This is a genomic window from Rhodococcus sp. WY5 (assembly GCF_018588185.1).
In the GTDB taxonomy this organism is placed as follows: Bacteria; Actinomycetota; Actinomycetes; order Mycobacteriales; family Mycobacteriaceae; genus Rhodococcus_F; species Rhodococcus_F qingshengii.
Map to the genome: position 1 here is coordinate 3,207,501 of NZ_JAAMPR010000001.1, position 57,671 is coordinate 3,265,171.

At 60.9% G+C, this 57,671-nt stretch carries 48 protein-coding genes, 2 rRNA genes and 1 riboswitch (2 of these 51 cut by a window edge); of the genes, 32 read left to right on the top strand and 18 right to left on the bottom strand.

Going from position 1 to position 57,671, the window contains the following annotated elements; translation table 11 throughout:
* The 3 genes from G4D79_RS15045 to G4D79_RS15055 form a co-directional block, all read left to right on the top strand.
* Positions 1-2,597 (top strand): 23S ribosomal RNA (locus tag G4D79_RS15045); it begins 537 nt to the left of the window's first position.
* Positions 2,598-2,750: 153 nt separating this feature from the next.
* Positions 2,751-2,867 (top strand): 5S ribosomal RNA (gene rrf, locus G4D79_RS15050).
* Between the two features lie 506 nt (positions 2,868-3,373).
* Positions 3,374-4,663: a plasmid pRiA4b ORF-3 family protein gene (locus tag G4D79_RS15055; RefSeq protein WP_235867917.1), complete on the top strand. Its 1,290-nt coding sequence runs from the start codon at positions 3,374-3,376 to the stop codon at positions 4,661-4,663.
* An 81-nt stretch (positions 4,664-4,744) separates the two neighbouring features.
* Here the strand turns inward: G4D79_RS15055 and G4D79_RS15060 are convergent, their stop codons facing one another.
* A complete protein-coding gene (locus G4D79_RS15060) occupies positions 4,745-5,320 on the bottom strand; it encodes a TerD family protein (RefSeq protein WP_003940660.1) in 576 nt (191 codons plus the stop codon).
* Between the two features lie 113 nt (positions 5,321-5,433).
* On the bottom strand, positions 5,434-8,616 hold the full coding sequence (locus tag G4D79_RS15065) for a DEAD/DEAH box helicase (protein ID WP_099698345.1): 3,183 nt from the start codon (positions 8,614-8,616) through the stop codon (positions 5,434-5,436).
* A gap of 112 nt (positions 8,617-8,728) precedes the next feature.
* Here G4D79_RS15065 and G4D79_RS15070 point away from each other — a divergent pair, with 112 nt between their 5' ends.
* On the top strand, positions 8,729-9,856 hold the full coding sequence (locus G4D79_RS15070) for an alpha/beta hydrolase family protein (protein ID WP_031333643.1): 1,128 nt from the start codon (positions 8,729-8,731) through the stop codon (positions 9,854-9,856).
* Positions 9,857-9,908: 52 nt separating this feature from the next.
* Here G4D79_RS15070 and G4D79_RS15075 read toward each other — a convergent pair whose 3' ends face one another.
* Positions 9,909-10,268 (bottom strand): excalibur calcium-binding domain-containing protein, encoded by a 360-nt coding sequence (locus G4D79_RS15075; protein WP_003940648.1) that lies wholly within the window; start codon positions 10,266-10,268, stop codon positions 9,909-9,911.
* Positions 10,269-10,440: 172 nt separating this feature from the next.
* Positions 10,441-11,814 (bottom strand): dicarboxylate/amino acid:cation symporter, encoded by a 1,374-nt coding sequence (locus G4D79_RS15080; protein WP_099698346.1) that lies wholly within the window; start codon positions 11,812-11,814, stop codon positions 10,441-10,443.
* A 339-nt stretch (positions 11,815-12,153) separates the two neighbouring features.
* Here G4D79_RS15080 and G4D79_RS15085 point away from each other — a divergent pair, with 339 nt between their 5' ends.
* The 3 genes from G4D79_RS15085 (at position 12,154) to G4D79_RS15095 (ending at position 15,968) form a co-directional block, all read left to right on the top strand.
* A complete protein-coding gene (locus G4D79_RS15085; protein ID WP_003940661.1) occupies positions 12,154-13,059 on the top strand; it encodes a phosphodiesterase in 906 nt (301 codons plus the stop codon).
* 78 nt (positions 13,060-13,137) lie between these two features.
* Positions 13,138-13,251, top strand: a riboswitch (SAM riboswitch).
* A complete protein-coding gene (locus G4D79_RS15090; protein WP_180279642.1) occupies positions 13,234-14,580 on the top strand; it encodes an LLM class flavin-dependent oxidoreductase in 1,347 nt (448 codons plus the stop codon). It overlaps the preceding riboswitch by 18 nt.
* Before the next feature lie 20 nt (positions 14,581-14,600).
* Positions 14,601-15,968: an NtaA/DmoA family FMN-dependent monooxygenase gene (locus G4D79_RS15095; RefSeq protein WP_003940653.1), complete on the top strand. Its 1,368-nt coding sequence runs from the start codon at positions 14,601-14,603 to the stop codon at positions 15,966-15,968.
* A gap of 51 nt (positions 15,969-16,019) precedes the next feature.
* On the opposite strand, the gene G4D79_RS15100 is transcribed toward G4D79_RS15095, so the two are convergent.
* Complete coding sequence (locus G4D79_RS15100; RefSeq protein ID WP_180279645.1) at positions 16,020-17,513, bottom strand: stealth family protein; 1,494 nt, start codon at positions 17,511-17,513, stop codon at positions 16,020-16,022.
* Between the two features lie 280 nt (positions 17,514-17,793).
* Between G4D79_RS15100 and G4D79_RS15105 the strand changes: the two genes are divergently transcribed.
* Positions 17,794-18,027 carry a hypothetical protein gene (locus G4D79_RS15105; protein WP_007729258.1) on the top strand — a complete coding sequence of 78 codons (234 nt, stop codon included), beginning with the start codon at positions 17,794-17,796 and terminating at the stop codon, positions 18,025-18,027.
* Positions 18,028-18,030: 3 nt separating this feature from the next.
* Here G4D79_RS15105 and G4D79_RS15110 read toward each other — a convergent pair whose 3' ends face one another.
* Complete coding sequence (locus G4D79_RS15110) at positions 18,031-18,579, bottom strand: nuclear transport factor 2 family protein (RefSeq protein WP_232319012.1); 549 nt, start codon at positions 18,577-18,579, stop codon at positions 18,031-18,033.
* Positions 18,580-18,690: 111 nt separating this feature from the next.
* On the opposite strand from G4D79_RS15110, the gene G4D79_RS15115 reads away from it, so the two are divergent.
* Positions 18,691-19,665 carry a TauD/TfdA family dioxygenase gene (locus G4D79_RS15115; RefSeq protein WP_003940665.1) on the top strand — a complete coding sequence of 325 codons (975 nt, stop codon included), beginning with the start codon at positions 18,691-18,693 and terminating at the stop codon, positions 19,663-19,665.
* Here G4D79_RS15115 and G4D79_RS15120 read toward each other — a convergent pair whose 3' ends face one another.
* Both G4D79_RS15120 and G4D79_RS15125 read right to left on the bottom strand, forming a co-directional pair.
* A complete protein-coding gene (locus G4D79_RS15120; RefSeq protein WP_099698348.1) occupies positions 19,666-20,508 on the bottom strand; it encodes a hypothetical protein in 843 nt (280 codons plus the stop codon). It abuts the gene before it with no gap.
* A gap of 31 nt (positions 20,509-20,539) precedes the next feature.
* Positions 20,540-22,333, bottom strand: coding sequence for an alanine racemase (locus G4D79_RS15125; protein WP_099698349.1), 1,794 nt, complete (start codon positions 22,331-22,333; stop codon positions 20,540-20,542).
* A 160-nt stretch (positions 22,334-22,493) separates the two neighbouring features.
* Here G4D79_RS15125 and G4D79_RS15130 point away from each other — a divergent pair, with 160 nt between their 5' ends.
* Together G4D79_RS15130 and G4D79_RS15135 are read left to right on the top strand one after the other, a co-directional pair.
* A complete protein-coding gene (locus tag G4D79_RS15130) occupies positions 22,494-23,939 on the top strand; it encodes an amino acid permease (protein WP_007729264.1) in 1,446 nt (481 codons plus the stop codon).
* Positions 23,936-24,856: a universal stress protein gene (locus G4D79_RS15135; protein ID WP_099698350.1), complete on the top strand. Its 921-nt coding sequence runs from the start codon at positions 23,936-23,938 to the stop codon at positions 24,854-24,856. The genes G4D79_RS15130 and G4D79_RS15135 overlap by 4 nt, the downstream gene beginning before the upstream one ends.
* Positions 24,857-24,898: 42 nt before the next feature.
* Here G4D79_RS15135 and G4D79_RS15140 read toward each other — a convergent pair whose 3' ends face one another.
* Complete coding sequence (locus tag G4D79_RS15140) at positions 24,899-25,900, bottom strand: MBL fold metallo-hydrolase (RefSeq protein ID WP_099698351.1); 1,002 nt, start codon at positions 25,898-25,900, stop codon at positions 24,899-24,901.
* 297 nt (positions 25,901-26,197) lie between these two features.
* Between G4D79_RS15140 and G4D79_RS15145 the strand changes: the two genes are divergently transcribed.
* The 7 genes from G4D79_RS15145 to G4D79_RS15175 all read left to right on the top strand — a co-directional run bounded on the left by G4D79_RS15145 (position 26,198) and on the right by G4D79_RS15175 (position 36,510).
* A complete protein-coding gene (locus G4D79_RS15145) occupies positions 26,198-27,298 on the top strand; it encodes an LLM class flavin-dependent oxidoreductase (RefSeq protein WP_003940656.1) in 1,101 nt (366 codons plus the stop codon).
* Positions 27,299-27,407: 109 nt separating this feature from the next.
* Positions 27,408-29,531, top strand: a complete 2,124-nt coding sequence (locus tag G4D79_RS15150) for a hypothetical protein (protein ID WP_235867918.1) — start codon at positions 27,408-27,410, stop codon at positions 29,529-29,531.
* Complete coding sequence (locus tag G4D79_RS15155; RefSeq protein ID WP_099698352.1) at positions 29,524-31,041, top strand: ATP-binding protein; 1,518 nt, start codon at positions 29,524-29,526, stop codon at positions 31,039-31,041. The genes G4D79_RS15150 and G4D79_RS15155 overlap by 8 nt, the downstream gene beginning before the upstream one ends.
* Positions 31,038-33,962: a Z1 domain-containing protein gene (locus tag G4D79_RS15160; protein WP_099698353.1), complete on the top strand. Its 2,925-nt coding sequence runs from the start codon at positions 31,038-31,040 to the stop codon at positions 33,960-33,962. The genes G4D79_RS15155 and G4D79_RS15160 overlap by 4 nt, the downstream gene beginning before the upstream one ends.
* 33 nt (positions 33,963-33,995) lie before the next feature.
* Positions 33,996-34,850: a ParA family protein gene (locus G4D79_RS15165; protein WP_003940667.1), complete on the top strand. Its 855-nt coding sequence runs from the start codon at positions 33,996-33,998 to the stop codon at positions 34,848-34,850.
* Positions 34,847-35,338: a hypothetical protein gene (locus G4D79_RS15170; protein WP_099698354.1), complete on the top strand. Its 492-nt coding sequence runs from the start codon at positions 34,847-34,849 to the stop codon at positions 35,336-35,338. Before G4D79_RS15165 ends, G4D79_RS15170 begins: the two co-directional genes overlap by 4 nt.
* A gap of 176 nt (positions 35,339-35,514) precedes the next feature.
* On the top strand, positions 35,515-36,510 hold the full coding sequence (locus G4D79_RS15175; protein WP_099698355.1) for an HNH endonuclease: 996 nt from the start codon (positions 35,515-35,517) through the stop codon (positions 36,508-36,510).
* A gap of 42 nt (positions 36,511-36,552) precedes the next feature.
* On the opposite strand, the gene G4D79_RS15180 is transcribed toward G4D79_RS15175, so the two are convergent.
* Positions 36,553-37,143 (bottom strand): hypothetical protein, encoded by a 591-nt coding sequence (locus tag G4D79_RS15180; protein WP_099698356.1) that lies wholly within the window; start codon positions 37,141-37,143, stop codon positions 36,553-36,555.
* Positions 37,144-37,524: 381 nt separating this feature from the next.
* Here G4D79_RS15180 and G4D79_RS15185 point away from each other — a divergent pair, with 381 nt between their 5' ends.
* From G4D79_RS15185 to G4D79_RS15205, 5 genes are all read left to right on the top strand, one after another.
* On the top strand, positions 37,525-38,397 hold the full coding sequence (locus tag G4D79_RS15185; protein ID WP_235867925.1) for a plasmid pRiA4b ORF-3 family protein: 873 nt from the start codon (positions 37,525-37,527) through the stop codon (positions 38,395-38,397).
* 1,043 nt (positions 38,398-39,440) lie between these two features.
* Positions 39,441-39,794, top strand: coding sequence for a hypothetical protein (locus tag G4D79_RS15190; RefSeq protein WP_099698358.1), 354 nt, complete (start codon positions 39,441-39,443; stop codon positions 39,792-39,794).
* Positions 39,795-40,106: 312 nt separating this feature from the next.
* The gene (locus tag G4D79_RS15195; protein WP_054827891.1) at positions 40,107-40,328 is read left to right on the top strand and encodes a hypothetical protein; all 222 of its coding nucleotides are present in this window, start codon (positions 40,107-40,109) and stop codon (positions 40,326-40,328) included.
* The gene (locus G4D79_RS15200; RefSeq protein ID WP_099698359.1) at positions 40,325-41,233 is read left to right on the top strand and encodes a Fic family protein; all 909 of its coding nucleotides are present in this window, start codon (positions 40,325-40,327) and stop codon (positions 41,231-41,233) included. Before G4D79_RS15195 ends, G4D79_RS15200 begins: the two co-directional genes overlap by 4 nt.
* Positions 41,230-41,793, top strand: coding sequence for a recombinase family protein (locus tag G4D79_RS15205; RefSeq protein ID WP_099698360.1), 564 nt, complete (start codon positions 41,230-41,232; stop codon positions 41,791-41,793). The genes G4D79_RS15200 and G4D79_RS15205 overlap by 4 nt, the downstream gene beginning before the upstream one ends.
* A gap of 287 nt (positions 41,794-42,080) precedes the next feature.
* Here the strand turns inward: G4D79_RS15205 and G4D79_RS15210 are convergent, their stop codons facing one another.
* The 7 genes from G4D79_RS15210 to G4D79_RS15240 form a co-directional block, all read right to left on the bottom strand.
* Positions 42,081-43,055, bottom strand: a complete 975-nt coding sequence (locus G4D79_RS15210; protein ID WP_063316911.1) for an alpha/beta hydrolase — start codon at positions 43,053-43,055, stop codon at positions 42,081-42,083.
* A gap of 300 nt (positions 43,056-43,355) precedes the next feature.
* Positions 43,356-44,135 (bottom strand): alpha/beta fold hydrolase, encoded by a 780-nt coding sequence (locus G4D79_RS15215; protein ID WP_308252612.1) that lies wholly within the window; start codon positions 44,133-44,135, stop codon positions 43,356-43,358.
* 44 nt (positions 44,136-44,179) lie between these two features.
* Complete coding sequence (locus G4D79_RS15220) at positions 44,180-44,617, bottom strand: nitroreductase/quinone reductase family protein (protein WP_099698362.1); 438 nt, start codon at positions 44,615-44,617, stop codon at positions 44,180-44,182.
* A gap of 97 nt (positions 44,618-44,714) precedes the next feature.
* Complete coding sequence (locus tag G4D79_RS15225; RefSeq protein ID WP_081558892.1) at positions 44,715-45,686, bottom strand: NAD(P)H-quinone oxidoreductase; 972 nt, start codon at positions 45,684-45,686, stop codon at positions 44,715-44,717.
* A gap of 70 nt (positions 45,687-45,756) precedes the next feature.
* Positions 45,757-47,349, bottom strand: coding sequence for a succinic semialdehyde dehydrogenase (locus G4D79_RS15230; RefSeq protein ID WP_081558667.1), 1,593 nt, complete (start codon positions 47,347-47,349; stop codon positions 45,757-45,759).
* 38 nt (positions 47,350-47,387) lie between these two features.
* Entirely contained in the window at positions 47,388-48,299 is a 912-nt protein-coding gene (locus tag G4D79_RS15235) for an acetoacetate decarboxylase family protein (RefSeq protein ID WP_099698373.1), read from the bottom strand.
* 125 nt (positions 48,300-48,424) lie between these two features.
* Positions 48,425-49,717 (bottom strand): NADH:flavin oxidoreductase/NADH oxidase family protein, encoded by a 1,293-nt coding sequence (locus G4D79_RS15240; RefSeq protein ID WP_099698363.1) that lies wholly within the window; start codon positions 49,715-49,717, stop codon positions 48,425-48,427.
* A gap of 61 nt (positions 49,718-49,778) precedes the next feature.
* Between G4D79_RS15240 and G4D79_RS15245 the strand changes: the two genes are divergently transcribed.
* The 7 genes from G4D79_RS15245 (at position 49,779) to G4D79_RS15275 (ending at position 56,286) form a co-directional block, all read left to right on the top strand.
* Positions 49,779-50,354, top strand: coding sequence for a TetR/AcrR family transcriptional regulator (locus tag G4D79_RS15245; protein ID WP_058039359.1), 576 nt, complete (start codon positions 49,779-49,781; stop codon positions 50,352-50,354).
* A gap of 35 nt (positions 50,355-50,389) precedes the next feature.
* Entirely contained in the window at positions 50,390-51,082 is a 693-nt protein-coding gene (locus G4D79_RS15250; RefSeq protein WP_099698364.1) for a type 1 glutamine amidotransferase domain-containing protein, read from the top strand.
* A 555-nt stretch (positions 51,083-51,637) separates the two neighbouring features.
* The gene (locus G4D79_RS15255; protein ID WP_235867921.1) at positions 51,638-51,913 is read left to right on the top strand and encodes a hypothetical protein; all 276 of its coding nucleotides are present in this window, start codon (positions 51,638-51,640) and stop codon (positions 51,911-51,913) included.
* 224 nt (positions 51,914-52,137) lie between these two features.
* Entirely contained in the window at positions 52,138-53,790 is a 1,653-nt protein-coding gene (locus tag G4D79_RS15260; RefSeq protein WP_180279646.1) for a sodium:solute symporter family protein, read from the top strand.
* 27 nt (positions 53,791-53,817) lie between these two features.
* On the top strand, positions 53,818-53,949 hold the full coding sequence (locus tag G4D79_RS15265; protein ID WP_003941363.1) for a putative transporter small subunit: 132 nt from the start codon (positions 53,818-53,820) through the stop codon (positions 53,947-53,949).
* Between the two features lie 103 nt (positions 53,950-54,052).
* Positions 54,053-54,496 carry a MarR family winged helix-turn-helix transcriptional regulator gene (locus G4D79_RS15270; RefSeq protein ID WP_020970117.1) on the top strand — a complete coding sequence of 148 codons (444 nt, stop codon included), beginning with the start codon at positions 54,053-54,055 and terminating at the stop codon, positions 54,494-54,496.
* Positions 54,493-56,286 carry a long-chain fatty acid--CoA ligase gene (locus G4D79_RS15275; protein WP_099698365.1) on the top strand — a complete coding sequence of 598 codons (1,794 nt, stop codon included), beginning with the start codon at positions 54,493-54,495 and terminating at the stop codon, positions 56,284-56,286. The genes G4D79_RS15270 and G4D79_RS15275 overlap by 4 nt, the downstream gene beginning before the upstream one ends.
* On the opposite strand, the gene G4D79_RS15280 is transcribed toward G4D79_RS15275, so the two are convergent.
* Positions 56,283-56,663, bottom strand: coding sequence for a helix-turn-helix domain-containing protein (locus tag G4D79_RS15280; RefSeq protein WP_007726046.1), 381 nt, complete (start codon positions 56,661-56,663; stop codon positions 56,283-56,285). The genes G4D79_RS15275 and G4D79_RS15280 overlap by 4 nt on opposite strands.
* Before the next feature lie 223 nt (positions 56,664-56,886).
* On the opposite strand from G4D79_RS15280, the gene G4D79_RS15285 reads away from it, so the two are divergent.
* Positions 56,887-57,132: a hypothetical protein gene (locus G4D79_RS15285; protein ID WP_020908376.1), complete on the top strand. Its 246-nt coding sequence runs from the start codon at positions 56,887-56,889 to the stop codon at positions 57,130-57,132.
* A 105-nt stretch (positions 57,133-57,237) separates the two neighbouring features.
* Positions 57,238-57,671 carry the 5' end (the start) of an FAD-dependent oxidoreductase gene (locus G4D79_RS15290; RefSeq protein ID WP_099698366.1) on the top strand. 1,156 nt of this gene lie beyond the right edge of the window, so the window shows 434 of its 1,590 coding nt (coding positions 1-434); its start codon is at positions 57,238-57,240; the stop codon falls past the right edge of the window.

A 57,671-nucleotide genomic window follows, 5' to 3' on the forward strand; every position in this document is an offset into this window, starting at 1 on the left:
GCGGACTAGTACCGTGAGGGAAAGGTGAAAAGTACCCCGGGAGGGGAGTGAAATAGTACCTGAAACCGTGCGCTTACAATCCGTCAGAGCCTTCGAGCAGTTTACTGCTGGGGGTGATGGCGTGCCTTTTGAAGAATGAGCCTGCGAGTTAGTGGCATGTCGCGAGGTTAACCCGTGTGGGGTAGCCGTAGCGAAAGCGAGTCCGAATAGGGCGAGTCAGTGGCATGCTCTAGACCCGAAGCGGAGTGATCTACCCATGGCCAGGTTGAAGCGACGGTAAGACGTCGTGGAGGACCGAACCCACTTAGGTTGAAAACTGAGGGGATGAGTTGTGGGTAGGGGTGAAAGGCCAATCAAACTCCGTGATAGCTGGTTCTCCCCGAAATGCATTTAGGTGCAGCGTCGCGTGTTTCTCACCGGAGGTAGAGCTACTGGATGGTCTAGGGGGCCCACAAGCTTACCGAAATCAGCCAAACTCCGAATGCCGGTGAGTGAGAGCGCGGCAGTGAGACTGCGGGCGATAAGGTTCGTAGTCGAGAGGGAAACAGCCCAGATCGCCAGCTAAGGTCCCTAAGCGTGTACTAAGTGGAAAAGGATGTGGGGTCGCGAAGACAACCAGGAGGTTGGCTTAGAAGCAGCCACCCTTGAAAGAGTGCGTAATAGCTCACTGGTCAAGTGATCCTGCGCCGACAATGTAGCGGGGCTCAAGTACACCACCGAAGCTGCGGCATTCACGCAATAGCCCCCAGTTGATCCACGGATTTTCTGGCAGGTGTGTGGATGGGTAGGGGAGCGTCGTGTGGCCATGGAAGCGGCAGGGTGACCTAGCCGTGGAGGCCACACGAGTGAGAATGCAGGCATGAGTAGCGAAAGACGAGTGAGAAACTCGTCCGCCGAATGACCAAGGGTTCCTGGGCCAGGTTAATCCGCCCAGGGTGAGTCGGGACCTAAGACGAGGCCGACAGGCGTAGCCGATGGACAACGGGTTGATATTCCCGTACCCGTGTGAACGCGCCCATGGTGAATCAGTGATACTAACCATCCTGAAGCCACGAGAAGACCTTCGGGTCTCGAGTTGGTGGATGCATGGGACCTGATCTGGTAGTAGCCAAGCGATGGGGTGACGCAGGAAGGTAGCTGAGCCAGTCAGTGGTAATACTGGTGTAAGCGTGTAGGGCGTGACCTAGGCAAATCCGGGTCGCACATAGCCTGAGACGTGATGCGTAGCCGATTGAGGCGAATTCAGTGATCCTATGCTGCCGAGAAAAGCCTCTAGCGAGCTTTCACACGGCCCGTACCCCAAACCGACACAGGTGGTCAGGTAGAGAATACTAAGGCGATCGAGATAACTATGGTTAAGGAACTCGGCAAAATGCCCCCGTAACTTCGGGAGAAGGGGGGCCCTGTCTGGTGACGACATTTACTGTCTGAGCTGGGTGGGGCCGCAGAGACCAGTGAGAAGCGACTGTTTACTAAAAACACAGGTCCGTGCGAAGTCGTAAGACGATGTATACGGACTGACGCCTGCCCGGTGCTGGAAGGTTAAGAGGACCGGTTAGTTCCTTCGGGAGCGAAGCTGAGAATTTAAGCCCCAGTAAACGGCGGTGGTAACTATAACCATCCTAAGGTAGCGAAATTCCTTGTCGGGTAAGTTCCGACCTGCACGAATGGCGTAACGACTTCTCAGCTGTCTCAACCGTAGACTCGGCGAAATTGCATTACGAGTAAAGATGCTCGTTACGCGCGGCAGGACGAAAAGACCCCGGGACCTTCACTACAGCTTGGTATTGGTGTTCGGTTCGGTTTGTGTAGGATAGGTGGGAGACTGTGAAGCGGTGACGCCAGTTATCGTGGAGTCGTTGTTGAAATACCACTCTGATCGAATTGGACCTCTAACCTCGGACCATGATCTGGTTCAGGGACAGTGCCTGGTGGGTAGTTTAACTGGGGCGGTTGCCTCCCAAAATGTAACGGAGGCGCCCAAAGGTTCCCTCAGCCTGGTTGGCAATCAGGTGTCGAGTGCAAGTGCACAAGGGAGCTTGACTGTGAGACTGACAGGTCGAGCAGGGACGAAAGTCGGGACTAGTGATCCGGCACCGGCAAGTGGAAGCGGTGTCGCTCAACGGATAAAAGGTACCCCGGGGATAACAGGCTGATCTTCCCCAAGAGTCCATATCGACGGGATGGTTTGGCACCTCGATGTCGGCTCGTCGCATCCTGGGGCTGGAGTAGGTCCCAAGGGTTGGGCTGTTCGCCCATTAAAGCGGCACGCGAGCTGGGTTTAGAACGTCGTGAGACAGTTCGGTCTCTATCCGCCGCGCGCGTTAGAAACTTGAGGAAGGCTGTCCCTAGTACGAGAGGACCGGGACGGACGAACCTCTGGTGTGCCAGTTGTTCCGCCAGGAGCACCGCTGGTTAGCTACGTTCGGAAGGGATAACCGCTGAAAGCATCTAAGCGGGAAGCCTGTTCCAAGATGAGGTTTCTCACCCCCTCGAGGGGGTAAGGCCCCCGGCAGACCACCGGGTTGATAGGCCAGAACTGGAAGTGCAGTAATGCATGCAGGTGACTGGTACTAATAGGCCGAGGACTTACCACAAAGAAGCTACGCGTCCACTGTGCGGTATCTGAAACAACACACAGATACTGATGAGAAACCCTGTTTTCTCCATCCCCCAACACCAGAAACTGGTGTTGACGGGTGGTGAAACCAGGTGATCAGAAGAAGGTTACTGTGACAGTTTCATAGAGTTACGGCGGTCATAGCGAAGGGGAAACGCCCGGTCCCATTCCGAACCCGGAAGCTAAGCCCTTCAGCGCCGATGGTACTGCACTCGACAGGGTGTGGGAGAGTAGGACACCGCCGAACACACATTAGAGAAGCCCCCCAACCAGTACTGGTTGGGGGGCTTTCTCGTACCCAAAACACCCCGAAACATCCCGTCGCCGGCACCCCCGACTTCGAGCGAACGGCACGTTCGTCGCCTCAGATCGACCGAACGTACCGTTCACACCATCTAGGGCGGGCACGCCGCCGGCACCCCGGCATGGAGTGAACGACACGCTCACCCTCTTAGGCGAGGGGAACGGTACGTTCACACCATCAGGGCAGGAATTGGGCGAGGAAGATGCCGCCGCCGATGCACGTAGCGACTTGTTAGCCAAGGTATAGATTGTGAACCGTCTCATAAGTCCGAAGTACTCTCCGATTTTGTGCCTTCGTCCCTAGCACTTTGGCCTAGGCTGAGTCTCATGGTGGGGTTGAGCAGCTCGAGGGTGTCGCATTTGCGACTCGTTCCGACGGAACCCGAAGAACTGCAAAGGTTTGTACTAGAAGCTGGCGGAGGGCGTGGGGGCATTCAGATTGCGCGATCGTTGCGTTCGAAGAGGCGCGCGGTACCGGCGCAATACGCGATACGTATCAGTGTCGACAATGTTTCCACTCAGATCTGGCGGCGAATCCTCGTCGCGTCGGATCTGAATCTGGATGACCTGCATTCGGTGGTTCAACGGGCAATGGGGTGGAGTGACCGTCAATCGCACGCGTGGTCCAAGTCCGGCAGCCGATTTCCCGGCGAGGTCGAAGAGTACGTAGCTTCCGGAAGCAACGCAGAGCAGCGTCGCGCCGGCCGAGCCGCGATCGTAGAGTCCGCGGTACGCCTGGACGAGGTCATGGTCTCGCCTGGCGATGAAATCAGTTATCGCTACGGACGCTTCGGGAACTGGCGCCACACGCTGACACTTGAATCTTCCGAAGTACTGCCCGATGGGTTCCAAGTTGTGTGTGCCGCGGGTCGCGGTGCTTGTCCGCCGGAGGAATGTGTCGGACCTGACGAGTACGAGCAACTCCTCGGTGTTCTCGCTTCGGAGAAGCTGCGCTCCCATGAATGGACCCTCGAATGGCCGCAAACTGAATTCGAGCCGACACGATTCGAGATCGCTGAGGTCAATAATCGACTGCATAGTCCTAAACCGGACGAGATCGCTGCGTCGTACGACATTGCAAAGCTCGTCGAATGCCTGGAACCCTCGCGAGTCCCGGAACTGCATGCGGTCCTCGCCCGAGCCGGCATTGACGATCAGTCGGCAATCGGGGAGTTGGTCCACGTCGAGGCGGGCCAACGCCTTCAAGCGGTTCTGGCTCTGATCGGTGTCGAAGGGATCGGTGCCGGTGATTTCTTCACGACGGTCGACGCGATGCTCGACGAACCTGAACTGGGACCTGTAAACCTTCCCCAAGGGCGATCACTCTTCGCAGTGCTCAAGAAGTTCGGCCTGGTGCGAAAGCACAAAGGGCAGATTGTTCTGACGAAGCGGGGACAGTCGGCAGAGCGGGACGCGTCAATGACGTGGTCGGTGATCGTCGAGGGAGTTCCGGTTGCGCCCGGCGGCTCGCAGAGAGCGGTGGAACTCCTTGTCCTCCTTGCCGTAGCCGCCGGCATGTCGCCGGCGGATCGTCATCGTTTCGTCGCGGGAGCGCTGGAGTCGATTCGGTCGTCGAGCATCCTGATGGCTGGAGCTCAGACTTCCAGACGTGACACGTCCGGGAGCACCGTAGAGGTGCTCGGATTGATCGGCGCTACGGGGTACGAGCTGGGGAAGTTCGGCAGCAAAGCGGACTCGCCCTGGGCTGTTCACCTCGCGAGGGCGATCCTGCGGCGTTAACTCGCGCGTCGACGCAGACAACCGAAACGGGGTTCGATCCGGCAATGCCGAATCGAACCCCGTTTCGTGTACCGATAGAGATCAGATGTTCACGCCGTAGTCGCGGGCGATTCCGGCGAGTCCGGATGCGTATCCCTGTCCGACTGCACGGAACTTCCATTCGCCATTGTGGCGGTAGAGCTCACCGAAAAGCATGGCTGTCTCGGTGGATGCATCTTCGGAGAGGTCGTAGCGTGCCAATTCGGAGCCGTTCGACAGATCTACGACGCGGATGTAGGCGTTGGTGACCTGTCCGAAGGACTGGAGTCGGGCATCGGCGTCGTGAATCGAGACGGGGAAGAAGATGTTGGTGACGTTGGGCGGTACAGCCGGGAGGTCGACGTTGATGACCTCGTCGTCGCCGTCACCTTCACCGGTGAGGTTGTCGCCGGTGTGCTCGATGGATCCGTCGGGCGAGCGAAGGTTGTTGTAGAAGACGAAGTGAAGGTCGGAAAGGACCTTGCGTTCCGGGCCGGTGACCAACGCGCTGGCGTCGAGGTCGAAGTCGGCACCACTGGTGCTGCGTGCATCCCAGCCGAGACCGACTGCGACCTTGGTCAGATTGGGTGCGGCCTTCGACAGAGATACGTTGCCGCCCTTGGCAAGTGTGACGCCCATTCAGGTTCCTCTCGTTCGAACGAAGTGGATTTCTTCGTTCGGGAGTTCTGTGTTGTCCGTTCGCGACTCACATTACCGTGAGCGGGTAGGTGCGGTTCGACCGAATAGGCACCTCACTCGAACAGCGCGCGAAGATCCTCGGCGTCGAGTCCGGTGCCCAGTGTGCCTTCGGCGTCCATGACATTCGAGAACAATGCCGACTTCTTGGCTTTGAGCGCCATGACCTTCTCTTCGATGGTGTCTTTGGCAATGAGGCGGTAGACCATGACGTTTCGTGTCTGCCCGATGCGGTGAGTACGGTCGACCGCTTGTGCCTCGGCGGCCGGGTTCCACCAGGGGTCGAGAATGAAGCAGTAGTCGGCCTCGGTGAGATTGAGGCCGAAACCACCAGCCTTGAGGCTGATCAGGAAGACGGGGACTGCACCAGACTTGAACTCCTCCAACACTTCACCGCGATTGCGCGTCGAACCGTCGAGATAGCTGTACGCAATTTTTTCCTCGTCGAGTCGGTTGCGGACAGAACCGAGGAACCCGGTGAATTGGCTGAAGATCAACGCACGGTGTCCGCCGGCAATGACGTCGTCCAATTGCTCGACGAGAGCGTCGACCTTGGCCGATGGGACGGGTCCGCTCTCCTCGTCGACCAGCGAGACGTCGAGACTGAGTTGGCGTAGTAGCGTCAGCGATTGCAGGATCGTGAACCGATTCTTGTCGACGTCGTCGAGCAGTCCGAGAATCTTCTGCCGTTCGCGTTGCAGGTGGGTGTCGTAGATCGCGCGATGGCTCGGATGCAACTCGATCTCGAGTACCTGCTCCTGCTTGGGCGGCAAGTCCGCAGCCACCTGTTCCTTGGTGCGCCGCACCATCAGCGGTTTGACGCGTCGTCGCAGTTGCGCCAATCGTTCTGCATCACCGTCTTTTTCGATGGGAGTGCGGTAGAAATCGGTGAAGGTGGTGGGGCTGGGAAACAGTCCCGGTGCAGTGATCGCGAGCAGCGACCACAACTCCAGAAGGTTGTTTTCCATGGGTGTTCCGGTGATCGCGAGTTTGAACGGTGCGTTCACCGCCCTCGCGCACTGGTGGACCTTGGACTTGTGGTTCTTGGCGAATTGGGCTTCGTCGAGTACCAGTCCGGACCAGCGGCCCGCGGAATACGCATCGGTGTCGAGGCGGAAGAGGGCGTACGACGTCACGACGATGTCCGCCCCGTCGACGAGTGCGGCCAGATCGGTTTTTCTGCGGCGCAGCGTGTCCGTGATGACAGCGGTGTGGAGGGTCGGTGCGAACTTCGCCACTTCGGACTTCCAGTTGGATACGACGCTGGTGGGTGCGACGATCAGAAAGGGAGGCGCGGCTGGATTCGATTGCCTTGCAGCGCAGATCATTGCGAGGGTCTGCAGTGTCTTGCCCAGGCCCATGTCGTCGGCGAGTATGCCGCCCAAGCTGTGCTGGCGCAGGAAATTGAGCCAACGGAATCCGTCGACCTGATAGGGACGTAGCGTTGCCGTCAACGTGTCCGGGACTTCGACCGGATCGATGCCCGAACTGCCGAGCAATCCTGCGATCTGCTTCTTCCATGCTGCTGCTTGATGTTCGACTCTTCCGAGCGCCGTCAATTCTTCCCACAGTCCGGCCTGAAATTTGCTGATCCCGAGTTTGCCGGTAGGCCGATCGAGTAGCGACCGCGCTTCGGTGATGAGACGGTGCAGGCCGAGTAGTTCAGGTGCGTCGAGCCGAAAGAAGGCGCCGTCCGGTAGCAGTATGTGAGTCTCGCCCTTGCTCAGAGCAGAGAACAGTGTTGTGAACGGAACGCTTTGTCCCGCAACATCGACGGTGACATCGAGGTCGAACCAGTCGGATCCGCTGTCCCCGTCGGGGGCTGATGTGCTGAGGCCGATCACGACAGCGTCGTCTGCAGGCCGGTAGTCGGCAGGGGTTCCTGCAACCTTGAGGTCGATGGCGTCGTGCGCTTCGAGTTGGGGCAGGAGGTCGAGTGTGAACTGCATGGAATCGAGGCCGGTCAAAGTTCCCGCGAGAGTGGCCTTCGCCGCGGCCGCACCGAGGCTCTTGGCAATGGCATCTTCGGCAACGTGGTTGCGGATCTCGGACTCGTCGGTGGTTGTGTCTGCGGTAGAAATGATCAGTTCGTCGGCATCGACGGTGTACTTCCATGCCGATTCGATGTCGATGCGGTGGTTGTCCGCGTAAGTGGCCATCAGTTGTAGCCGAGGACCGGACACAGTCGGTGGGTTGTAAGCACCGTCGGAAGATATGACGGGAGCGAGGTTTCCGAGTTTGAACACGAACCGCGACGTGAATGCATCCCGATGCTCGGCGGGTATGTCGACCGATTTTCCGGAGTCGATCAACTGCCTCAATTGGTGAGTTATCGGCGTGTGCAGTGGTGCGAGCGTGATCGCGTTGGCGGCGTCGAGCGCGAAGACACCATGTGCCGGTGTACCGACAAGTCCCCAGTCGGAATGGGTGATGATGTGCCCATCGGTCTGAATTCGGGGAGTGAGACGGAGGTTGTTGTCTTCCGCTGCGTGGACGTCGAGGCAGATGCTGGCATCGTCGAGTAGGGAGATGTTGCCGAGGCCGGCCTTCGAGTGAACGAGTGAAACGCCGACGCTGATGGCCTCACGAAGAAGCGACCAGAGTTGCGGGCTCGCGAACCCGGCAAGATCGATTTCCGCGGCATTTTGATTTCGGTAGTAGTTGCCGGCGCTGTGGAGGAGATGTATGTCGCGTAGAACCCGGAGGTGATCTGCGGGGAACTGAAAAGTGCTTCCGAGTTTGTTCCAGGCGAGCCCGCCGGAGATCCACCCTCTCGCTCCTGGTTGTACGGGTTTGATGATGAGCCTTGTCGATGCGCCCTTGGTTCGGGTGGTGAATTGAATGCCAAGTCCACGTGTAGTACGGCCGGCCGGGTCTGGTCGGAGCAACTCCTCGAGCGCGCTGTCCCATCCGAGGTGTTGTGGAGTCTTGTTCGCCTCGGCAACCGCTGCGAGCACCAACGCGACTACGTGCTTGCAGTTCATCCGCACGGGACACGTGCAGAGGCCACGCGTGAACGTTGCTGTACCGGCCGCGCTGCGACTTACCGAAATCGTGCAGGTGTACGGCTCTCGCGCAGTTCCCGATACAGCGCCGGTCAAGGTGTCAGCGGTGTCGTTCCATCCGATGGATTCGACTGCATTCTGCCGCAGGTAGACAAGTCCGCGTTCGTAGGTGGTTGTGCCCACGACAGCGCGAATTCGGTCGAGGTCGAGGGCCCTGACTGAATCCGGTTGCACGGGGGCCAGCCTAGTAGCGGCGACCGACAGATCTTGTCGTGGTCGTTTGTCCAAGAAAGTCCGAACTGCACGGTATGTTCACGGAAACATCTTTGACTGGTTTGGGAGTTTCATGAGGACTGAGCGGCGTGCGTGGATTCGATCTGCGCGCACAGGTGCGGTGTGTTTGGCCGTCTGTGCACTTTCTTTGCAATTGGGCGGACTGTCGACGGCAGCGCCGAGTTCCGGAAGCTCGGGTAGTTCGGGAAGCTCGGGAAGTCTGGGCAGCGTCGAGGGAAGCGTGAGCTCGGGGTCGACGATCCCGGGACCACTTCAGGAGGATCCGGGCCCCAAACCGGACCTGCGCGACGACATCGTCGTCCCGGCCATCGTCGGCGAGAAGGTGACCGCACCACAGGCGATCAGGCTGACGGTGGCGTCGCCCGCACTTCGACGCGAGGTCGGCGTCGAGATTTTGCTACCCGCTGACAATTCGGTTCCGCGCCCAGCGCTGTACATGCTCGAGGGTGTCGACGCCGGAGAGAAAAGCAGCGGATGGATGACGATCGGCGGCGCCCCGGCGTTCTTCGCCGACAAGAACGTCAACGTCGTGATGCTCAATGGCGGAATCGCGAGCCTGTACTCGGACTGGGAGAATCCGGATCCGCGGCTGGGACTGCACAAGTGGGAAACCTTCATCACCGAGGAGTTGCCACCGCTGATCGATGCGCGACTCGAGACCAACGGAATCAACGCGATTGCCGGCAATTCCATGGGCGCGATGGGTGCAATGATGCTCGCCCAACGCTTTCCGGACATGTATCGCGGCGTCGCCGTGTTCAGCGGCTGTTATTCCACGATGGATCCGCTCGGCCGAACTGCCGTCCAGGCCACGATATCGTCTCGAAGTGGAGATCCGGCCAACATCTGGGGTGTGCCAGGGGGACCGGAGTGGGAGGCACACGATTCGTTGATCAACGCAGAGAAGTTGCGTGGCAAGGAAATCTACGTGTCGACTGCAAACGGTCGTCCCGGATCTGATGAGACGCTGCAGACTCCTGAACTGCTCGAGCGTCTGGTGATCGGCGGCGGCATCGAGGTTGCCGCCCACGCCTGCACCAAGATGTTCGACGCTCGGTTGCAGGAGCTGAAGATTCCGGCGCAGGTGGATTACGAGCCGAACGGCACACATGCGTGGGCATATTGGCGTGAACGACTGCCGAAGGCGTGGCCGACTCTGTCCCGAGCATTGGGCGTCTGACGGTTCGACAACAGTGCTCGGGTTGTGGATGCACCACAACCCGAGCGTTGGATCACTCGCAGGCGATGCCGTCGTTGTCCCGGTCGAGATGCGGGGCGTATCCGTTCTGGCCCCGGTACAACGGAGCTGCGCCGGCATTACGAACGGCTGTGCAGTTCTGGTAGTACCGCGCTGGTGCGGGAGTGTTCTGCGGCGCCGGCTGGTTCTGGGGCGCTTGCGGAGCGGGCGGCGCCGGCGGTGCGAAGACCGGGGGAAGGAACGGCTGGACTGCGTCGGCAGAGCCAGTCGGAATCATGCGTGCGATCTCGATCGGTAGGAAATCGAAAACCGTGGATGCCTGAGCGGCGGGTGCGGCAACCAGAGTGATTGCGGCGCAACCTGCGACGCTGAATGCCAGACGGCGGAGCTTCATGTGACCTCGTGTTCAACTGGGCAGCCCTTCCACTTCTGAGGGCTGTGCCGGCTGAGCATACTGGTCATAACGACCAAATGGTTTATTTCGGTAAGGGTGAAATCTGGGGTGAAAAGCAGCGTCCCCGCACCGTATTGCTCAGGTGCGGGGACGCTGCTGTTGTCATCGAGGATTACGCGTCGACCAGTTCCTCGGCGAAGGGATCACCGTTGCGGGGAGCGTCGAAGCGCTCCTTGTCGAGGATTCCCTCACGCTTTGCGACGATGACCGGGACCAGTGCCTGGCCAGTGACGTTGACTGCGGTGCGGCCCATGTCGACGATCGGTTCGACTGCGAGGAGCAGTCCGACGCCGGCCAAGGGAAGACCCAGGGTGGAGAGTGTGAGTGTGAGCATGACTGTCGCACCCGTAGTTCCGGCCGTTGCTGCCGAGCCGATGACCGAAACGACGACGATCAGCAGGTAATCGGTGAAGGTCAGCGGAACGTCGTAGAAGCCGGCGACGAAGATTGCCGCGATCGCGGGATAGATTGCGGCGCAACCGTCCATCTTCGTGGTGGCACCGAGCGGAACGGCGAACGAGGCGTACTCACGCGGAACACCGAGGTTGCGTTCGGTGACGCGTTCGGTCAGCGGCAGGGTGCCGATCGACGAGCGCGAGACGAACCCGAGCTGAGTTGCGGGCCAGACACCGGAGAAGAAGCTTCGAACCGAGAGACCGTGTGCGGCAATCAGGATGGGGTAGACCACGAAGAAGATAATGGCCAGACCGATGTAGATGGCGGCGGTGAAGACGCCCAGCGACCCGATCGCATCCCATCCGTAGGTGGCGACAGCGTTGGCGATCAGCGCAGCGGTACCGATTGGGGCGAGGCGAATGATCCACCACAGGACCTTCTGGACGATCGCGAGCAGCGACGCGTTGAACTCGAGGAACGGCGCAGCCTTGGGGCCGATCTTCAGTGCAGCAATGCCGATTGCGCCGGCGATGACGAGCAGCTGCAGGACGTTGAAGCTCAGCGATGTAGTCGCCACGCCTTCGGCGACGGAAGTCTTTGCGCCCAGCCCCAGGAAGTTGTTCGGAACCAGTCCGGTGATGAACGCCCACCACGAGCCGGAGCTCTTGGGTTCCTTCGCTGCTTCGGCGGCGACATCGGTCCGTGAACCGGGATCGGTGATCAGGCCGACGATGATGCCGATGATCACAGCAATGAAAGCGGTGATCGCGAACCAGAGCAAGGTCTGCACGGCCAGGCGAGCTGCATTGGCGACCTGGCGCAGGTTGGCGATGGAGCTGACAATGGCGGTGAACACCAGCGGGATAACCGCAACGGTGAGCAGCTTGACGTAACTCGAACCGATGGTCTGCACGGTGCCGACCAACCAGTTGACGTTGCCGTCGGCCGCATCAGGCATTGCCCGGGCGACGAGACCGATGATGACACCGAGTACGAGACCGGCGACGATCTGCGGTCCGAATGCCGTCGCCCAGGACGGAAAACGGGACGTGGACTTTTCCGGCACGCCGGTGGAGGTGGAGCTGGGCATGACTATGCCTTTCGAAAATCAAGGGAGCGAAACGCAGCGCGGCACCAGAGGCCGGGCAGATTCGAAGAAATGTTTCCTGGTACGCGTCAGGTCAGAGCGAGCGCGTACACATTGCGCTCGCCTGCAGGCGAAGGTCGACGTAACGCCGACTGGTCAGGAACAACACTGTCCACACACTACTCGCAGCTTCAACTACTCGATCCCGAGGGTCGCCGCGGGAGTTCGCTTCGTGTTCGTCGGGCGTGCCCCGATCAGTCACTGTTGGTCGGTTGACTAGTCTCGACGATCAGTAGGTGCCGCACCGGCGCCTACGCGTCGGCAAGCGGAAGCGAGAGACCGATGAGCGTTCGGAATGCCGAGTACCCGCGTCCGAAGCATTTCCTGGTGCACCTCAGTGACACGCATCTGGTGGCTCAGGGGGAGTTGTACGACGCCGTGGATGCGTCGACGAGATTGCGGGAAGTGCTCAGCGGGATCGTGGCCTCGGGCGCACGCCCGGATGCACTGATATTCACCGGCGACCTGACCGACCAGGGACACCCCGACGCATACGCGGAATTGAAAGCCATCGTGGAACCTGTGGCGGCCGAGATCGATGCGCAGGTCGTCTGGGCGATGGGCAACCACGACGACCGCCCTACGTTCAGATCTCTGCTGTTGGGCGAGGACGCCACCGAACATCCCGTCGACAACGTCTACGATCTTGACGGACTGCGGGTGATCACCCTGGATTCGTCGGTTCCCGGTCACCACTACGGTGAGATCTCGGATCGTCAATTGGATTGGCTACGCGCAGAATTGGCGGTGCCGGCGCCCGACGGAACAATTCTGGCGCTGCATCATCCGCCGGTTCCGTGCATTCAGGATCTCGCGGTTCTGGTGGAGTTGCGCGATCAGTCCCGGTTGGCGGACGTCTTGCGTGGCAGCGACGTCCGGGCGATTCTTGCTGGGCATCTGCACTATTCGACGACGGCGACGTTCGCCGGCATTCCGGTTTCCGTGGCGTCGTCGACGTGTTACACCCAGGACTTGAACGTGGAAGTCGGTGGTCAGCGTGGTCGTGACGGTGCTCAGGGGTGCAATCTGGTGCACGTGTACGACGAGACAATTGTTCATTCGGTCGTTCCACTCGGTGCGCACGTGACGGTCGGTGAGCCCGTCGATGCGGCCGAGGGTGCCCGGAGACTCAGTGCTGCCGGCATTCGAATCCTCGAGAGCGAAAAGGCGGCACGCTCGATCATCTGAGGTGGCAGGCGGTTTCCGGCACCCACGCGCAGTTCCGGGTGATTGCCGGGCGGTCGCGTACTCACTACCGTCGAGGTAGGTGCAGAGCTCCAGCAACAAGGACCGGCTAGCTGGACGGCAACCCTTCATGCCGATGGGGTGCCCCGGAATCACACCTGGCGATACGCGCGGTGCGTGTCGCAAGCGGCAGTCGCCACGAGAACCGTCAGTCGGGTGCTGACGGTTTCTGCGGTCGGCACTGTGCGCTCCCGAGTAGTTCTCGAACAGGAGTATGCGCCGATGACCTCCACCCCTTCTTCTCATCTTGCTCCGTTGCATCTCGCCGTAGCGCTGGACGGTGCCGGTTGGCACCCAGCGGCCTGGCGAGAGCCGCACTCGCGCCCGAGTGAGCTGTTCAGCGCGTCGTATTGGACTGACGTGGTGACGACCGCCGAGCGTGGTCTGCTCGATTTCGTCACCATCGAGGACAGTCTCTCGGTGCCGGCCAACCCACTCGAGCCTGTCGACGACGCGGTTGACCGGGTGCGCGCTCGGCTCGACGCACATCTCGTGGCCGCCCGACTGGCACCGATCACGAGCAACATCGGCTTGATCCCGACCATCACCACCATTCACACCGAGCCGTTCCACGTGTCCAAAGCCGTTGCCACGCTGGACTACACCTCGCGCGGTCGCGCCGGATGGCAGGTGAAGGTTTCGGCGTCGGAACCCGAGGCAGCACAGTTCGGGCGTCGCGACATCCCAGCGCTCACCGATGCCGACCGTCAGTCGATCGTTTCAGGCGTCCTCCCGGACTTCGTGCGCGCGCTGTTCGACGAAGCTGCGGAGGCAGCCGACGTCGTCCGGAGACTTTGGGACAGTTGGGAGGACGACGCCGAGATCCGTGATGTGGAGCAGCGCCGATTCATCGACCGGGACAAGCTGCACTACATCGACTTCGAGGGAAAGTACCTCTCGGTCCGTGGTCCGTCGGTGACTCCGCGCCCGCCGCAGGGGCATCCCGTCGTCACCGCATTGGCACATCAGCGGGTCGCGTACGAACTGGCGGCGCGGACGGCCGATCTGGTGTTCGTGACGCCGTTCGACGACGAGCAGGTCACGGCAATCCTGGGTGAAGTGCGAGCAGCCGAAGAACACGTGCAGCGCACCGGCGAACCGCTTCGGGTCTTCACCGACATCGTCGTATTCTTCGATGCTCCGGAAGAAACCGGAAAGGAACGGCTCGCTCGCCTCGACGCGCAGGCCGGCGCCGAATACCGTTCGGACGCGCTGACCTTCACCGGCACCGCGGCTGAGTTGGCAGATCTTCTGCTCCGGTGGCAGCAGTTGGGAATCGACGGCTTCCGGTTGCGGCCGGGCGTCGTCGTGGACGACCTCGACGCGATCGCAGGTGAGCTGGTACCTGAATTGCAGCGACGCAGCGTATTCCGCACCGAGTATCCGCAGACGAATCTTCGCGGACTGCTTGGCCTACCCATCGACGTTCCCAACCGCTACGCCGCCGGTACTCCGGCCTCCTGACAGACGAGGAATACATTTTCATGAGTTCTCAGAAGCGTAAGCAGGTCATCCTGGGTGCCTACCTCGGCGGCGTCAACCATCACACTGCATGGTGGGATCCGCAGGCGGGCAGCCAGATCGAGTTCGATTCCTTCGAACACACCGCTCGAACCGCCGAGCGTGGGAAGTTCGACTTCTTCTTCCTCGCCGAAGGCCTTGCCCTTCGTGAGCGTGCAGGACAGATTTTCGATCAGGACATCATCGGTAGGCCGGACACCTTCACCGTGCTCGCATCGTTGGCAGCAGTGACCGAACACCTCGGTTTGGCAGGCACCATCAACGCCACGTTCAACGAGCCTTACGAGCTGGCAAGACAATTCGCGACGCTCGATCAGTTGTCCGGAGGACGTGCCGCCTGGAACGTCGTCACCTCGTTCGACGCATTCACCGGCCAGAACTTTCGTCGCGGCGGATACCTGGATCGTGCGCAACGATACGAGCGTGCGGAGGAGACCGTAGCGCTGGTGCGTCAACTCTGGGATTCGTGGCGAAGCGACGACATCGTGGCCGACAAGGCATCAGGGCGCTTTCTCGCGCGACCGGATGCCGGTGAATTTGCTTTCCATGGATCACATTTCGACGTGAACGGCCGATTCACGGTGCCGCGTAGCCCGCAAGGGCGCCCGGTTATTCTGCAGGCCGGGGTGTCGCCGCAGGGGCGCGATTTTGCTGCTGGTAATGCCGACGCGATCTTCTCACCGTATGGTCAATTGCCCGAGGCAGCCGACTTCTATCGTGACATCAAGGCTCGTGCCGTTGCGGCCGGACGCGACCCGGGTGACATCAAGATCTTGCCGTCGGCGAGTTTTGTTCTCGGCACGTCCGAGGCGGACGCAATCGAGAAGTATCGAGAGATTCGCGACCAGCAGGTCACCGGCCAGACCGCTTTGGTTCTGCTCGAACAGATCTGGAATCTCGATCTGTCGAAGTACGACCCCGAAGGGCCCCTACCCGATATCGCACCAGACCCCGAGGCTCCGCCGATCATCCAGGGGCGCGCCTTCATTCACCAGGATCGTTTCGCGACCGTGGCAAAATTGCGCGCGGTCGCCGAGAGCAAGAAGTTGAATCTGCGCGAAGTGGTGATCGATCAGTTCGAGCGTGGACCGATCGTGGGTACACCGCAGCAGGTTGCCGAGAAAATAGATTCGTTTGTCAGCAACGACGGTTCGGACGGATTCATCCTCGGGTCGCACCTCGTGCCGACCGGCCTCGACGAGTTCGTCGACGACGTGGTGCCGCTGTTGCAGGATCGAGGTGTCCTCCGCAGTGACTACGAAGGAACGACGTTGCGTGACAATCTCGGACTGCCCATTCCGGTGCAACGGGAGCATGTGACAGCACGCTGATCGACCGAAGTAGCAAGGGCCCAGCCGAAATCGGCTGGGCCCTTGTTTCGTCTAGGCTTCCCAGGGCGCCGGGATGGGGTAGTAGCTCTCCAGGAACTCCGTGATCTTGCGTGTGCGAAGTTCCAGATCGATCTCCGGAGCGCTGCCGTCGTTGAGGCAGAAGAAGTCCATGGAGCGCTTGGCGAGCAGTGAGTCCATGTCGCGCAAACCGGCCTTGACCGTCGTGTCGACGTATTTGACGGCCGCGGACTTCTGCACCACCGACCGTCCACTCATGAGCGTGTAGTAGTGGTACAGCGAATTGGTCACCGAGATATTGGAACTCGCGCGGAAGGTGCTTGCTGCAGTGGCCGCGAAGTCTTCGGCGAACTCGCGTTCCATCTCGGCCATCACGCTCTTGCGTAGTGGCGTCGCTGCGTGCTCCAGATGTCTGGTGGTCATCAGACCGAAGCGGTCCTGCAGCAGACGGCGGTTGACGCGGGCCGCATTCTCGAACCCGCTGCGGTCGTTGTCGTTGTGTCCCAATCCGATTCTGGTGTCGGCCTCGATGAACATGCTGATCCCACCGGGGGAGAAGAACATGTCAGGGCCGACGGGGCGACCGAAGAACATGTCGTCATTGGAGTAGAGGAAATGCTCTGCCAGACCCGGAATATGGTGCAGCTGGCACTCGACAGCTTGAGAATTGTGGGTGGGCAACACACTTGGATCGGCGAAGAACTTTTCGCTGGGCATGAACGTGACTCGCGGATCGTCGGCAAGCCAGTCCGGACGATCGGAATCGGTTGCGACGAAGATCCGCCGGATCCACGGCGCGTACATGTGGATAGATCTAAGTGCGTATTTGAGCTCGTCGATCTGACGGAAGCGCGCTTCTGATTCGTCGCCCTCGCCGACGATGTAGTTCTGCATGCGCTTGGCGCGCTGAGCCTGAAACTCTTTGGAAGAACCGTCGACCCAGGAAAAGACAAGATCGATATCGAAGCTGATATCGGAGGCATGATCGGCGAACATGTTCTCGATGGTCGGCCAGATCCGGCCGAATCGCTCGACGGTTCCTCGGACCGCTTCTTCGGGGAGGACGGTTCGTCGTGTCAGTGAGTTCTCGACGGGTAGGACGATTTCTTCGTCGGAAATCGACCACAATTCGATTTGAACGCCGATGTTCGCGCCGTAGTTCATACCGCTTGCGACGTGAACCCTCGGACGGAACAAGCGGAAGATCCGTGACTTGTTGGTTTTCGACAGGGCACCGTCCGCGACAAGGAGCGCTGGACTCTTCTTCGCGTCGACGGTTTTGGAATAGAAGGGTGCGTTTGCGCATCCCTCGACAAGTGCCCGCCGCAGGTTCTTGCGTTCCGTCCAGCTGACCGCGATGACCGGGCGCTCGTCGTTTCCGCGGACGAGTAGATACTCGATTCCTGCGGCGTCGAGGATGTCGCGGATGAAGAGGAGATCTTCGACCATCGCTTCGAGCGGCGTGGTGGTCGTGATCGCGAGGGCAAAACGATTCTTGAATCGGACGGTCTCGGGTAGCTCGCCCATCCGTGCGCGTGACGCGGCCGACGCCGGCTCCACAGGATTGGGGCTGTCCTGCTCCGGGGGTACGAAGTAGATGTCGTGCGGAGCGGGAGATTCTGTAATGGGATGCCTTCCGATTCTGATCCAGCTGTGTATCTGTCGCCCCCGACGCTGCGAGAGCGTGGTGGCGACGAGCTCAGTCTATGCCGTCGGCGCCGAAAGTCGGACATGAGTGACGGGGATGGGTAGCGCGGGGCGAGTCGGGTACCCCGAGGACCGAAGCGAGAGTGAAGGAGGAGAACCGATGCGTGTGAAAGCGATGGTCGGAACAGGCGCGATGGCGGTTGCGCTGGCCGCCGGCCCAGTTGCGACAGCGTCTGCGGAGCGAACCGAGGCAGCGGGGTCGGAGGGTTCACCGGAGATGCTGACCTGCGAGGTTGTCTTCGATGCACTCGAAGACATGAGCCCGGAATGGACGGAAGAGGGGATCGATCAGGTCGAAGACTGGTGTGAGGCGATCACCGGCGAAGAAGACTGACCGTCAGCCGCGCGAGATCACTCGTCGCGACAGTCGCCACCGCCCGTCTTCGAGTTCGAACTCGTCCGCGTAGCTCCCGACGCCGCTGAGTTCGGGCGACGTGGCTGTGTCGACGTAGAACGTCCACACCGCATCCGCGCGGGCTGTCGTTTCCGAGGTCACGTCCACGGCGATCGCCGTGGTGATGTGGCGTGTGAATGTGCCCGGGCCTTGTATGCCGGCGGCTCGACGCTCGACTACTCCAGCAGCAATTTCTTCGCGGCCACGTCGTACCTGTGCGGGGATACCGCGATCGGGGTTGGCCGGCATGTTCCATTCGGCCTCGCGGGTGAACTGCTCCACGTAATCCTCGACCGAGCCGGTATCGGCAAGATGCGCGATGCGAGCGAGCGTTGAACGAATCTGTTCGGCAGGGCCCTCGGGTTGCATGCTGTCCTCCGTAGACGTGGGTGCGGCAGATCGCACGCTACAGCTCATGACGACAACGACGACGGCCTCGTCCCAGTGAGCGGCAGTATTCTCCGGCGAGGGAGCGGTGAACTTTGAGATCACCTCGAGTTCAACCGTATTCGAGCCCGCAGCGTAAATGATTGAGTGTTCACAGTAGGCGGTGCCATGACGACTGCCGCGCCCGTAGGCTTGACCGACTCACAGGAGATCGCCATGTCCGTCACCGAACTCGAACGTGTCACCCAGACCCCGGAGCAGATCTACGCTGCCGGCGGAATCACCGTCCACAAAGTAGGCGAGCTGATCGGCGCCCGCATCGACGGCGTCCATCTCTCCGGGGACTTGTCCGAAGAGACCGCTTACGCGATCAACTATGCGCTGGCAGCGCACAAGGTTGTGTTCTTCCGTGGGCAGCATCATCTCGACGACACGTCGCAGTACGAATTCGCCGGAACCCTCGGCACCCAGACCACCCCGCATCCGACGGTGAAGTCCAGGGGCGACAAGCTGTTGGTGCTCGACCGAGCCGCCAACAGTTGGCACACGGACGTGACGTTCGTCGACCGCATCCCGAAAGCCTCGATTCTGCGAGCGACGACCATTCCCGAGTACGGCGGAGCGACCACGTGGGCGTCGACCACCGCCGCGTACGACCAACTGCCGTCTTCACTCAAGGTCTTGGTCGAGAATTTGCGGGCCGTTCACACCAATGCCTACGACTATGCCGAGGTTGTCGATCAGGCGAACCCGGTAGACGCGCAGCGCCAGGCCTACTACGCCGAATTCACCCGTGAGATCTACGAGACCGAACACCCGGTGGTGCGTATCCATCCGGCGACGGGGGAGAAGACCCTCCTGCTCGGTCACTTCTTCAAGGAGTTCGTCGGGCTCAAGCCGTCGGAGTCGGTAGCTCTTTACCAGATCCTGCAGGCACGAATCATCAAGTTGGAAAACACTGTTCGATGGAACTGGTCGGCCGGCGACCTGGCGATCTGGGACAACCAGGCGACTCAGCATTACGGTATCGCCGACTACGGGACTCAGGCGCGCAGTGTGCACCGAGTGACATTGGCCGGCGACGTCCCCGTCGACGTCCACGGCGAGCAGAGTCGAATCCTCCAGGGTGACGCCGCGGAGTATTCGATCATCGCGGACATCGATCGGCTTCCCGGCTTCGCCGCGAACTGATCAGTCGTGCTGCGGGTGATCCGGCGGGAACATCTGTCCCCATGAGTGACTGCACGCTCGGCACGTCCATTCCGGGGTGTCCGGTCCCACGTCGCAGCCAGTTGCGGCGAGCCACGGTAGGTGATCGAACGGATGGACCGGCATCCCCGGGGCACACTGAGCGGTTCTGTGTGCACCGCAGAGTGGGCACGACGGATTCTTCGCCAGCATGTAGTCGATGAAGTCGGTGTGCCCAGACGTGGCCATCCTTCCGGCGCACTTGCGGCACAGGACGGCTGGGTAGTCGTCACCAGGTTCAGCCTGCCTGAAGATCCGTGATGCGGAATGAAAGTGAAGGCGATCGCTGCTGTTGAACTTTCGCAACGGCATCGGTGAGCTGCAACCTGTGCAGTTGCCCCGCTCGTTCATCAACGTTCGGGCGTGGGCAGCTGTGGACGTCGGATCCAGCGTGTCGATGTCGCCGAAGTAGTGCGCATAGTGTGACTGGCCGGCCGTGAGAATCCGGTCGGCCAGTGCGTCGTCGACCGGCCCAGGATCCGTGGGAAACGTGATGGACCATCGTTGTTCGAGTTCTGGAACGGTGGGCAAACCGTGGAGTTCGTACGGGCGTTCATCGACTTCCATCCGCGACGTGCCGTCGAAGGGCGCAGCCACGGTCTCGATGCAGAGCACCGCGCGAGGAGTGGTGTCGAGAACCGTGACCAGCAGGTCACCGGTGGCCATCATTCCGCGCATGATCCAGGGATCGACACGGGCTCGGGGTTCGAGAAACGCGACCACAGCATCGATCCATGGCGTGCCGAGTGCGATGAATACGTGCTGACCGGGGCTCCGCATGATCATCGAACGATTCTCGCAAGGGCTGCCGACAACGTCAGGCTTTGACCACCTTGCGCCCGAGCAGCGATGCAACCAGTCCGTCGACGAAGGTCGCCTGACGGCCGAGAGGATCGGAATCCGCTGCCGCGACGCTGCCGATCGAAATCGATCTCGTCAGGCCGGTCTCGCTGATGAATTCGGCGGCGAGGTGAGCCTCTCGGAACGTGAGGCCGCCCAGATGTGTCGTGTCGTCGACTCCGAGAACACGTCCGTCGATGATGTCCATGTCGAAGTGGACGTGGACGCCGTTCACACCCTGTCCCGCCGCGGCGAGAACGCGAGGCATCAAGGCCGCCATGCCATGGCGATCGATCTCGTCGATCGTCACCAGCAATACCCCGTACTCGTCGAGTGCGCGCTTGTGATCGACCGTGGCGTTCTTGACGCCAACCAAGACGGTGTTCTCCAAACTGGGGCCGTGCAGATCCGCTGCCGACGACAGCAGTTGTTCGATATCGCCGTGGGAGGCGAAAATGATTGCACCCAAATCGGTTCCGGGTTCGGTGGCGATCGGAATTCTGGTGTTCTGCCAGGCCTCGGTAGTGAGCCACAGCGGCAGCGTTGTGAGATCCGCGGCGGCGTTCTCGGCTTGAATGCAGCTGAAACCGATTCCGGACATGTCTTCGCGTAGGCCGTGATCGAGGAGATGGCTTGCCAGCCCGGTAGTTTCGAGGTCGATCAATTCGACGGTCGCATTGGCATCGATCGGTTCGGTGCCCAGGACGTAGCGCTTTTCGACGTAGGGCGATGTCATCGCCATCAAGAGCGCGCCGTAATCGATCGTGAAGTCGACGGTGCCACCCAGTCGGTATTCGTCGCCTGTTTCTCCGGCGTCGACGAGGAGGTGATCGCTACTGGCGCTGATCACCTTCAGACGCGGATCGATCGGGGTCAAGCCTTCCGGCGAGATGTCTTCGCGGCCGATGGACAAGATCAGGCGTCGGCTCGGCCTGTCCTCGTTGTCGAAGACGGGGCGTCGGCCGAATGCGTCTTCCCCTGAGACTCCATACGGCCGCGACGGCTTGACCTTGGCCTCGATGATGTCCGCGGTGAGAGTGAAGGCATCGTTGTTCAGCAGTTCGTACAGTCCGGGGGGAGTAGGTGATTCGGCCAGCACGATGCTGGCGCCCAAACGCAGATGGTTGATCCCATCGGGCATCGTGCCCGTCTCGAGTAGTGGCAGCGAGAACGTATTGCCGCCGGAAACGATCGGCAGTTCGATCGAGAACCGCTTCGTGATTTCGTCGGCTAGGTAGACCAGATTCGACAAGTTGTCGACGGTCGGTTGGATGCCGCCGACGCACGCGAGGTTCGCGCCGATTCCGATCAGTCTGATGCCCTCGATGGGAAGGATTTCAGCGACTACGTCCAACGCCTCCGCCGGCAGGATTCCTTCGCGGAGATCTCCGAGGTCGATCATCAGCACGATGTCGTGGACGACTCCTCGCGTTTGTGCTGCTCTGCCCAGAGCAGCAATCGTCGTCAACTCGGAGTTGAGGCTGATGTCCGCGTAGCGGATCGTGTCGTCGATCTCGTTGAGCGACGGTGCGCGGATCAGCATCAGGGGAACGGTGATGCCGTCGCGGCGAATGCGGGCCAGGTTGTCCAGGCGGGAGTCGGCGATCTGTGCGACGCCGCCGCGGACCATTGCTCGGGCCACCTTGGGGGAGCCACATGTAGATTTGCTGACGCCCGCCACCGCAATACCCTTGGCATTGGACGCTTCGACGAGGACGCGCGCATTCTGTTCGATACGACGCAGGTCGACGGTGATGGTCGGTCCGGTCATGATCTCCCCGTTTTCTCCGAAGGCGGTTCACGATCCGGGCATTCCAGACCGGACGGTTGGCGTGAGCTGGGCAACTTTGCTCCAACTGTTGTGTCGCAGGACACTTACGTGCAGTATGAGGATACAACAGTTTCCTACCAGGCACTCTAGAGGAGCGTCGATGGCTACTCTCGTCAAACACGTACTTCGGCGCAAGCCGGCTTTGCAGATAGACCAGGAGACCGGCGCAGATACCAACGGCGGCGAGCTGACCCGCAGTATCGGTTTGGCGCAGTTGTCCATGTTCGGCATCGGCGCCACGATCGGCACCGGTATCTTCTTCGTCCTCTCGCAGGCAGTCCCGGTTGCGGGTCCGGCAGTCATCATCTCCTTCGTTGTTGCCGGTGTCGTCGCGGGACTCACAGCGATTTGTTACGCGGAGTTGGCCGGAGCTGTCCCGGCGTCGGGCTCGTCGTATTCCTACGCTTACGCGACGCTCGGAGAGCTTCCGGCCATGGCCGTCGGCGCGTGTCTGCTTCTCGAGTACGGAGTCTCGGCCGCGGCGGTGTCCGTCGGATGGTCGCAATATTTGAACCAGCTACTGGGCAACCTCTTCGGGTTCCAGATCCCCGACGCGTTGTCACAAGCGCCGGAGCAGGGCGGCATCATCAATCTGCCCGCAGTGATCCTGGTGTGCCTGTGCGGTGTTCTGCTCATCCGCGGCGCCAGTGAATCGGCCAAGGCCAACGCCATCATGGTCTCGATCAAACTCGCAATTCTGTTGCTCTTCATCGTGGTCGGCATCGCCGGATGGAACAGCAATCACTTCGCCGACTTCGCACCGTTCGGATTCAGTGGCGTCATGTCCGCCGCCGGAATCATCTTCTTCTCGTACATCGGCCTCGACGCTGTGTCCACCGCCGGCGAAGAAGTGAAGAACCCTCGTCGCAATCTCCCTCTCGCGATCCTCATTGCGCTCGTGTCTGTCACCGCGATCTACATCGCTGTTGTCGCCGTCGCGATCGGTGCACAGGATTCCGCATCGTTCGAAGGTCAGGAAGCCGGACTGTCCGCCATCCTCGAACAGGTGACCGGATCTACCTGGCCGGGAACACTTCTGGCCGCCGGTGCGGTGATCTCGATCTGCAGCGTCACGCTCGTGGTCATCTACGGTCAGACCCGGATCCTGTTCGCGATGTCACGCGACGGCATGATTCCGTCGATCTTCCACAAGGTGAACCCGCGGACTCTGACGCCGGTGCCCAACACCATCATCGTCTGCGTCGTCATCAGCATTCTGGCCGGTTTCATTCCGATCAACTTCCTCGCCGAAATGACCAGCATCGGAACTCTGGTGGCCTTCCTCGTGGTCTCGGTCGGGGTCATCATCCTGCGGCGCAGTGACCCGGACCTGCCGCGCAGCTTCAAAGTTCCCGGCTATCCGGTGACGCCGATCCTCTCGATCCTGGGCTGCCTGTGGATCATCAAGGACCTCCGAACCGTCACGATCTACGTATTCCTCGTCTGGGTGACCGTCGCGATCATCTGGTACTTCGCCTACGGTATGAAGCACTCGCGCCTCGGGGCGAAGAACCGCGCCGAACTGGGATCGGAGTCCGAGTCATGACGTTGCTCGCGGGATACGCACCCGACGGTGACAGCTCCGGAACCGTCCATCTGGCAACGCTGTTGGCGCGCTCGTCCGGTGAACCGCTGGTGATCTGCGCGGTGATTCCCTCGCCGCCACCGCCCGGGATGGCGCGTGTCGACGCCGAATACCACCAGCAATTGCGAGCCGAAGCCGAAGCGGCACTGGCGAAAGCGCGGGCCGACATGCCCTCCGACGTCGACGTAACCTATGTCGTGCATGAGGCTCAGTCGACGTCGAGTGGCCTGCTCGATCTCGTTCACGAGCACGAAGCCAAGATGATCGTCCTGGATTCGTCTACGGCCGGGGTGTTCGGTCACGTGGCTCTCGGCAGTGTCACCTCACGCTTGCTGCACAGCTCCGACGTTCCGGTCGCCCTGGCGCCGAGGGGATTTCGAACCAAGCCCGGTGAGGTGGTCCGCCGCGTCACCGCCGCATATTCAGGCACACCCGATCAAGACGATCTGGTGCTCGCGGCCGCGACGGTGGCTGCGCGTGTCGATGCCGGACTCAGACTGGCGGCGTTTGCAGTTCGTGCGAACGCGCAGTATACGACAACGCTCGGGACCGAGGGGGATTCGCCGATCATCTCCGAGTGGGCAGAGGTGGTCGAGCGCGAGACCAACGCTGCCTTTGAGCGCGTGCGTGCACTGCCCGAAATACCCGACGTGATGGAATCGGTTATCAGCCATGGTCGTAACTGGGCCGAGGCGCTCGAGGGCGTCGAGTGGGACCGAGGTGACGTTCTGACTGTCGGCTCGAGCAAGGCAGGTCCACTGGCGCGGGTGTTCCTCGGCAGTCGGGCGGCGAAGATCGTGCGGTACTCGCCGGTCCCGGTGGTGGTGGTACCGCGATCGGCGTCGACCCGAATAGTCGATGAGGCCGAAGCGGAATAAAGAGCAGGGCCGACGAGCGGAGTGCTTGTCGGCCCTGATCTTTCAGACGGAGCGAGCGAAGAGTGCGGGATCGGAGCCGGGGACCTGAGAGACCTGCTCTCGGGCAACCAGATGGCGAAGGTGAGCCGCGCCCTCGGACAGCGCCATCGTTTTGCCCATCGGGGAGATCTCGGCCCACGGCTTGTACCACTTCATCTTTGCCGCGACGTCCCACACAGTGAGCTTGTCGTCGGCGAACTCGTGCAGCAGGTGATCGAGTCGTTCCTGGTGGTGCTCGATCAGCTCGCCGGCGCGACCTCCGACGTCGTCGATCGGAATGCCGTGAGCGCCGAGACCGCGGGTGATGTTCATGTTCTGCACCCGTGCGAGCGAGTCGAGAAAATCGGCGAGGGCGTCACGTTCGTCGAGTGGGTACACGAAGTTGCCGACGTGTGGGGTTGTCTTCTGCAGGACGTGGTCGCCGGTGAACATGACGTCGGCGTCGTCGAGGTAGAAGCAGACGTGACCAGGCGTGTGGCCGGGGGTGTAGACAACGCGGAGGCCGCGGCCGGTGAGCGCGATGATTTCGTCGTCCGCGAGAAGGCGGTCGGGGGCCGACTCGGGGCCCACCGGAGACTCACCCGCAGCAGCCAACCGGAAGGCGTCGCGGTCGGCTGCGGGCGCTCCGGCACGTTCCATGTTGTCGAGCTGGTACGTCATCCACTCCTCGTTACGCGCAGTGGCCATCTGATCGAACAGGTAGTGGTCGTCCTCGTGCATGGCGATCCAGGCGCCGGATGCCTCGCGGACCCGTCCGCACAGTCCGGTGTGGTCCGGATGGAAGTGCGTGACCACAACGCCCTCGATGTCGGTCACCGAATGTCCGATCTCGGCGAGCCCCGCATTGAGGCCCTGCCAGCCGTTGTCGTCACCCCAACCAGCGTCGACCAAGATCAGTCCGCCGGGGGATTCCATGGCGTAGACGAGCGTGTGCCCGAGCGGGTTGTCCGTGATCGGGACAGGAATCTGGAATATGCCATCACCGATGGCTGCCGCACCATTCATAACAAGTACCTCTTAACGAGTAAGGGAACGCACTCTTAGTACTTCATGTTTACCGTGCGCTTGATTGGTCGGTGACACAGGTCCTGCCTGGCGGGAGTTCGGCATGTTTTCGGTCGACTTCGGATCGGTGAGAGTTTTATCGACTGAATGGTCTCATTGAGTCGAAAGATCCTGCTGAATAGCGTATTTCGCGAATTCGTTGCGTTGGGCGCGTCCTCGGATGGCGGATCCGTCGAGCAGTCGCGCACTAGCCTCCGAGGGACAGGCGTGCTGTGTGGTTATCGAGAAAGACGGGTCATGCGTTTTCAGGTTCTGGACATCATTTTCAACCCACCCCATCCAGTGACCGGCGAGGAAGTTGCCCCGTCCGATCGGCTCAACCGCGTCGTCGAACTGGCGGTTCTCGCCGAAGAACTGGGTATCGATTCGTTCTCGGTGGGTGAGCGCCACGCCGGGCCGGTTCTTTCGTCGGCGCCAACCGTCGTTTTGGGGGCGATTGCGCAGGCCACAGACAGAATCCTGCTCTCGACTGGTGTCACCGTTCTGTCGCTACTGGACCCGATTCGAGTCGCCGAAGATTTCGGAACCATCGATCAGCTGAGCCGGGGACGCCTCGAGATCGTGATCGGCAAGGGCAACGAGGTCCTTCAGTACCCGCTCCTCGGGTTGGACATCGCCAAGCAGTACGAATACCTCACCGAGAACTACGAACTCCTCAAACTGCTGATCAGCGAGGAAAACGTCAAGTGGGTGGGGACTCACCGACCATCGCTCGAGGACGCGACGACGCTACCGCGTCCGTATGACGGCCCGTTCCGTATCTGGCATGGATCGGCTACCTCGTTCGAGGCCGTCGAACTGGCGGCGAAGTGGGGCGACCCCATCGTCACCGCCAACGCCTTCCAGCCTCGTGAGAACTACAAAGTGCTGATCGACCACTACCGCGAGCAGTACCTGGCGTACGGGCACGACCCGTCCAAGGCGTACGTCGGCTCGGGTTCGGGTGGATTGTTCCTCGCCGATACCACCGAGCAGGCCATCGAAGAGTTCCGTCCGATCTACGAGGGCGCCGTTGCGCAAGCTGACAAACGCAAGCACGACCCCAAAGCGGTCGGAAAGTCGACGAGCTTCCGGACGATCGAGGAAGCCGTCGACCGCGGGCCGGCGTTGGTCGGGTCTTCGGAGCGGGTCGCCGAGAAGATCCTCGATTATCACGAGAGCTACGGCCACGATTTCCAATCGGTGTCGGTCAATCACGTGCTCGACTTCGAGCAGCAGAAGGACACTTTGCGCCGATTTGCGGAAGAGGTTATCCCGCTGGTGAAGGCCGAACTGTCGACGACGCTGTGGACCTCGGCCGACAAAGATCGGGCGAAGGGTTTCACCGCCGTCGACTGAGCGGAGAAGCCTGACTGTCGGGTAAGCAGGTCCGGCGCTGCGACCGCTTACAAGCTGCAGTAACTTGTTACCGACATCGCGGTCGGTTTTGACCGCAATGAAGGTATCCGTGAGTGGGAGTAGTGCGTTGACGTTGGGTGTGAACTCGCTTCCCGCGAACGAGCTGAGTCAGACGCTGTGGGTCGATCTGTTTCCTTGGCTGGACGACTACGTATCCGATCGCGCTGCGCTGCTCGAGCCGCTGGCACCGTCGCCTGATTGGTGGTTCAGCGAAGCGCCGTCGTTCACTGTTCTCGAGGTCGATCTCGAGAAGGTTCTCTCTGAGCTGGCGTCCCTCTACATCGCTCACCACGCGGCAGCGGTATTAAGAGCGAGCTTTCCGCTACTTGGTGAAGATCTCCCGCTGGAGGCGTTGAGTCTGGATACTCGCGCAGTGACTGCACTGTCTCGGCTCACCACCGACAAAGCAATCGGCGGACTGCTGATGCACACGACCGCTGAGATCTTCGGCGTGCGCGGAACGAGCGAACAGACGGTGCACGACATAGTGCTCAACCTGTTGGTCTGTGCGGTCATGACGACTCCGCTCGCCCGCGTCGAGGCCGCTGAGGAAGCAGGTGCCCCACCCGCGATCACAGCGCTGCTCGACGATCTCGCTCAGCTTGCTATGTGGCGACGGGTCCGAGGTCAGGACAGCAGACCACTCGTCACCGTCGAGATCGACGACGAATCTCCGGCCTCGATTCAGGAAGTCGCCGCCCGGATCTCGGCTCTGACGCCGAACGACTTGCCCGACACCGACCGTACCGACGCGATTGACGAAATCGACAATCTCTTCTCGCAGCTGGATGAGCGGGAGTCGTTGGTGTTGCGTGAGCGGATCGTGGCGCGAGTGCCGCAGCGTAGGGGAGCGATCGGAGCCAAGCTCGGTGTGGGCTCGGGGCGAGTCGGGCAGATCGAGGCCGACGTGAAAGCCAAACTCAACGCGGCGTGCGGATTCGGGACGGCGGTGGGGAACCTGCTTGCCAGCCTGCGCGTCGAGATTCAGCCGGTGGCTTCGCTTGATCGCCTCCTCGACGTGCATCCGAGCATCGCGGCGGAGGTGCCTGGTTACGGAGTTCCGCTGTGGTTGGTTCTGGACCGTCTCGACGACTACTTCGAGGTGACTGACGGTTGGGCTGCCGCTCCGGGCGTCGCGGAGGCCAAGAAACGCACTCAGACCTTGCTGGAAGACTTTGAGTCCCCGAACGGTGTGGTTGCACTCGACGACGTCGCCGAAGTTGTGTCGATGTCACGCGGCGAACTGGAGAAGTGGCTTGCGTGGTGCGGCGTTGTCGTTGTGGCGGAGTCTGCGCTGACGCGTGCGCGTCGGATCTCCGATCTGGCAGTCGGCGCGCTCGAAGCCGTCGGATCGCCGAAGTCCGTCGTCGAGCTTGTGGAGTTGCTGAAGTCCGATCGCAGTGACCGGTCGATCGAGCGCGCGCTCGAGGCCGACGATCGCGTGGCGCTCGACGGCGCAGTGTGGCGGCTGCACGCCTGGGGAAGCGCGGATTCCGTTGGGGAGGAATCGGTTTCTTCGGGAGAGGCTGAAGGAACCAGTGAGTTCAACATTGGTGGTGACGGGATAGTCCGGCGCAAGCGGACACGCAACACTGCGAAGACGCCAGAGTTGACTCGCCGCCTGTACCGGTCAGGTAGTACGTGGCGGTATCGACTGACTGTGACCGCAGATCATCTGCGGGGCTCCGGATTTGCTGTACCCGCCGGTGTTGCGGTCGCTGCCGGCTGTGCGCGCGGCGAGACCATCGAGTTGGAGAGCCACCTCGGTGTTCAAGCAGTTCGGTGGACCGGAGCGCAGCCGACGTTCGGCACTATCCGCCGATTCCTGCGTGAACTCTCCGCTGTCGAGGGTGAAGACGTGTTGCTCGAACTGTGGCAAGACGGAACCTTCCGCGTGGTTCGACCGGCGGTTCTCCACTCTGACATCGACCCACTACGTCAGGCACTCGCAGAGGTTGGAAATCGCGAGCCATTGCGAACTGCCGAGAGACATGTGGTGCGGATCCTTGCCGAAGCCGTGTGCCTGGACGGCGAAGATCGTCCACGAAAGATTCTGCGCGCGTACGAAGATCGTGGAGAGTACGTGATTCTGGACTTCTTGGAGGCGGCATGGAGGCGCGGCGAAGCATCCGAAATCGACGAGGCAGACGGTAACGATGCATCTCATGACTGACGTCGCGGACACCCGCATAGTGGGCACCAAGATCCTTGCGGCGGACGAGTCCCTCGCCGGCGCCATCGGCTTGCACCACACCATCGCGACAGCGCTCGCCGATCTGATCGACAACAGCCTCGACGCCGCGGCTTCGCACGTGTTGATCAGGTTCGTTCAGGACGGCACACGGATCGTGTCGATGATGGTGATCGACAACGGCTCCGGCATGGACAGTGGCACCATCGATGCTGCGATGACCTACGGCCGTCGACGCGACTATGCCGCCGAGGACTTGGGTCATTTCGGTGTAGGGATGAAGGCAGCGTCGTTGAGTCAGGCTCGGTTGCTTCGAGTGTGGTCTCGAAAGTCCGGGCACCCGACACAGGGCCGTGAGATCGACTCGGCCTCAGTGCAGGGGCGTCAGTCAGTTTCGGTGATCGAGGACCGGCAAGCCGAAGAATTCTTCGACGCAGTCACGCCCCGCTTTCCCTTCGACACCGGAACTGTTGTCGAATGGCGCGGCATCACAACATTTCTCATGTCCGCGCACGCGGACGAGCAGACCAGCTGGCTCGAACAGACCATCAACGACGTGCGCAGTCACCTCGGCGTCGTATTTCACCGTCTCATCGAATCCGGCCGGATCGCTCTGACTGTGGATGTCTTCGACGTCGAAGCGGGACGCGCCGGCGCGCTGCGCACAGTCAGTGCCATCGACCCGTTCCGGTATCCGCGCACCGGCGACCCCAACTACCCTCGGACACTTACCGTGTCGATCGCCGGTGCCACAGTAACCGCCGAAGCTCACCTGTGGCCCGCCCGGAGCAATGCACCGGAATTTCGCATCCACGGCGCTCCTGGTCGTGACCAGCAGGGGCTCTACTTCTATCGGCACGATCGACTCCTGCAGATCGGCGGCTGGAACGCGATAGTGCGGGGCCGACCGGACTACGGATTGGCACGAATTGGTGTCGACCTGAACGAATCTCTGCTGCAGCACATCACCATCAATCCCGAGAAATCGGGGGTGACGCTCGACGCCACTGCGTCGGCTGCCGTCGACGGGGCCGTCTTCACCGACGGCGACGGTGGATTCCGCTCGTATCTAACCGATGCCGAGCGCGTGGTGCGCGCGGCTCGTAGTTCTGCACCTCGGCCGATCAGCGTCATCGAACCGGCATCCGGCTTTCCGGAAGACGTGCTCGATTCCTTCAGCGATGCCTTCGAATTCAGCGTTGGCGATGATCCGGTCGCCGTGAGTTGGCGAGCCTTGGCGCGTGATCAGTTCTTCGAAGTCGACCTCAAAACTCGAACTCTGTGGATCAATGCGCGTTTTCGGCGTGATCTGCTCGGACGTCGCAGTCTCGACCCGGCTGATGCTCCGGTGCTCAAGACTCTTGTCTTCCTGCTGGTGAGTGAGATGTTCGAAGGAACCAGAATCGGCGCTCGTCAGAGGGAAAAGATGCAGGCGTGGCAGGAAGTGTTGATTTCCGCAGTGGTAGCGCACCGGGAGCAGGTAGTGCAGTGAGTGATGAAGTATTCCGTGCGGTTGCACGTGAACTCGGTGACGGGTTTCCGCCCGAGAACGTGCTGTACCCGGTCAACGCGCGCCTGCGAGCGAGCTATCCGGACGGCCTGACCATCGCGGACATCATCGATGTGTTCCTCGACGACAGTGCGGTCGGTGTACGAACGGCGCTCACCTCGCGTCTGCGGCAGTGGGATGCGGAAAGTGTTGAGACATGGGTAGGTTCGACTACCCCGCAGAGCCCGGAACGGCGAGCTCGGATCTACGACCTGTTGGGACTGCCGGTAGACGCGCACGCCGAGATGGATGCGCGCTTTCCTCGCGAAGGTGGGCCCGTTGTCATTGCTGCTCAGCAGCCGTGGGACCCCTGGTACACCTCCGAACGCCGCCGCGAGCACGACTTCTATTGGCGTGCCTACAAGCGAGTTCTAGCCGACAAGAACTGGGACGAGGCGACAATCGGAAAGCTGGACATCGCAACCACTGAAGTTGTGCACCGGCTCGCGGATCCGACGCGCCCCGAGCCGTATCAGTCCAAAGGTTTGGTGGTCGGCTACGTCCAGAGCGGGAAGACGGCGAATTTCAGCGGCGTCGTGGCCAAGGCGATCGACGCTGGGTACCGCTTGGTCATCGTTCTGACCGGCACGATCGAGATTCTCCGGAGCCAGACTCAGCGACGCCTCGACATGGAATTGGTCGGTCGGCAGAACATCAGTGCCGGTGTGGACGATGACTACGCCAACGACGAGGACTGGCGAAACGGGGACTTTCTCGAACACGAAATCGATCCAAACAAGACGAATGAAATCCCGGCTATCCGTCGACTCACCACCTCGACCTTTGACTACAAGAGCCTGCTCGCGGGCCTGAGCGCACTGCACTTCGAAACCGTGGATCACTCCCTTCCACTCAATGATCCGAAGAATCTGTACCCGAGCAATATTCGTATCGCGGTCGTGAAGAAGAACGTCTCCAGCCTCAAGAAGCTGGTGGCCGATCTGAAGAAAGTCCCGACTGAACTCGATCAGATCCCTGCCCTGATCATCGACGACGAGGCAGATCAGGCGTCGGTGAACACCATTGATCCGAAGAAGATGAAAACCGAGCAGATCGAGCGGACGGCGATCAACGGTCAGATCGCCGAGATCCTTGGTCTACTCAAGCGTGCCCAGTACATCGGTTACACCGCAACACCTTTTGCCAATGTGTTTGTCGATCCGGAAGACAGCGTCAACGTCTTTCCTTCGGACTTCATCGTCAGTCTCGAGCGACCCGGCCCGTACATGGGTGGTGCGGACTTTCACGATCTCGACGACGTCGAGGACGACGACAAGACTCCGGCGAATTCGAACGAGAAAGCGTACGTACGGGATCTCCGGGCCGAGTGCGACGAGGATCGTTCTGCTGAGCAATTGCGGGCCCTCGACTCGTTTGTCCTGACCGGGGCGATCAAGCTTTTCCGGGAATCGAAGGGCGCCAAACCGTATCGGCACCACACGATGTTGGTGCACGAATCGGTGAAGCAGACCGAGCACGACGCCGCGGCCAATGATTTCAAGGCCTTGTGGAAGTCGGCGGGGTACAGCCAGGCTAAGAGTCTCTCGAGGCTGGAAAAGCTCTGGGCCGAGGACTTTGCAGTGGTGAGTGCTGCGCGTGGTAGCGAGTTGGCCAATCCCAGCTCGTTCGGTGTGCTGGAGGAGTTCATCGGCGCCGCCTACGACAGGATCTCGGAGGGAACCAGCCCCGTCATCGTGGTCAACGGGGCAGCCGAGAAGGACTACAAACAGGATTCCCTGGATTTCCAAGAACGGGGAGTGTGGAAGATCCTTGTCGGCGGAACGAAGCTGAGTCGCGGCTTCACAGTCGAGGGCCTGACCATCACTTATTACACGCGTCGAACGGGCCAAGCTGACACGTTGATGCAGATGGGACGCTGGTTCGGATTCCGCCCCGGGTACCGAGACCTGGTGCGCCTGTTCATCGGCCGCACGGTTGGCGGACCTGCCGGCGCGGACTACGACATGTACAAGGCGTTCGAGGCGATCGTTCGGGACGAGCAGGAGTTCCGGAACGAGCTCACCAGGTTCAGCGGCGTGAATGAGAAGGGCGAACCGTGGGTTACTCCACGCGATGTGCCGCCGATGGTGTTTCAGCAGTTGCCGTGGTTGAGGCCAACGGCTCGAAACAAGATGTTCAACGCCGATCTGGTTTATCGCGGTATGGGCGGTGAAAGTTTTAGTTTCACGATGCAGCCCCCGCGAGGCGACGGTTCGATCAACGCTCGGCACTTCGACGCGGTTGCACCATTATTGAAGTTGTTGGACGAAACAGGGTCCTTCAATTTCGTTGACAAGGATGACGTTTCGCGATCGTTCACTGCGCGATACGGCATCGTCCCTGCACATGTTGTGTTGGCGGCCGTCGACCAGTTCGAGTGGGCGAGCGGGTGGGATTTCGGTCCCCACCGCGAAGCGCTTTCGACCGCAATCGAATCCGGATTGCTCGAAGACTTCGCAGTTCTGCTTCCGTACCCCAAGACCCGGGAGCCGATCGAGATCAAGGGTTGGCACGAGAAACTTCCGATCGTCAATCGCAAACGCCAGGAACGCGAGTACCGAACAGGTTTCACCGGTACGGCCGTTCGTGAGCGCGATGCGATCGAGCACATTGCGGGTAGCCCGAAGAAGAACGGTGGACCGCTTGCGGGTGCTCTTCATCGGAAGACTCGCGGTGCATTGATTCTGGTATTTGCGAACGATCCGGCTCCTCGTCAGTTGAAGCGGGCACAGGCTGGTCCCGTGGACTCGCGCGATTTTGCGACGTTGTTCTCGTACGCGCTTCCGCACGCGGCGGAGCCGTTGGGGCGAATCGGTTTTCGGGTGAAGCAGTCAGGGACAGGGGCGATCGTCGATGCGAACTAGGTGTGTTGTGGTGGGAGACAGGAATGGGTTCTGATGGCTAAGACGATTGCGACGATCAACCTCAAGGGCGGCGTCGGTAAGACGACGATCACCGCGGGGTTGGCCGAGTTCATGTCGCTCGAATTCGGTCAGCGCGTGCTGTTGATCGACCTCGATGCGCAGATCAATCTCACGACGATGATGATCAGCGAGGATCACTGGCTCGAACTCAACAAGCAAGGGCTGACCAGCGCAACCATTTTCCGTGACGCTGTCGATGGCACGTCGAACTTCGATCTCGAAGCTTCGATTCAGCGCGGAGTCTCGCCGGTCAAGCGAGTGACGGGTGTGGATCTGCTTCCCTCATCTCTCGATTTGATCGAGCTGCAGGAGGAGATCAGTGCCCTTCGGGTTGCTGATCGGAACTCCACCAAGCCGGTTGAATTGTTGAGGGATGCCGTCGCCCCGGTGATGCCGTACTACGACTATGTTCTGATCGATTGCCCGCCGAATCTCGGGCCGATCACACTCAACGGATTGGCCATGGCTGACGGCTACGTGATCCCCACGATCCCGGATGTGCTCTCCACGTACGGCATTCCGCAGATCCAGACGCACATCGCGAAGTTCGGCAAAGAACTCGGCCGTGAACTCTTCGAACTCGGGTTGGTGATCACCAAGTACAAGTCCAACTCGGCGGTGCACCGCACGACTGTGCGAAACCTTCGACGCGATCCCAACGTCCCTCACGTATTGCCGGAATATCTCGCGGAGTCGAATCAGATTGCCGCGTCGGCGGAGTTTCACCCGTACAGCACTTTGAAGGTGAAGTACGGCAATGCAGGTCAGTTCGACCAGATGCGTGCAATTACGCAGAACATTCTCACGGAAGCGCAGGCGAAGCTATGAGTGCGGGTATCGATGAGGCGCGTCGTCGAGTGCAGGTGCAGGAGACCGGTGCTGCGCTCTTGAAGTTGGGTGCAACTAATGCCTCGGCCTCGGTGTTGCTGGCCAAGCTGGTTCAGGTCGTCGCGGAGGAAGCTGCCCGTACCCCGCGCTTCGCGAAGGCAATTGAGAACGCTTTTGCAGTTCCTGCCGATGGATCCGCCGCTGCGGTACCTGCTTCTGCGCCGGCGCCGCGTCGTCGTGCTGCGGCTCCGAAGGTGAAACGGGAGCCGGGCGCTTTTGACCCGTTCGAGGTCTTCAAGGTTGATGGGGAAGCGGTTCTACTGGAGCGCCTTTCGGCCCTCGATGCCGACGGAATTAAGGACATCATCGCGGAACAGGAAATCGACACGCACAAGGAGACGGGTCGCAAGCGCAAGGTTGATGTGCTTGCAGTCTGGACCGTCGAGCGGGTGAAGGCACTGACCTCGAAGGGCAGTGCGTTCCGGTAGGGGCTCCTCCTCTCAGCGCGCCGTTGTGGTCCTTGGGGCCGCCAGATTGGCGCACTGGTTCGCCGGACTCCTTCATCAGTGGATGGCGATACCACACGAGTGGCTTCGAATGATTCCGCGCGGCGCCGGCTAGTGTGTGAACTTGCGGGTTGGACGCTTACCAAGGAAGGCGCATAGTGGCACCTTCGGTGATCTCCGAGTTTCTTGACCCATCGCCCGCCGCGCTGGAGGCGCAGTGGAAATCGGTACTCGCACGTCAGGAGGTACCGAAGGGAAGCCGACAGGTGCCGTTCGTTCCGAGCGAGGTCGTGTTGTCGCTCTGCGCATCGCTGTTGGTTGACCATCGCCGGTTCGGTAGCTCTTCTGCACATCGAGCGGGAATGCCGGTCCAGCATCTTGCGAGTTTGTTCAAGCGTCCGCCCACGAGCTTTATCGCAAAGATGGCGAACCTGGATGGAACACGTAGTCATGGCGGGCGATACGAGGTCGAAGTCGCGTCGTTGATGCTTTCGGACAGCGTGTTGATGCAGGACGTATACCTTCGAATTCTGCGGTCGGCGCGTTCCCACGGAATTGACGAACATGCGTTGCCAGACTTCCTCGAATTGGAAAACGGCGAAACGCTGTGGTTGGCGGGACAAGAAGAGTTAGTCCAAAGTGAGATCGAGAGATCCTTGGAGCAGTCGCTCGAAAAGTGGTCTAGCGAGCGTAAAGATATCCCCATCGCTACCACTCAGCGGTTGCTGACCTCCAGAGTTCGGATCGGCCAGCATCGGTTCGCCGCTGGGGTACTCAGCAATCACGAGCACCGCTGCGTGTTCTGCGGCCTCAGCGCGAACATCGCTGGCCGACGCCGGCCGCGCCTACTGACTGCAAGTCATATCAAGCCCTGGCGGGACAGCACTGACAAAGAGCGACTCGATCATCGCAACGGTTTCACCGCTTGCCCGACGCATGACATTGCCTTCGATACAGGGCTCATCACCGTCGATGAGGACTTGAACCTCCACTATGCGGCCGGCGTCGAGAGCGATATGGAGATCGAAGGTCCCCTTCGCGCGGCACTCGGAAAGCCGCCGTTGAGAGACCGATTGATCTTGCCGGACAAGGCGGAGCGTCCAGATGTTGTCTATCTGGACTGGCACCGCACACAGATCTACGTCGCATCGTGACGACTCCATGGAGTGCTTGGCGGAGCTGATCGGAGAGCCAGCCTATTTGACTGGGGTAATGCCGAGATCTCCGTCGACGGCGTCTGCTTCATCGCCGCACGCACAGTCACAGTCTCCGTCGCAACCGCCGGGATTGCAGTCGCCGGCGTAGCTGTCGTCATCCGCGTCGCAGTCGAGGGACCCTCCGAAGGATTCAGCAAAATCGTCGTCGAGTTCGTGAGTGAAGTCGTGAACCTCGTCGATCAGGTTCAGCAGATGCTGCGGAGCGAAGGGATCGGCGTCGAGCATCGTGGAGACCAGTAGGTGGTCGCCGCTGAAGGCGAAGCGCAGGCGTGGCCATTCCTGCGCGAGTTCGATCAGTCGAGTCGCAGCGTGCGAGGGATTGCCGAGGCCCGTCAGGACCGAGGACCAGACGTTGATCTGAGGGCCGTCATCCGCAACAGTTACGTAGACGACAAACCCGTGAACCGGCACGACGATGTCGCCATCGTCATCGGTGGCAGGCTCACTGCCCAGTAGTTCGGCGAGGGTCTGGACGCACAGGCGAACCAACTCGTCGCGCTCATCCGTCACCAAGGCAATTGCGCCGTTGATGTGGAGGGGCTGGTCGGCGGTCGTGTCTTGGTCGCTCATGGATCCTCATGTTCTGTGCCAGTCCGAGCAGGCGCTGGGCACTGTTTTCGTACGGTAGCTGTCAGGTCTACGGTAATCGGCGCACACTATTGTCCGCGCAGTGGATGATTAATAATGCCTGCGCAGGTCCGTGTTGATCAGGACTTGACAGCCGACCAGCGACGAGGTGCGAGCCCCGACAAATCGGGCAACCTTGTGGCAGTGAGTATCTCGGCTGTCGGTAGGTAGATCTAGCCTCCATGCATGACGGGTCAGAGAGTTCGGCGAGCTTCACATCTGCGTTTGGTAGCTGCATATCAAGCGGCGCAAAGCCAGATGAAGGTCCTTACGCCGAGGCAGATGCGGAATCAGCGTCGACGGCCGGAGGTGGCGAACTTTGTCATGCGGATCGAACTCGATTGCATCACGCCGCCTATTTGGAGACGGTTTTCGGTTCCGTCGAATATCGAACTGGACCAACTTCATTCGATTGTGCAGGCGGTGATGGGGTGGGGAGATCAACACGCTCATCAGTGGGTGAGTGTCCATCATTCAACGGACAATGGCCCAGATCGATATATCGCGCCAGAGGTGATCGAGCGCGACGGATACCAGGAAGACGAGTTTGGTGAGGACGAAGTCCGGATCGACGAGGCAGTTACCGCGGTAGGGGAGTACGTCCGTTATGAGTACAACGCCCGCGCAAGGTGGAGTCACACGTTGGTTCTCGAGCAGATTGTCGAAGACCAGCCGATTTCTGAGCCATCGTGTCTCGACGGTGCGAGGGCGTGCCCGCCGGAGGATTCTGGCGGTCCGATCGGGTATCGCGAGTTCCTGAACGTGCAGGCGAGTAACGGACTGTTCGATCCCGAACGTTTTGTTCCCGCAGAGTCCAATGCAGCAGTCACCATTGCAGTGGCACTGCATAGGTCACCGCCTGTGGGCAGTTCGCTGTTCGAGAAGTTCTTGCGTCGCCTGTCGGTTCATTCCGCGCCGAAACTGTTTGCCGCAGTTGCCAAATCGGAGCTTCGTGGCGGATATGACAACTATTTCGAGGTGATGCGTGAGGGAGCAACCCGCCAGCTGCTGTGGCTACTGAACTCTGCGCGAGGTGGTGGGATCGTGTTGACGGCGTCCGGGTCACTGCCTGCGGACCTTGGTGCGTCTGCCCGAGACGAACTCGATTGGGACAGTGAGTGGATCGATGTCACGGCAGGGAGTGACTCGCAATTGGTCAGTTTCTATATCCAGAGAGAACGTACGCTGTGCACATGAATTCATCCGGGGGCGTAGGTCGAGCTTTCTTTAACGCCTCCTCCTTCGCGCTGGCTCTCGGCGTACTTGGATTGATCGTCAGTTTCGGTGCGACCCCTCGGTGGGGGTTCCCGGCCTCAGCGCCGGAGCTCTGTCGATCAAGTTTGTATTCAAGCGGCGTGCTCGAAGAAGCAGGGTGGGCGTGGGTCCCATTTCCCGTATCCTCCTGCAAGACATTGGATTTCGATTCAGCCGCGAACTACTTCGCGCTCGGGTGGGGAAACTCCATCACAACCGCAGTTTCGCTCGTAGTGATCGTTGCAGCGCTGAAGGTCAAGGTGAGTCACAGGGCCTGAATCGGGCCAGCCTCAGGTACGGGCTTCGCCAGCCGGGAGAGTGCGCTGCTGATGCAGCAACTTGTGTTGTCGGCGAAACCCTGATCACCTCATACGATCCGAAGCCTGACCGGAAACGGCCGAATTCGGTCAATCAGATTCCACTCGGCTAGGAACCGGCTGTGTATCCACCCGAAGTGCCGATCGTCGACTCGCCTGGCACCGGGGTCTCTCTCGGGCTTCGCCCCAACTTCGAATCCCTCTTGAAGTCCTCGTTCGTCTGGGGAGCGTCGTGGTTCGGCTGCTCGGAAGTCGTCGGATCCGTCGAGGAGGAATCAATCGAGCGGGTACCCAGCGCGATATACAAAAGACCAACTACCATCGCCGCGGCCACACTGACTGCTAATGCAACGGCGATGCGTCGTCCCCAACGAGCCATGAATGATCCTCTCAATGGAGTAGGCCTCAGCACTCGCCAAGTACTCTCGCGCTGCTTTGACTCTATGTGCCCGCGATGTCGCCCAAACCCGGCGCCCAGCTAAATCAATATGTCGATTCCAAGGTCCGACCGCAAACGATCGATTCGTGGGACCTGGACCGAAGCTGTTACGTCAGAAAACAGAATTTCCTCTGTGCGAAATGGATTCACGAGCGACTGACGTTGACGACATAGGCGGTCGAGCCTCAAGCTCAGTCATGCTTCAATCCAAGTGTCTTCGAGTCAGCGCAGTGGCAACCGTGGCCGTTGCCGCGCTTTTCCTACTGGTGGAGGGCGCTATTCGCGGTGACTGGATCCAGATCTTGTGGATCGCGCTGCTCGTCATTGGCTGGATCACGTTGTGGCGCGACAAGGGCAAGTCCACATCTATGCGGAATGGCAATGGATCGCGACTGCGGTTGCTTGGCCAAGTGAGTGCGAGCGTGGCACTAGGCGCGATCGGGGTAGTGCTACTGATCACTCAAGATGCGGTCTTCACCCGTATCGCCGGTGGCTTCCTTATCGCGTCGTCTATCTGCTTTGGAATTGCTCTGTACTACAGGCGGCAAGCGGGAGGACAAATTTTCGGCCCGCCCGTCGGCTAGCCAAATTCTGTTCGAAGGAGGCATGACGTGGCGGCAAGTTCGATTGGAGGGGGCGGACCGCAAACGAACGTATTCGGCCCACGAATTGACCCGAATCGACGCGATCGAGCGACCATGCGAAACCGTCGACCGAAACTCATGACCGAAACTAGATCGACCGAAAGTGACGAGTAGACCGTTTTCGGTCGGTTCGATAGCATCACTCTCAACACAGAACGACGAACACGCCGCCGGCGACCTCCGACAGAGGGTCAGTGGTGTCGAACCGCAGAAACGCGTACAGCCGCAAAATGACAATCGGGGGAGCAGACCATGACGAAGCGAGACGAGATTCCGCGTAAACCCACCCGCATCCTTACCGCGGGTGAGATCGAACGGGAAGTAGCAGGCATCCGCGCCGGACTCGAAATGGGTGGAGTCCCCTTTACTGCGGAAGCGGAAGTGGCAGCCCGAGCTGTCCTCAACGGCGAGATCACCGGCGACGAAGCGATCGCCCGCGGACTCGCCGAACTGAACTCCCGCACCGCTCAGTGAGCAGCGACTACCACTATCCGGGCACCACGGTCCTACGAAACCGACTCGGATACACCGACCCTCACACGCTCGCACAGGCCGAAGCCCTCATCGCCGCAACACGAATGGCGGAGCTTGCAGCGAACCCGATCGACGGGCACTTCGACTTCGCGCACCTGCAAGCGATCCACCGACACCTGCTCGGTGACCTGTACGAATGGGCCGGTGAAATCCGCACCATCGACACCGCGCCAGGCGATCTCGGCATCCTCCACGACCCACCCGCCGCCGTCCCCGGTGAACTCGACCGAGTGTTCACCGACATCAACAGCGGCGTCTACGTCAACCACCACAGCCACGAAGCGTTCGTCCAGGACCTCGCCGGCCACTGGGGAGACCTGACCAGCGTCCACCCGTTCGTCGACGGAAACTCCCGCACCCAAAGGGTTTTCTTCGACCAACTCGCCCGCGACGTCGGGTGGGCCATCGAATGGCGCGAACTCAGCGTCGACGCCGTCCAAGCTGCCCGCAACTTCGCTTACATCGACGGCGGAACCATCCTCGCCGACGTCCTAAGACCCGCGATCAAACCCGTCACCGACGTACCCGCGGGCTCCATCGCCACATCACCGCGTGGCACCACCATGACCTTCCCCGAACACTGGCAGGCAATGATCGAGCACTACGACACCATGCCCGAACAGGCCTACACGTGGGCTAGCCAGATCAAACCGGAAGCACCACAACATGAACCACAGGTGACCGAGATTCGGCCAAGACTTGAGCCCGTCGCTCCGGAGCGAGAACTAGCCGACCTCGACACCACCAAGTTCCACACCCACTGGAGCCCCGAGGTCGACCACCAACTCATGAACAGCCGCACCATCCCACAACACAGCAGCAGATCAGAAGGACCGAGACTGTGAGCATCATCGGATACGCCCGCGTCTCCACCCTCGAACAAAACCCCGAACTGCAAGAACACGCCCTCCGACAAGCCGGCGCAATCCGCATCTTCACCGACTACGAATCCGGCTCCACAGCGCAGCGCCCCCAGCTCACCGAATGCCTGAACTACCTACGCGAGAACGACGGCGACGTCCTCATCGTCTGGAAACTCGATCGCCTCGGACGATCCGTCCGCCACGTCATCGACACCGTCCACAACCTCGGCGAACGCGGCATCGCATTCCGTTCCCTCACAGAAGGATTCGACACCACCACCGCAGGCGGCGAATTCCTCTTCCACATCATGGCAGCCCTCGCCCAAATGGAGCGCCGCATGATCGTCGAACGCACCCACGCCGGCCTCGAAGCCGCCCGTCGCCAAGGCCGACACGGCGGCCGACCCACCGTCATGACACCCGAACGCACAGAACTCGCCCGTACCCTCCGCGAACAGGGCAAGAGCCTCGACGCCATAGCCGCAACGCTCGGCGTCGGCAGATCCTCCGTCAGCCGCGCACTCCTGACGGGCGCTAAATAGATCGATTGGTGTCGATAACCACGTGAGCAGGGCATAGAGCCCGATGCAGTGCGCGCACGATATCGCCACGCGCACTCGTCACCCAGGCATGGCCGCCACGTGGGCGGCGATTCCTGGGCACAGCTCTACCGTCGTCCGCCCCTGATGCCGGCTTGGCAGCAACATCTATTAGCGCAGTGTGCAGTGCAGTTGGCACCGCATCCGTACAGGTGGGGACTGGTTTCTCTTGGAAACTGATCTAATTCCGTGCCGCCGCTGTCGCCTACCTGTCGTGGCTCGGACTTGTGTCAGCTGCCGTGCAGTGCGGCACGGAGTGCGTCCACGGCGAGGGTCCGTGCAACATTGGCAGCGCGGGTGTTTCGGAGGCTGTCGAGCAATAGGAAATCGTGAACCATTCCGGCCACGCGCACCGATGTCACGTCGACACCTGCCTCTCGGAGCTTATTCGCGTACTGCTCTCCTTCGTCCCGAAGGACATCGGCTTCGTCGGTGATGACCAACGTGGTCGGGAGTCCGGCGAGGTCCTCGAGGGAAGCCTGTAGCGGCGAGGCGTGCACTTCTGCGCGCTTCGCGGGGTCGGAGGTGTAGGCGTCCCAGAACCATTTCATGCCGTCGCGGGTGAGGTAGTAGCCTTCGGCGAACTGCAGGTAGGACGGAGTATCGAAGTCCGCGTTGGTGACTGGGTAGAGCAACACCTGTGCCTTGAGGTCGATACCTCCACGTTCTTTGTTCATGAGTGCAAAGACCGCAGACATGCATCCGCCGACGGACTCCCCGGTCACCGCGATGCGGGTAGTGTCCAGGCCGTGCTCGGCTCCGTGCTCGAGTATCCACTGCCCAACCGCGTAGTTCTGTTCGACTTGGGTCGGGTACTGGGCTTCGGGCGCGCGGTCGTAGACGGGAAATACTCCGGCAGCGTCGGCGCCTACCGCGAGTTCGCGAAACAGTCGATCGTGTGTCTTGTCGTCTCCGAAAACCCATCCGGCGCCGTGGATGTAGAACACCACCGGCAGTGGTCCGGTAGCGCCTTTCGGTCGAATGATGCGAGTGCGGACCGTTCCCCATTGGCCTGCATCGACGTCCACCCACTCTTCGTCGACGTCGGGTCGTGCGACGCCGTCGCCACTTTGTAGGTCCCGCAGTATCTTTCGTCCTTCTTCGGGTGGCACTTCGTAGATTCGGGGGTGGGGGTCGGTGGCCTCGCACAGCTCCTTCGCTGCCGGTTCGAGGTACGGAGTGAGCGGTGGTGGTAGTTCGGACATGTCAGCTGGCCTCTCGGGTGGGGGAGCGATGGGACGAAGCAGGCGATGGTTGGTCTTTCGAAAACTCGGTCAAGAAGTGCCGGTACATTCGAAGGGAGGGTACCTGGCGGAAGTACGCAAACCCGCTGCATAGCAAGTAGTTTCGTGCTCCAGTTGCATCGGGTAGTAGTCGCTACTTCGACCCCGCACTGCCGACGAGCGATCGACGTTCGGTTGAATGTGTGCACCTCTCACATGACCTAAACATATTGCCTGTCGGGTCGTCAATGGATCGATGTTCGCGCGTGTCGGAGGCGACCGTCATGGCTTCTCCCACCAGGCAACGATGCGTGCGACCACCTGTGAACTTCCCCGGACCCATCTGACGTGATCGTTGCTCGCACCGGGCAAGACGTCGTCGTGCTCGTACTGCCATCGTGTCACCGCGCGTGTGTCGAACAGTTTCTCCGCGAAGATGTCCACCGATCGTGGTGGGGCCATGGCGTCCGATGCGAAACTGATGACGAGAGCGGGCGTCGCGATCGGCCGATCGGCTTTGTACGGTGGGTTGCCTGTGATGACCGTGCGGGCCCATTGCCGCATCAACGTGCGAGCGCCGGGGCCGCCGAAAGCCGGTGTCGGTACGTAGCCGAACAGTGTGGTGAGCAGCGGGACGGCTACTGCGCCCATGAGCAAGACGTGTAGCCCGCAGAATCGGTAGGTTCGATGGTGGGGGAGCGCAGCAGCTACGGTGACCATTGCCTCGACCGCCGGGTGGTTCAGTTGGTGTCCGGCGACGAGTTGACCGCCGAGACTGTGCCCGAGCAACAGGATTGGCTGCTCGGGATGATCCCTCCGCGCACAGGTAATTGCGTCCTCGATGTCGTCGATTTCGTCCTGGTAGGACCAATCGTGTCTGCGGTCGGCGCGGGGCTCGCCGCGTTCGAATCCTCGTCGTCGAATAGCATGGGCCTCCCACCCGTGCCGTGCGAACTCTGCGACCAGCGGTTCGTAGAAGTGCGACCCTATTGCCATCGCGGGCGCGATCAGGACAAGGGGAGCGCTCGAGCTGTGCAAGCGGTGACGAATCGGAGTGCACAACGGACGAGGTGGGCCTTCGTCTTGTGCTGCGTGGTGTTCGTTTCTCACAGTTGGCAGATCACCAGTGGTATTTCGCGCTGTGTTCGTCGTTGGTAGTCGGCGTAGCCTTTATAGGCAGCAACGACTTTGGTCCACAGTGCGGCTCGTTCTTCTGCGGACGCGGTGCGTGTGTGTACCGCGAAGCGTTCTCCGTCCATGACGAGTTCGGCGCCGGGGTGGGCCTGGAGGTTTTTATACCAGTCCGGATCGCGGTCGTCGCCGCCTTTCGACGCGACGAGCACGATCCAGTCCTTTTCTCGGACAGGGGTTGTCAGGTAACACGACCGCGGGAGTCCTGACGAGCGTCCGATCGTGTGCAGCTCGACGACCGGCATTCCGAAGGGTTTGGACAGCAGTCGCCCTCCACTGACGGTGAGCACGATTTTGTGCGCACCGTTCATCAGCTTGGCGCCGAGGTCTTTGACGGTGTCGGTGTTCGACATTTCTCATCCCTTCATGAAGGTGGTGAGGGTGATTCTGTGTGTGCGTGCGCGGTGGGTGCCCTGTGAGGGGCCATTCGCTCCAGTCGGTTGAGATCTGTCACGAACTCTGCGGCAGGAGAAGGACTTTTCCCACCGAGTCTTTCGATTCGAGCAACGCCTGCCCCTCGTCTGCATCGGCCAGGGGTAGCTTTGCCGAAATGATCGGTCGAATAAGCCCTTGTTCGATCAACGGCCACTCGTCAGTGGCGACGGCCGCAACGATCTCCGCCTTCGAGCCGGGGCCAGTCAGCGGGCGGTTGCGCACGTTGAGGCCGATGATTCGCGCACGTTTACCGATGAGTGCACCGACGTTCGCCTCACCGGTGAAGCCTCCCTGCATGCCGATGATCACCAGCCGACCTCCGACAGCGAGGGCATCGATGTTGCGGCTGAGGTAGCTCCCACCCATGATGTCGAGGATGACGTCTACCTGGCCCGCCAGTTCGGCTGCGAAGTCCTGATCTCGGTAGTTGAGCACGATGTCGGCACCGAGGTCTCGGCAGCGCTGCGCCTTGGCCTCTGATCCGACGGTGACCGCGACGCGCGCCCCCAGCGCCTTGGCCACCTGAATGGCATGGGTTCCGATTCCGCTGCCGCCGCCGTGGACGAGAAGCAGATCGCCGGCTTGCAGGCCTGCGTCGGTGACGATCGTGGACCAGACGGTGCTCGCCACCTCGGGCAGAGCAGCGGAATCGATCAGAGTCACGCCTGCGGGTACAGGTAGTAACTGAGATGCGGGGACTACTGCGTATTCTGCGTACCCGCCTCCGGCGATCAGGGCACACACTTCGTGGCCCAGTGCCGGACCGTCGACGCCGGGACCAAGGGCGACGACGGTGCCGGAGATTTCGAGACCCATGATGTCGCTGATACCCGGCGGTGGCGGATAGAGTCCCTGCCGCTGCATCACATCACCGCGGTTGATACCGGCGGCGGCAACGCGAATCAGGACCTCGCCAGGTGCGGGCGTTGGGGTTGGTACTTCCTCTACGGCGAGGTTCTTCTTATCGTCGACGACGATCGCTCGCATGGTGGGGGTGACGGTGCTCATCTTGCCTCTCCTGTGGTGGTGGTCGAAATCGGTTGGCAGGCGGTGTTTGTCAGCGTGCGCCGATGGTTTTCCAGATGCGTAGCGCGGCGTTCACCACGGGTGCCCATGCGTTCCAGGGGATTGCCGCTGGTGGGTAGAAACCGAATCGCGACTGGTGGGCGATGGTTTGGGCTTCGGTGTATTTGAGGATGCCGTCGATACCGTGCCGACGCCCGAGGCCGGAATCGCCCATTCCGCCCATCGGCGAGTCGATGCTGCCCCATGCCGCGGCGAAGGCGTCGTTGATGTTCACGGTCCCCGAACGCAATCGGGCAGCGACTGAGCGGGCGCGGGTGGCGTCGCGACCCCACACGCTGCTGTTGAGTCCGTAGACGGTGTCGTTTGCCCGTGCAACTGCCTCGTCGTCATCTGCGACGGCGTAGATCGAGACGACCGGACCGAACGTCTCGTCCGTGTGCAACGTCATCTCTGGTGTGACGTCGGCGAGGATGGTCGGCTCGTAGAACAGCGGCCCCAGGTCCGGACGTGGCTTCCCTCCGGCCAGAAGGCGTGCGCCCTTCGCGACGGCGTCGTTTACATGAGCCGACACTGTCTTCAGTTGTTTGTCGGTGGTGAGGCTCCCGACGTCGACCCCGTAGTCGTAGGAGGCTCCGATGGTCAAGGCAGAGGTTCGCTGAACGAACTTGGCAACGAACTCGTCGTGTACGGACTCGGCGACATACAGGCGCTCCACCGAGACGCACAATTGTCCTGCCGACGGGAACGCAGCGCGCACGGCCCCTTCGGCTGCCCGATCGAGATCTGCGTCGTCGAGGACGAGCATTGCGTTCTTGCCGCCCAGTTCGAGTGACGCCCCGATCAGCCGCTGGCCCGCGCCGCGGGCGATGTCTCGACCGGTCGCCGTGGACCCTGTGAACATGATGTAGTCCGCGTTCGCCAAGAGTGGGTCCCCGATCGAACTGCCTCGGCCGATCACCATCTGCCACACATCGGCCGGTAGGCCCGCTTGGTACATCAGGTCCATGGCCCACAAGGCGGTCAGCGCGGTCTGGGTGTCGGGCTTCTGCACCACAGCATTTCCGGCCATCAGTGCGGCGATGGCGTCCGTCGCCGCCATCGACAGTGGATAGTTCCATGGCGAGATGATCGCCACCACCCCTTTCGGGTGGTGCAGCTCGGACGTGCGGGTGAGAAAGGGCAGAGCCCCCCGGCGACGTTCGGGTTCAAGAACTTTCGGTCCGGTGCGGCCGTAGTAGCGGGCGGCGATGGCAGCGTCGGCGATCTCGAGGTACGCATCGCGACGGGTCTTGCCGTTCTCAGCCTGCATCAGGTCGAGCCCGGTGTTCTGATTCTTCAGGACCAGATCATGGAAACGCAGTAACACGCTGGCACGCTCCGCTACGGAAGTCGCTGCCCATCTCGCCTGGGCGCGGCGGGCACGAACGAATGCTTCGTCGACGTCAGCCGGGGCCGAGACCGGGAAGTCTGCGAGTGGTGAACCGGTGTACGGGGCAGTGGTGATCGAGCGGGGAGCGTCGGGCGAGGCCGTAACTCGTTCTGTCAGCCGATCGAGTAATCCTGTGGTCAGTGTGGCAGGCAGCGCCGCGCGGGGATCTGTGGAGGTGTCGGTCGTTGTGGTCATGTCGGTGTACTCCTGAAATGTTCGGTCGATACGAGGTGTCAGCGAACCGAGACCGGGACCGGCATGTGCAGAGCGGCCTGAGCCGAGGTGGTGGCATCGAATCTGATCGTGCGGATGGGCCGGAGTGCGCGTAGGTCGTCGGACATCCTGCCCTCGCCGAGAGTCAGATCGAATCCGCGAGGAAACAACGATGTTCCGCTGGCGAGGACGTTGGTTTGGTTGAGGGTCGAGTGCCAGGATCCGTCTCGCTTCGTGTACGAGGTGAGGGTGGAGACGTTCGTGCCCGTTTCGAACGCCTTCTGCTCCGGGGTGGGGGCGGAGAAGGCGATGTCGACGCCGCCGTCCGCGTTGGCGATGCGGGCCGTGGTGCGTGCCTGGTCGATGCCGACATCGAGATCGGTGACCCACTTGGGGAACCCGTACCCGTCATGGCCGCGCATCTGGGCGATGTCGGTGTTGACCGGAAGTGAGAGCACATAAGAGTGCAGGTGATCGTCACCGAGGGCGGCAACCAGATCGGCAGCGGCCGTGGTAAGTCCGCCGTGGCGCGCCGGGCGAACCGCCACACCCACAGCCGCCTCGGTGTAGAAATCGATGTCGCACACGTCGTAGCGGAACGCCATCACTGACACCAGCCCGAACCCGGGTGCGATTTCCAGCGGCGCCAGCTCCTCTGGGATCCGCTTACGGATCGCCCTGCTCGGGGCCACCATGGTCAAACGCGCGGAGGACATCGCGTAGTAGAAGTTCGGCGTCCTTGTCGTGCCGATCGGCGATTGGACCTGCGTTTTCGGAAGCGTGCGGAAGAAGTCGACACTCGGGACCCGCGGGTCGGCGGCGACCTTGTCGAGCGGCACATCCATCCGGTAGCGGTCGAACAGGCCGTCCTTCGGGATTTCGACGGTCCGGCCGCCCAGATCGACCTTGACGGTTGTCGCTGTGTTCGTCATTTTCATGCTTCCGTTCGTTCTGTCGGCCATTCAATGTTTACACTGCTTACATCAGGCTAAGGGTGAATGTAAGCACTGTCAACACTGTCTGGGTTCGCCGCCGAAATGACGGGAAACTGTCCGCATTACCCGATCGAGGGGGTGCGGTGCTGTAGCCAGCGGCGATACCGCCGGAGCGCGCGGCGCTGCAGCAGCTGCTCTTTCAATAGTGCGACCACAGGACTGGCCGTCGGCCGCGTGGACTTGCCTCGGCCTAATCGTCGAAGCTGCTGTCGCACGCGAGCCATGCTCGCCGCCGACGCTATGGCCTTGTCCTTGATGGTCACCGGGGCTAATTCGACGGAGGCTGCGGCATCGAGGCGCCACCGATTCGGCAGATCGGGATCGATCGCCAACGCACTGCCTATGCCGACCAAATCCACACCGCTCGCCAGGACCTGCTCGGCAACAGGTCGCCGAACCACACCGCCGGTCAACATCAACGGCACCGGGCTGGCCTCGGCCAGTTCCTCTGCAAGAGTCAGAAAGTAGGCCTCCCGAGCGAGGGTGCGATCGTCCGGGCCTTGGCCGGTCATGGCCGGTGCTTCGTAGCTCCCTCCGGACAGTTCGACGACGTCGACACCGAGTGGTGCGAGCATGGCGATCACTTGCGCTGCGTCGTCGGAGTCGAATCCTCCGCGCTGGAAATCCGCGGAATTGAGTTTGACGGCAACCGTGAACGTCGGGTCGACAACCCTGCGCACTGTGCGGACGATGTCGAGAAGCAATCGCGCTCGGTTCTCTAGGGTGCCGCCCCATTCGTCGGTGCGCTGATTGACCAACGGAGAGAGAAACTGCGAGAGCAGATAGCCGTGTGCGGCATGGATTTCCACGCCGTCGAAACCAGCTTCCTCTGCGCGACGTGCTGTTGTTGCGAAACGGTTGACGGTGTCGTTGATCTGGACGGCGGTCATGGCCTGGGGATGCGCAAATCGCTTGCTGTTCTTGCCGAGTTCGACGCGAGTGGCCGACGGGCCCCATGCGACACCGGGCATGTCGGCTTGAATCTGCCGACCGGGGTGATTGATCTGCATCCACACTTTCGCACCTCTGCCCTGTGCGGCATCCGCCCACTCGCGGAACGGCTCGATCGGGGATTGTGCGTCGAGAACGACGCCGGCCGGCCCGGTCAGCGCCTCCGCGTGAACCATGACGTTGCCGGTGATGATCGTTCCCACCCCTCCTCGGCTCCAGCGGTGGTACAGCTCGAACAGCTCTTTGCCGGGGAGCTGTCCAGCTACGGCCATGTTCTCCTCCATGGCTGCCTTGACCATCCGGTTGGGGAGTGTCGCCCCACTGGGAAGAGTGAATGGGGCGAAGGCCGGAGAGACTGTGCTGTCAGTCTCCAACTTGTCGGGTGCAGGGTCGGTGAATGGCATCGGCGCTCCTGAATGAGGTATGTTTACATTGCTCACATGAGCGTAGAAAGGAAAGTTAACGGTGTCAACATCTGTCAAGGGTGGCTACCATCACGGTGATCTGAAGGCCTCGCTGCTGGCGTCGGCGATGCGCATGCTCGAGGCGGGTGAGCCGTTTTCGATGCGCGCGATCGCGCGCGAGGTCGGTGTGTCGGCGACTGCGCCGTACCGACATTTCGCTGATCGTGAAGCACTCGAATCTGCTCTCGCCGCGCAAGGATTGCGCGATCTGAAAGCGGACCTGACAGACGGCCGCGAGCTACCGTCGACGTCGGCAGATCTTGCCGAATTCGCAGTCGCCTACGTCGAGTTCGCGCTGCGGCGACCGGCGCTCTTCCGGTTGATGTTCGGCAACGAGTGCGACACGGGTAACGACGAGCGCGTGCAAGCGGCTGGAGAGATTCATCTGCTGATGCAGATGGGGATGACGCTTGTCTTTCCTGATGCAGATTCCGAGGCGTTGGCATCGGCGGCATGGGCATTGGCGCACGGTTTGGCTTGTCTGCATCTCGACGGCAAAATGTCGACGGCCACGGCCGGTGAGGCTGCAGATCGGGTGCGAGCAGCTTTTGCTGCGATTCTGGCGGTACAAGGGTGAGATCCACTGACCAAAGCGATCGAGAGAAGAGTTCGATGACCAAGCGAATCTTGAACGTAGTCACCAACGTCGGCCACTACGACGATCCGTCTCATAAGACCGGGTTGTGGCTGTCCGAGCTCAGCCATGCCTGGCAGGTTTTCGACGACCACGGTTTCGAGCAGACTTTAGTCAGCCCCGAGGGCGGAGCGGTGCCCTTGGAACCGCGATCGCTCAAGTTCCCGAACTACGACAAGAGCGCAAAGGCATGGCGGTCCGACCCTGCTCGGATGGCGCTACTCGACTCCACCGCCAGCCCCGAACAGGTCGACTCCGCTGACTACGATGCGATCTTCTTCACCGGCGGGCATGCAGTCATGTACGACTTTCCCGGTAGCGAAGGTCTGCAACGCATCACCCGGGAAATCTTCGAACGCGGCGGGATCGTGTCGTCGGTGTGCCACGGGTACTGCGGACTTCTCGACACCACACTGTCCGACGGCAGCTACCTCATCGCCGGCCGCAAACTCACCGGATTCGCCTGGCGCGAGGAAAAACTCGCCCGCGTCGACAAACTCGTACCCTACAACGCCGAGGAAAAAGCCAAAGCGCGTGGTGCACTGTACGAAAAGGCGAAACTGCCCTTCGTGTCCTACGCAGTCGTCGACGGAAACCTCGTCACCGGCCAGAACCCAGGATCCGTAAAGGAAACCGCAGAGAAAATTGCAGACCTCCTGCTGAAGGCCTAGCGGAGCTCTCGATGGCGACCGTCCTGGACCGAACGGAGGGGCGTCGAGATTGTGTGCTCAACGCCGATGGCGACTAGCTGCCCAGCCCGGCGTGCACGGTCTCGGTTGCGGCGCTGCCAAATTGCCCTAACTGACAGGTTCATGTCGATTCATTCGAGAAGAGCCAAACTGTTGTAGCTCAGCAGAAAACCATCCGAAATATTTCACCGATAACTTATAATATGTCGGTCTAGAGACGAAAGTTTTTGCACGGCAACTAAGTACGTAGCCAGTAAACGTACACCGTCAGTATCGAGTGGCAGCGTCGCTACCAGAGTGAGAGCGGACGTCCTGCAGCCTCGGCCGCAGCGATGCGCTCTTCGACCGTGTCGACGTCCAAGTTCTGTTCGATCCCGATACGGATCGCGGCAGCGATGGCACGAGTGCGACCCGCGGGTCCTCGAACGTCGGCGAGTGGGCTGGCGATGTTGCGTCGCCGGAGCTCGTGTTCACGCCTGCCCGGCGGCCGGCCACCTTCGGTGTCCCCCGAAACGAACTCCGCTGCGCTGCGTCCTGATGAAGAACATCTTTATTGTTCTCCTTCTGGCCTTCCGATTCTTGTCGGCGGTGACCTGCGCGCAACCCCTGGCGGCGCAAGCGCCGGCCGATGGCTCCGAGAAATTTTCGTCACTCGCACGCTCCCGCCGAAATTTTCTCGGCCCAGGGGTGGCACTCCGGCCCCCTCATGCCGACGCGATTCTCCTTTGCCAGCAGGCGAAAAAATTCGGGTGGGAAATTATCGGAGTTTTGTTCGAAATTGCCATCATGCTATGGTCGATTCTCAGTTGTTGAATTGCGTGGTCGAGCCAAAAGCTTGCGCAGAAGAATTATTTTGTGGAGGTTGGGTTTCCGAAAAGACGAAGTGCGTGTTGCTAGTCAATTGAATATGTGACCGGTGTTGGTATGACGGTCGCTCCTAGGGCGTGCAGAAACGAAGCGCAAAGCTCCTGAACAGGGGTTTTGTGCTTTGTTCTGCCGATTATGTGCGAAGGATGTGGCATGTGACGGGGTCCGACATGGTCCAGTTCAGTACCTTGGTAATTGTTTCACTGCTTGTTGCTTTTTATGGTGGAACATTTCTGATTTCTCTTCGTATCGGAAAGAAGCAGGAAAATGCCGACGGTTTTATGACCGCCGGAAATAAGTTAGGATTTGGTGTTTCGGCCGCGAGTATGACGGCCACCTGGATTTGGGCGTCGTCGATGTATGCATCTGCCACTTCTGGTTACACCTATGGAATCTCTGGCCCCATTCACTACGGTTTATGGGGTGCGTTGATGATTCTCTTCATTTATCCGTTTGGCCAGCGAATTCGCAAAGTAGCGCCGAAAGCCCACACCCTGGCTGAGGTCATGTACGCGCGGCACGGACGCTCGAGTCAGCTGATGCTCGCGGGCTCCAATATCGTCGGCAGTCTCATCAGTTTGATGTCGAACTTCCTCGCTGGTGGTCTGCTGATCGCGTTGCTTTCGCCGTTCAACTTCATCCAGGGTGTGTTCATCGTTGCGCTGGGCGTTTTGCTGTACACGTTGTGGTCGGGCTTCCGCGCTTCGGTGTTGACCGACTTCGTTCAGCTGATCGGAATGCTCGGTGCGGTAGCGGTTTTGGTGCCGTTCATCTTCTTTGCGGCAGGGTTCCCGGCAGCCTTCGAATCCGGGGCAGTCAACCTTACTGCTGAGCACGGCAACTTCTTCTCGAGCGTTGCCTTCTTCGAGCAGGGCGCGCCGTACATCGCGGCAGTACTTGCCTACGCAATCGGCAACCAGACCATTGCCCAACGTCTGTTCGCGGTCCGCGAAGACCTGATCAAGCCCACCTTCATCACCGCAACCGTCGGATACGGCGCAACGGTCATTGGTGTCGGAATGCTGGGTGTTCTTGCGCTGTACCTCGGAATCGAGCCGATGGATGGTGACGTCAACAATCTGATTCCGCAGATGGCCGCGTCGTACCTGCCCGGAATTTTGCTGGCTGTCTTCTTTGTCATGATCATCGGCGCGCTGTCATCGACGGCGGACTCGGACCTTGCTGCGCTCTCGTCCATCGTGATGACCGACGTTTACGGCCAAGCCGTCGCAGGCAAGGCTGATGCGAACCCTCGACGGATGCTGCTCATCGGCCGAGTAACGATGATTGTTGCCACGGCGGCGGCTATCTCCTTGGCAAGTCTGCAATTGAGCATTCTGGATCTGTTGGTGTTCGTCGGCGCGCTGTGGGGCGCTTTGGTGTTCCCGGTTATTGCGAGCTTCTACTGGGGCAAGGTCACCAACAAAGCCTTCACTGTGTCGGTGCTGGTGGCTCTTGCTGCCTTCTTGCCCGTCCGATTCAGTTGGGTGCCGATGGATGGGATGTTCGGGATACTCTCCGACATCGTCGCCGTTGTCGGTATCGGAGTGGTGCTGGGGCTCATGACATTTGGATTCTTCGGTCTGAAGGTTGCGCAGATCGTCGGTGGCCTGGCGATCGTGCTGTCCGCGCCGTTCGCGATCGGCTTCCTGCACGACTACCCAACGCTCAGCGGATCTTTGGTGGCCTATGCCGTCAGTACCGTCATGTGTTTTGCGATGTCCGTCAATCAGCGTGAGACGTTCGATTTCGAACTGATCAAGCAGCGGACGGGAGACTTCGACGATGACGAGCTTCCTGCCGTGGGAGCGTCCGGAAAGTAACCGTCGAGACAAGTGGAAGGAATACGAATGAGTACAGCTCTACTGACCATTTATGTTCTGATCTGGCCGGCGTTGGTCTTGGTCGTGCTGGGAGTCATCAGCAAGGGATTCTTCAAGGATTGGGCAACTGCTCGCCGCAACGGTGAGGATCTGGTCTAACTTTTCACGCCGCCACCGACGGACTTCTTGTCGGTGGCGGCGGTCATATTGCAATCGGGACTGGGGGCAGCGTTATAGTTGCCCAGTGCAACACGACGGAGCAATGGCGCTCACCGGTCCACCAGCGGTTCATGACGAGCTGGTGCACCTGACGCGGCAGTTGATGACGGGGGATCGGCATTCCGATGACCACCCGTCGATCGCCCAGCATTCGTTCCTCTCCTTCATCGGCCGCAATGACGGATGCAAGGCCACGGAGATCTCCGAAGTCTTCGGCGTCAACCGCTCGACCATCTCGCGCCAAGTGCGCGGGTGCATCGAGGCTGGCTGGGTGTATGCCGATCCGGGATCCGTTCGTCAGGGCAATCCGCTGCATCTCACGGCGGCTGGCCGCAAATACCTCGACGCCGCCGACGCGCGTCGGCTCGACCAAGTCGCCGGCAGGCTGCACGATTGGACCGAGTCCGAGGTCGCAGACTTCGCCCGCGCACTCCACCGCTTCAGAATCAGCATCGAATCGCAGACCAACGGAGATGACACCCTGTGAGTGAGTACAGCGCCAAAGCCCAGTTCACCATCTCCGACAATGAGTCTGTGGTGCACACCGTCTTCACTCACGCCGAGCGCACGCCAGATCTGACGGTGTTCTCCCGACCCAAGGGCGAGGGTTGGGTAGATGTAACGGCTAAAGAGTTCGCCGAGCAGGTCACCGGCGTCGCAAACGGGCTCATCGCCGCTGGCGTGCAGGCAGGCGACCGCGTCGCACTCCTCTCTGCGACCCGATACGAGTGGACGCTGTTCGACTTCGCCATCTGGGCCGCCGGCGCGGCTACCGTTCCGATCTACGACTCGTCGTCTCAGGGGCAGGTCAGCTGGATCCTCGAAGACTCCGAGGCCGTCATCGCGATCGTCGAAACCGGCGCGCACGAGCAGCTGTTTCAGGACGCGCCAAGCACGCTCAAAGCCGTCATGCAGATCGACGACGGCGCTGTGGAGAAGTTGACCGCACAGGGTGCCGACGTTGACGACACCGAGCTGAAGAAGCGGCTCGCGGGCATCAAGGCCGACGATCTTGCGTCACTCGTCTACACCTCCGGCACGACAGGCCGTCCCAAGGGATGCATCCTCACGCACCGCAACTTCCTGTCCGAGGTGCGCGGGATTCTCACTGCATCGATCGGCGAGGTGGCGGTTCCGGGAAACCGAGTCCTGACCTTCCTGCCGCTCGCTCACGTACTGGCTCGCGCGGTGTCCCTCGCGACGTTCGAAGCTGGTGCTTCGCAGGCACACTGGTCCGACTTTGCCACCATTACAACTCAATTCGAGCGGTACAAGCCCAACACCATCCTCGGTGTTCCGCGTGTATTCGAAAAAGTTCGTGACGGCGCAGCACGCAAGGCGGAGTCCGGTGGAAAGATTCCCGGCGCGATCTTCGCCTTCGCAGAAGCCACTGCCAAGGAGTACAGCCAAGCCCTCGACAAGGGCGGTCCCTCGCTGATCTTGAAGGCGAAGCACGCAGTGGCGGACAAGCTCGTGTACTCGAAGCTTCGTGAGGCTCTCGGCGGCGAATGCTGGTTCGCGATCTCCGGCGGCGGCGCGCTCACTCCTGAACTGGGGCACTTCTTCCGTGGGCTCGGAGTTCCGATCTACGAGGGCTACGGTCTCACCGAAACTACTGCGGCGCACTGCGTCAACGTCCCAGGTGCTCAGAGGATCGGAACCGTCGGACAGCCCATGGGCGGCAACGGGGTTCGCATCGCCGAGGACGGCGAGATCGAACTCAACGGCGGGGTTGTCTTCAAGGGCTACTGGAAGAACGACAAGGCCACCGAAGAGACGTTCGTCAACGGCTGGATGCGCACCGGGGATCTCGGTGAACTCGACAGCGACGGTTACCTTTCCATCACCGGTCGCAAGAAGGATCTTCTGGTGACGGCGGGTGGCAAGAACGTCTCGCCCGGTCCGATGGAAGACCGTATCCGTTCGCATTCCATCGTCTCGCAGGCAGTCGTCGTCGGCGACGGGAAGACCTACATCACGGCGTTGCTGACCGTCGACCCCGAGGTGTTCGAGAAGTGGAAGGTGGAGAACGGCAAGCCTTCTGGTGCCACCGTCGCCGAACTACGTGACGACAAGGACCTTCGAGCGGAGCTGCAGAAGGCCGTCGACGACGCCAATGCCGCTGTCTCACATGCAGAGTCGATCAAGAAGTTCGTCATTCTCGATCGCGATCTGACCGAGGAAGACGGTGAGATGACAGCGACGCTCAAGATCAAGCGCAATGTCGTCGTCGATCGGTTCTCGAAAGAGATCGAAGGAATGTACGCGAAGAGCTAGGCGCGTTTGGGGAACTGCTCGCGGTAAGCCATCACGTCGTCGAGGCGGAACCTGCGGTGGGTGCCGCGTAGTTCGATCGGGAGTTTCCCGGCGTCGGCGAGTTTGCGCACATACGTGTCCGAAACGCCGAGGATCTCTGCTGCCTGCGAGGTGGTGAGGAGCTCTGCGACTGGCCCGAGGGCGACGCTGTCCCCGGCAGCGAGGTAGGTCAGGAGCTGCACGACGGCGTCGCCGACCGACGGTGGAATCTCGATCCGGACGCCGTCGAACACCAGCGTGGTCGTGTCCGTCGAGGTTGCGGCTCTCTGGGTCAGGGCCGTTTTGATTCGCTCGGCAGCATCGCCGTCGACTGCGGAAACGATGTGGTCGATGCTCACGCGGTATATCTCCGATCGAAGGCAGTGTTTCGCAAGCATAGACAGCGACAGTGTCCGTCGGCACGCTGGCTAGCGCCGTGTGCGTTGCATTACATGAGTGCCGTGAGTGGAAAACTATTTACCCACGTAGATCGGAATTCGAAGGTTTTGGCGCCCAAAGATATTCGACTCGACGCATATGTAACTCACCAAATTTGGTGTACCCGCAAGTAACATCCTGAGCGTGGCTAGACGATCGGTAACGGTGAGATTCGACGTAGAGGAACTGAGGGCCCTAGAGACCCTCCAAGAGCTCACGGGCGCGGACATTTCCAGCGTCATTCGTGAAGCTGTGATCGAGCATGCTCGTCGATGTGTTGCACAGGGAAAGCCCCGCGACATCGCCGAGCGACGCAAATCGCTGACCTTGCAGGAAGCCTTCGCCAAGTACTCCGCGTTGTGCACCGACGAGGAGCGGGAAGCGTCGTAGCGACCGGTTGAGTTCACAGTGATTCTGACTGTGGCGCTGGGTAGTTCGTCCGAGGAATATTACGGCAACAGAAGTGTTGCGTAGACCTCTGACAGGAGCTGGCCAGTGACGGACGTCCTCGAACTCTCCACCGATGTATTGGTGATCGGTGGTGGCCCCGCCGGCGCATGGGCAGCGTTGCGCGCGGCCAAGGCCGGTGCAGATGTCGTCCTGGTCGACAAGGGCTACTGCGGAACGAGCGGCGCAACGGCCCCCTCCGGAACGGGTGTTTGGTACGTCGAACCGGATACGACTGCACGTGAGCGGGCAAAGGCCGGACGCGAGGCGCTCGGCGGATATCTTGCCGACCACCACTGGATGGACCGCGTCCTCGCGCAGACCTACTCCAACATGGATCTCCTCGCGGTGGAGGGCAGATATCCCTTCCCCGTCGACACCAGCACGGGCAAGCAGATACGCACCGGCTTGCAGGGGCCTGAGTACATGCGACGGATGCGCACCTGGATTCGTCGAGCCGGTGTGCGGATCCTCGATCATTC

Bases quoted from the DNA above. Each gene is read 5' to 3' on its own strand.
- G4D79_RS15060 (WP_003940660.1), bottom strand. From the start codon at position 5,320: ATGGGCGTCACACTTGCCAAGGGCGGCAACGTATCTCTGTCGAAGGCC.
- G4D79_RS15070 (WP_031333643.1), top strand. From the start codon at position 8,729: ATGAGGACTGAGCGGCGTGCGTGGATTCGATCTGCGCGCACAGGTGCG.
- G4D79_RS15075 (WP_003940648.1), bottom strand. From the start codon at position 10,268: ATGAAGCTCCGCCGTCTGGCATTCAGCGTCGCAGGTTGCGCCGCAATC.
- G4D79_RS15080 (WP_099698346.1), bottom strand. From the start codon at position 11,814: ATGCCCAGCTCCACCTCCACCGGCGTGCCGGAAAAGTCCACGTCCCGT.
- G4D79_RS15085 (WP_003940661.1), top strand. From the start codon at position 12,154: ATGAGCGTTCGGAATGCCGAGTACCCGCGTCCGAAGCATTTCCTGGTG.
- G4D79_RS15095 (WP_003940653.1), top strand. From the start codon at position 14,601: ATGAGTTCTCAGAAGCGTAAGCAGGTCATCCTGGGTGCCTACCTCGGC.
- G4D79_RS15100 (WP_180279645.1), bottom strand. From the start codon at position 17,513: ATGGGCGAGCTACCCGAGACCGTCCGATTCAAGAATCGTTTTGCCCTC.
- G4D79_RS15105 (WP_007729258.1), top strand. From the start codon at position 17,794: ATGCGTGTGAAAGCGATGGTCGGAACAGGCGCGATGGCGGTTGCGCTG.
- G4D79_RS15115 (WP_003940665.1), top strand. From the start codon at position 18,691: ATGTCCGTCACCGAACTCGAACGTGTCACCCAGACCCCGGAGCAGATC.
- G4D79_RS15120 (WP_099698348.1), bottom strand. From the start codon at position 20,508: ATGATCATGCGGAGCCCCGGTCAGCACGTATTCATCGCACTCGGCACG.
- G4D79_RS15125 (WP_099698349.1), bottom strand. From the start codon at position 22,333: ATGACCGGACCGACCATCACCGTCGACCTGCGTCGTATCGAACAGAAT.
- G4D79_RS15130 (WP_007729264.1), top strand. From the start codon at position 22,494: ATGGCTACTCTCGTCAAACACGTACTTCGGCGCAAGCCGGCTTTGCAG.
- G4D79_RS15135 (WP_099698350.1), top strand. From the start codon at position 23,936: ATGACGTTGCTCGCGGGATACGCACCCGACGGTGACAGCTCCGGAACC.
- G4D79_RS15140 (WP_099698351.1), bottom strand. From the start codon at position 25,900: ATGAATGGTGCGGCAGCCATCGGTGATGGCATATTCCAGATTCCTGTC.
- G4D79_RS15145 (WP_003940656.1), top strand. From the start codon at position 26,198: ATGCGTTTTCAGGTTCTGGACATCATTTTCAACCCACCCCATCCAGTG.
- G4D79_RS15155 (WP_099698352.1), top strand. From the start codon at position 29,524: ATGACTGACGTCGCGGACACCCGCATAGTGGGCACCAAGATCCTTGCG.
- G4D79_RS15165 (WP_003940667.1), top strand. From the start codon at position 33,996: ATGGCTAAGACGATTGCGACGATCAACCTCAAGGGCGGCGTCGGTAAG.
- G4D79_RS15170 (WP_099698354.1), top strand. From the start codon at position 34,847: ATGAGTGCGGGTATCGATGAGGCGCGTCGTCGAGTGCAGGTGCAGGAG.
- G4D79_RS15180 (WP_099698356.1), bottom strand. From the start codon at position 37,143: ATGAGCGACCAAGACACGACCGCCGACCAGCCCCTCCACATCAACGGC.
- G4D79_RS15185 (WP_235867925.1), top strand. From the start codon at position 37,525: ATGCGGATCGAACTCGATTGCATCACGCCGCCTATTTGGAGACGGTTT.
- G4D79_RS15195 (WP_054827891.1), top strand. From the start codon at position 40,107: ATGACGAAGCGAGACGAGATTCCGCGTAAACCCACCCGCATCCTTACC.
- G4D79_RS15210 (WP_063316911.1), bottom strand. From the start codon at position 43,055: ATGTCCGAACTACCACCACCGCTCACTCCGTACCTCGAACCGGCAGCG.
- G4D79_RS15220 (WP_099698362.1), bottom strand. From the start codon at position 44,617: ATGTCGAACACCGACACCGTCAAAGACCTCGGCGCCAAGCTGATGAAC.
- G4D79_RS15225 (WP_081558892.1), bottom strand. From the start codon at position 45,686: ATGCGAGCGATCGTCGTCGACGATAAGAAGAACCTCGCCGTAGAGGAA.
- G4D79_RS15230 (WP_081558667.1), bottom strand. From the start codon at position 47,349: ATGACCACAACGACCGACACCTCCACAGATCCCCGCGCGGCGCTGCCT.
- G4D79_RS15235 (WP_099698373.1), bottom strand. From the start codon at position 48,299: ATGACGAACACAGCGACAACCGTCAAGGTCGATCTGGGCGGCCGGACC.
- G4D79_RS15240 (WP_099698363.1), bottom strand. From the start codon at position 49,717: ATGCCATTCACCGACCCTGCACCCGACAAGTTGGAGACTGACAGCACA.
- G4D79_RS15250 (WP_099698364.1), top strand. From the start codon at position 50,390: ATGACCAAGCGAATCTTGAACGTAGTCACCAACGTCGGCCACTACGAC.
- G4D79_RS15255 (WP_235867921.1), top strand. From the start codon at position 51,638: ATGAAGAACATCTTTATTGTTCTCCTTCTGGCCTTCCGATTCTTGTCG.
- G4D79_RS15260 (WP_180279646.1), top strand. From the start codon at position 52,138: ATGGTCCAGTTCAGTACCTTGGTAATTGTTTCACTGCTTGTTGCTTTT.
- G4D79_RS15265 (WP_003941363.1), top strand. From the start codon at position 53,818: ATGAGTACAGCTCTACTGACCATTTATGTTCTGATCTGGCCGGCGTTG.
- G4D79_RS15270 (WP_020970117.1), top strand. From the start codon at position 54,053: ATGGCGCTCACCGGTCCACCAGCGGTTCATGACGAGCTGGTGCACCTG.